General features: G+C 41.7%; 49 protein-coding genes, 1 tRNA gene and 2 pseudogenes (1 of these 52 running past the window's edge). 23 read left to right on the top strand and 29 right to left on the bottom strand.

All coding sequences use genetic code 11. The features are described from left to right. Positions 1 to 600: the 3' portion of a RuBisCO accumulation factor 1 gene (locus VB714_RS15800; RefSeq protein WP_323225603.1), read on the top strand. 504 nt of this gene lie to the left of the window's left edge; 600 of the gene's 1,104 nt are visible here — the last part of the coding sequence; the start codon falls outside the window, past its left edge; the stop codon is at positions 598 to 600. 96 nt (positions 601 to 696) lie between these two features. Here the strand turns inward: VB714_RS15800 and VB714_RS15795 are convergent, their stop codons facing one another. From VB714_RS15795 to VB714_RS27480, 3 genes and pseudogenes are all read right to left on the bottom strand, one after another. Continuing rightward, positions 697 to 1,755, bottom strand: a complete 1,059-nt coding sequence (locus VB714_RS15795; protein ID WP_323225602.1) for a DUF6745 domain-containing protein — start codon at positions 1,753 to 1,755, stop codon at positions 697 to 699. A gap of 16 nt (positions 1,756 to 1,771) precedes the next feature. After that, positions 1,772 to 2,785: a 2-hydroxyacid dehydrogenase gene (locus VB714_RS15790; protein ID WP_323225601.1), complete on the bottom strand. Its 1,014-nt coding sequence runs from the start codon at positions 2,783 to 2,785 to the stop codon at positions 1,772 to 1,774. A 187-nt stretch (positions 2,786 to 2,972) separates the two neighbouring features. Continuing rightward, positions 2,973 to 4,300 (bottom strand): annotated as a pseudogene (locus VB714_RS27480) (DNA cytosine methyltransferase). Positions 4,301 to 4,501: 201 nt separating this feature from the next. Here VB714_RS27480 and gshB point away from each other — a divergent pair. After that, entirely contained in the window at positions 4,502 to 5,467 is a 966-nt protein-coding gene (gene gshB / locus VB714_RS15775) for a glutathione synthase (protein WP_323225598.1), read from the top strand. Positions 5,468 to 5,491: 24 nt separating this feature from the next. On the opposite strand, the gene VB714_RS15770 is transcribed toward gshB, so the two are convergent. Continuing rightward, entirely contained in the window at positions 5,492 to 7,429 is a 1,938-nt protein-coding gene (locus tag VB714_RS15770; RefSeq protein ID WP_323225597.1) for a serine/threonine-protein kinase, read from the bottom strand. 436 nt (positions 7,430 to 7,865) lie between these two features. Between VB714_RS15770 and VB714_RS15765 the strand changes: the two genes are divergently transcribed. Next, positions 7,866 to 8,825, top strand: coding sequence for a ribose-phosphate pyrophosphokinase (locus VB714_RS15765; RefSeq protein WP_416309704.1), 960 nt, complete (start codon positions 7,866 to 7,868; stop codon positions 8,823 to 8,825). A 122-nt stretch (positions 8,826 to 8,947) separates the two neighbouring features. Here the strand turns inward: VB714_RS15765 and VB714_RS15760 are convergent, their stop codons facing one another. Together VB714_RS15760 and VB714_RS15755 are read right to left on the bottom strand one after the other, a co-directional pair. Next, entirely contained in the window at positions 8,948 to 9,940 is a 993-nt protein-coding gene (locus VB714_RS15760) for a hypothetical protein (RefSeq protein ID WP_323225595.1), read from the bottom strand. A gap of 470 nt (positions 9,941 to 10,410) precedes the next feature. Beyond that, a pseudogene (locus VB714_RS15755) lies at positions 10,411 to 11,509 on the bottom strand (IS1634 family transposase). Positions 11,510 to 11,782: 273 nt separating this feature from the next. Here VB714_RS15755 and VB714_RS15750 point away from each other — a divergent pair. Further along, positions 11,783 to 13,021 (top strand): response regulator, encoded by a 1,239-nt coding sequence (locus VB714_RS15750; RefSeq protein ID WP_323225594.1) that lies wholly within the window; start codon positions 11,783 to 11,785, stop codon positions 13,019 to 13,021. Positions 13,022 to 13,041: 20 nt separating this feature from the next. Here VB714_RS15750 and VB714_RS15745 read toward each other — a convergent pair whose 3' ends face one another. From VB714_RS15745 to VB714_RS15720, 6 genes are all read right to left on the bottom strand, one after another. Continuing rightward, entirely contained in the window at positions 13,042 to 14,154 is a 1,113-nt protein-coding gene (locus VB714_RS15745) for an ABC transporter permease (protein ID WP_323225593.1), read from the bottom strand. A 26-nt stretch (positions 14,155 to 14,180) separates the two neighbouring features. After that, positions 14,181 to 15,047 carry an Npun_R2479 family HD domain-containing metalloprotein gene (locus VB714_RS15740; protein ID WP_323225592.1) on the bottom strand — a complete coding sequence of 289 codons (867 nt, stop codon included), beginning with the start codon at positions 15,045 to 15,047 and terminating at the stop codon, positions 14,181 to 14,183. Positions 15,048 to 15,150: 103 nt separating this feature from the next. Beyond that, positions 15,151 to 15,669: a cell division topological specificity factor MinE gene (gene minE / locus VB714_RS15735; RefSeq protein ID WP_323225591.1), complete on the bottom strand. Its 519-nt coding sequence runs from the start codon at positions 15,667 to 15,669 to the stop codon at positions 15,151 to 15,153. 141 nt (positions 15,670 to 15,810) lie between these two features. Next, positions 15,811 to 16,608, bottom strand: a complete 798-nt coding sequence (minD, locus tag VB714_RS15730) for a septum site-determining protein MinD (protein WP_323225590.1) — start codon at positions 16,606 to 16,608, stop codon at positions 15,811 to 15,813. Between the two features lie 32 nt (positions 16,609 to 16,640). Beyond that, entirely contained in the window at positions 16,641 to 17,543 is a 903-nt protein-coding gene (minC, locus tag VB714_RS15725) for a septum site-determining protein MinC (protein ID WP_323225589.1), read from the bottom strand. 217 nt (positions 17,544 to 17,760) lie between these two features. After that, entirely contained in the window at positions 17,761 to 20,823 is a 3,063-nt protein-coding gene (locus VB714_RS15720; RefSeq protein ID WP_323225588.1) for a plasmid replication protein, CyRepA1 family, read from the bottom strand. Between the two features lie 269 nt (positions 20,824 to 21,092). Here VB714_RS15720 and VB714_RS15715 point away from each other — a divergent pair, with 269 nt between their 5' ends. The 3 genes from VB714_RS15715 to VB714_RS15705 all read left to right on the top strand — a co-directional run bounded on the left by VB714_RS15715 (position 21,093) and on the right by VB714_RS15705 (position 23,768). Further along, on the top strand, positions 21,093 to 22,190 hold the full coding sequence (locus VB714_RS15715; protein ID WP_323225587.1) for an AAA family ATPase: 1,098 nt from the start codon (positions 21,093 to 21,095) through the stop codon (positions 22,188 to 22,190). Positions 22,191 to 22,192: 2 nt separating this feature from the next. Continuing rightward, positions 22,193 to 22,837 (top strand): DUF3226 domain-containing protein, encoded by a 645-nt coding sequence (locus tag VB714_RS15710; protein ID WP_323225586.1) that lies wholly within the window; start codon positions 22,193 to 22,195, stop codon positions 22,835 to 22,837. Between the two features lie 136 nt (positions 22,838 to 22,973). Next, the gene (locus VB714_RS15705) at positions 22,974 to 23,768 is read left to right on the top strand and encodes a hypothetical protein (protein ID WP_323225585.1); all 795 of its coding nucleotides are present in this window, start codon (positions 22,974 to 22,976) and stop codon (positions 23,766 to 23,768) included. A 63-nt stretch (positions 23,769 to 23,831) separates the two neighbouring features. Here the strand turns inward: VB714_RS15705 and htpG are convergent, their stop codons facing one another. Together htpG and VB714_RS15695 are read right to left on the bottom strand one after the other, a co-directional pair. Further along, positions 23,832 to 25,799, bottom strand: a complete 1,968-nt coding sequence (htpG, locus tag VB714_RS15700; protein ID WP_323225584.1) for a molecular chaperone HtpG — start codon at positions 25,797 to 25,799, stop codon at positions 23,832 to 23,834. Positions 25,800 to 25,962: 163 nt separating this feature from the next. Continuing rightward, positions 25,963 to 27,090: a PIN/TRAM domain-containing protein gene (locus VB714_RS15695; protein ID WP_323225583.1), complete on the bottom strand. Its 1,128-nt coding sequence runs from the start codon at positions 27,088 to 27,090 to the stop codon at positions 25,963 to 25,965. A gap of 203 nt (positions 27,091 to 27,293) precedes the next feature. Between VB714_RS15695 and VB714_RS15690 the strand changes: the two genes are divergently transcribed. Further along, positions 27,294 to 28,064, top strand: a complete 771-nt coding sequence (locus VB714_RS15690; protein WP_323225582.1) for a methyltransferase domain-containing protein — start codon at positions 27,294 to 27,296, stop codon at positions 28,062 to 28,064. Between the two features lie 48 nt (positions 28,065 to 28,112). Here the strand turns inward: VB714_RS15690 and VB714_RS15685 are convergent, their stop codons facing one another. Next, the gene (locus VB714_RS15685) at positions 28,113 to 28,844 is read right to left on the bottom strand and encodes a Bax inhibitor-1 family protein (RefSeq protein WP_323225581.1); all 732 of its coding nucleotides are present in this window, start codon (positions 28,842 to 28,844) and stop codon (positions 28,113 to 28,115) included. A gap of 188 nt (positions 28,845 to 29,032) precedes the next feature. Between VB714_RS15685 and VB714_RS15680 the strand changes: the two genes are divergently transcribed. From VB714_RS15680 to VB714_RS15670, 3 genes are all read left to right on the top strand, one after another. After that, on the top strand, positions 29,033 to 29,794 hold the full coding sequence (locus VB714_RS15680; protein ID WP_323225580.1) for an HAD family hydrolase: 762 nt from the start codon (positions 29,033 to 29,035) through the stop codon (positions 29,792 to 29,794). A 19-nt stretch (positions 29,795 to 29,813) separates the two neighbouring features. Next, the gene (locus tag VB714_RS15675) at positions 29,814 to 30,623 is read left to right on the top strand and encodes a TlyA family RNA methyltransferase (protein ID WP_323225579.1); all 810 of its coding nucleotides are present in this window, start codon (positions 29,814 to 29,816) and stop codon (positions 30,621 to 30,623) included. A 136-nt stretch (positions 30,624 to 30,759) separates the two neighbouring features. Beyond that, positions 30,760 to 32,070 (top strand): transposase, encoded by a 1,311-nt coding sequence (locus tag VB714_RS15670; RefSeq protein ID WP_323225578.1) that lies wholly within the window; start codon positions 30,760 to 30,762, stop codon positions 32,068 to 32,070. 61 nt (positions 32,071 to 32,131) lie between these two features. On the opposite strand, the gene VB714_RS15665 is transcribed toward VB714_RS15670, so the two are convergent. Together VB714_RS15665 and psaK are read right to left on the bottom strand one after the other, a co-directional pair. Next, positions 32,132 to 32,593, bottom strand: a complete 462-nt coding sequence (locus VB714_RS15665) for an FHA domain-containing protein (protein WP_323225577.1) — start codon at positions 32,591 to 32,593, stop codon at positions 32,132 to 32,134. 322 nt (positions 32,594 to 32,915) lie between these two features. Further along, positions 32,916 to 33,179 carry a photosystem I reaction center subunit PsaK gene (gene psaK / locus VB714_RS15660; protein WP_323225576.1) on the bottom strand — a complete coding sequence of 88 codons (264 nt, stop codon included), beginning with the start codon at positions 33,177 to 33,179 and terminating at the stop codon, positions 32,916 to 32,918. Positions 33,180 to 33,361: 182 nt separating this feature from the next. On the opposite strand from psaK, the gene VB714_RS15655 reads away from it, so the two are divergent. Beyond that, a complete protein-coding gene (locus VB714_RS15655) occupies positions 33,362 to 34,600 on the top strand; it encodes a DNA cytosine methyltransferase (RefSeq protein WP_323225575.1) in 1,239 nt (412 codons plus the stop codon). Between the two features lies 1 nt (position 34,601). On the opposite strand, the gene VB714_RS15650 is transcribed toward VB714_RS15655, so the two are convergent. From VB714_RS15650 to VB714_RS15640, 3 genes are all read right to left on the bottom strand, one after another. Continuing rightward, positions 34,602 to 35,465, bottom strand: coding sequence for a Cfr10I/Bse634I family restriction endonuclease (locus VB714_RS15650; protein ID WP_323225573.1), 864 nt, complete (start codon positions 35,463 to 35,465; stop codon positions 34,602 to 34,604). Between the two features lie 83 nt (positions 35,466 to 35,548). After that, a complete protein-coding gene (locus VB714_RS15645; RefSeq protein ID WP_323225572.1) occupies positions 35,549 to 37,117 on the bottom strand; it encodes an NAD(P)H-quinone oxidoreductase subunit N in 1,569 nt (522 codons plus the stop codon). A 139-nt stretch (positions 37,118 to 37,256) separates the two neighbouring features. Then, complete coding sequence (locus tag VB714_RS15640) at positions 37,257 to 37,784, bottom strand: Spy/CpxP family protein refolding chaperone (RefSeq protein ID WP_323225571.1); 528 nt, start codon at positions 37,782 to 37,784, stop codon at positions 37,257 to 37,259. A gap of 93 nt (positions 37,785 to 37,877) precedes the next feature. On the opposite strand from VB714_RS15640, the gene VB714_RS15635 reads away from it, so the two are divergent. The 5 genes from VB714_RS15635 (at position 37,878) to VB714_RS15615 (ending at position 42,808) form a co-directional block, all read left to right on the top strand. Then, complete coding sequence (locus tag VB714_RS15635) at positions 37,878 to 38,255, top strand: DUF3134 domain-containing protein (RefSeq protein WP_323225570.1); 378 nt, start codon at positions 37,878 to 37,880, stop codon at positions 38,253 to 38,255. A 35-nt stretch (positions 38,256 to 38,290) separates the two neighbouring features. Further along, positions 38,291 to 39,388 (top strand): phospho-N-acetylmuramoyl-pentapeptide-transferase, encoded by a 1,098-nt coding sequence (gene mraY / locus VB714_RS15630; protein ID WP_323225568.1) that lies wholly within the window; start codon positions 38,291 to 38,293, stop codon positions 39,386 to 39,388. A 28-nt stretch (positions 39,389 to 39,416) separates the two neighbouring features. Next, on the top strand, positions 39,417 to 41,210 hold the full coding sequence (locus VB714_RS15625) for a cytochrome c biogenesis protein (RefSeq protein ID WP_323225566.1): 1,794 nt from the start codon (positions 39,417 to 39,419) through the stop codon (positions 41,208 to 41,210). A gap of 44 nt (positions 41,211 to 41,254) precedes the next feature. Continuing rightward, entirely contained in the window at positions 41,255 to 41,710 is a 456-nt protein-coding gene (locus VB714_RS15620) for a Rieske (2Fe-2S) protein (RefSeq protein WP_323225608.1), read from the top strand. Between the two features lie 171 nt (positions 41,711 to 41,881). Beyond that, a complete protein-coding gene (locus VB714_RS15615) occupies positions 41,882 to 42,808 on the top strand; it encodes a pentapeptide repeat-containing protein (protein WP_323225564.1) in 927 nt (308 codons plus the stop codon). Positions 42,809 to 42,812: 4 nt separating this feature from the next. On the opposite strand, the gene ftsY is transcribed toward VB714_RS15615, so the two are convergent. The 3 genes from ftsY to VB714_RS15600 form a co-directional block, all read right to left on the bottom strand. Beyond that, on the bottom strand, positions 42,813 to 44,681 hold the full coding sequence (gene ftsY, locus VB714_RS15610; protein ID WP_323225562.1) for a signal recognition particle-docking protein FtsY: 1,869 nt from the start codon (positions 44,679 to 44,681) through the stop codon (positions 42,813 to 42,815). Positions 44,682 to 44,783: 102 nt separating this feature from the next. After that, positions 44,784 to 45,446, bottom strand: coding sequence for a transcription antitermination factor NusB (gene nusB / locus VB714_RS15605; RefSeq protein ID WP_416309703.1), 663 nt, complete (start codon positions 45,444 to 45,446; stop codon positions 44,784 to 44,786). Between the two features lie 55 nt (positions 45,447 to 45,501). Beyond that, positions 45,502 to 46,281, bottom strand: coding sequence for a DUF502 domain-containing protein (locus tag VB714_RS15600; RefSeq protein ID WP_323225559.1), 780 nt, complete (start codon positions 46,279 to 46,281; stop codon positions 45,502 to 45,504). A gap of 371 nt (positions 46,282 to 46,652) precedes the next feature. On the opposite strand from VB714_RS15600, the gene VB714_RS15595 reads away from it, so the two are divergent. The 3 genes from VB714_RS15595 to mtnC are packed head-to-tail and all read left to right on the top strand — an operon-like array spanning position 46,653 to position 48,571. Further along, positions 46,653 to 47,189: a 1,2-dihydroxy-3-keto-5-methylthiopentene dioxygenase gene (locus VB714_RS15595; protein WP_323225558.1), complete on the top strand. Its 537-nt coding sequence runs from the start codon at positions 46,653 to 46,655 to the stop codon at positions 47,187 to 47,189. Beyond that, on the top strand, positions 47,190 to 47,864 hold the full coding sequence (mtnB, locus tag VB714_RS15590; RefSeq protein WP_323225557.1) for a methylthioribulose 1-phosphate dehydratase: 675 nt from the start codon (positions 47,190 to 47,192) through the stop codon (positions 47,862 to 47,864). Next, positions 47,861 to 48,571 (top strand): acireductone synthase, encoded by a 711-nt coding sequence (mtnC, locus tag VB714_RS15585; RefSeq protein WP_323225555.1) that lies wholly within the window; start codon positions 47,861 to 47,863, stop codon positions 48,569 to 48,571. Before mtnB ends, mtnC begins: the two co-directional genes overlap by 4 nt. A 26-nt stretch (positions 48,572 to 48,597) precedes the next feature. Here the strand turns inward: mtnC and VB714_RS15580 are convergent, their stop codons facing one another. Both VB714_RS15580 and VB714_RS15575 read right to left on the bottom strand, forming a co-directional pair. Then, positions 48,598 to 49,242 (bottom strand): hypothetical protein, encoded by a 645-nt coding sequence (locus VB714_RS15580; RefSeq protein WP_323225553.1) that lies wholly within the window; start codon positions 49,240 to 49,242, stop codon positions 48,598 to 48,600. Positions 49,243 to 49,311: 69 nt separating this feature from the next. After that, the gene (locus VB714_RS15575) at positions 49,312 to 49,848 is read right to left on the bottom strand and encodes a pentapeptide repeat-containing protein (protein ID WP_323225552.1); all 537 of its coding nucleotides are present in this window, start codon (positions 49,846 to 49,848) and stop codon (positions 49,312 to 49,314) included. Positions 49,849 to 49,866: 18 nt separating this feature from the next. Here VB714_RS15575 and VB714_RS15570 point away from each other — a divergent pair, with 18 nt between their 5' ends. Further along, on the top strand, positions 49,867 to 51,237 hold the full coding sequence (locus VB714_RS15570; protein ID WP_323225550.1) for an AAA-like domain-containing protein: 1,371 nt from the start codon (positions 49,867 to 49,869) through the stop codon (positions 51,235 to 51,237). A gap of 150 nt (positions 51,238 to 51,387) precedes the next feature. After that, a complete protein-coding gene (locus tag VB714_RS15565; protein ID WP_323225549.1) occupies positions 51,388 to 51,609 on the top strand; it encodes a hypothetical protein in 222 nt (73 codons plus the stop codon). A gap of 35 nt (positions 51,610 to 51,644) precedes the next feature. On the opposite strand, the gene VB714_RS15560 is transcribed toward VB714_RS15565, so the two are convergent. After that, complete coding sequence (locus VB714_RS15560; RefSeq protein ID WP_323225548.1) at positions 51,645 to 52,505, bottom strand: EamA family transporter; 861 nt, start codon at positions 52,503 to 52,505, stop codon at positions 51,645 to 51,647. A gap of 138 nt (positions 52,506 to 52,643) precedes the next feature. Here VB714_RS15560 and mtnA point away from each other — a divergent pair, with 138 nt between their 5' ends. Further along, positions 52,644 to 53,690, top strand: a complete 1,047-nt coding sequence (gene mtnA / locus VB714_RS15555; RefSeq protein ID WP_323225546.1) for an S-methyl-5-thioribose-1-phosphate isomerase — start codon at positions 52,644 to 52,646, stop codon at positions 53,688 to 53,690. An 82-nt stretch (positions 53,691 to 53,772) separates the two neighbouring features. Here mtnA and VB714_RS15550 read toward each other — a convergent pair. The 3 genes from VB714_RS15550 to VB714_RS15540 all read right to left on the bottom strand — a co-directional run bounded on the left by VB714_RS15550 (position 53,773) and on the right by VB714_RS15540 (position 57,355). Then, positions 53,773 to 53,853: transfer RNA gene (locus tag VB714_RS15550), tRNA-Leu, on the bottom strand. 51 nt (positions 53,854 to 53,904) lie between these two features. After that, positions 53,905 to 55,839, bottom strand: coding sequence for an ATP-dependent zinc metalloprotease FtsH (gene ftsH, locus VB714_RS15545; protein WP_323225545.1), 1,935 nt, complete (start codon positions 55,837 to 55,839; stop codon positions 53,905 to 53,907). 178 nt (positions 55,840 to 56,017) lie between these two features. Next, positions 56,018 to 57,355 carry a hypothetical protein gene (locus tag VB714_RS15540; protein ID WP_323225544.1) on the bottom strand — a complete coding sequence of 446 codons (1,338 nt, stop codon included), beginning with the start codon at positions 57,353 to 57,355 and terminating at the stop codon, positions 56,018 to 56,020. Positions 57,356 to 57,671: the final 316 nt, after the last annotated feature.

Raw genomic sequence — 57,671 nt, 5'->3', positions numbered from 1 at the left:
CGGGGCAAGAAGGATTTACAAGAGCGATCGCGTCTCATCGCCAGAGGCTTAAAGTTTGCCCATTCTGTCACGGCACGGCAACAAATTGAAGGACTCTTGAGCGATTTTACTGTTGTATCGGTAGAACGCGCTCCTTTGCTTCCGGTTTATCGATTGGAGGAGGAGGAACAGTTGGCTCGCATTATCCCTGTTGCTGGAACCTTACCGCTTAAATTAGCTGATTTACAAGCGGTTTCTCCTCTTGAAGAAGTGCAACCTTTTCGCCTCGTCCAATTTTCGGAAGAGGTCACTTGTATTCCTATACCGGGATGGCAGGCAGTTTTAAAGGCAAAAGATCCCGTGGCAATTTTTGGCAAAAGTGGGGAATTACCCAATTATTCCTTGAGTAAATCCGAAGATGTGGCGATCGTTGTCGATCGGCGATCGCGTCAATGGGATGCTAATACTTATTTTCTGGTTAATAATAATGGCGAGGTAGAAATTCAGTGGTTTCCCGAAGCGCCCGATCGCGAAATTTTAGGTCAGATTGTAGTTATTCTACGCCCAAAACGAATTTTAGATGAAAACAATATTATTGAACCTTGGCAAATGGACGATTGACGGTAGGGGTTTGGTCTCCAAACCCTTTTTTTGCGGTTCACCAAACCCTTTTCTTGCGGTTCACCAAACCCTTTTTTTGTGGCACTTATAAAAAAATCAACTTTGTACAGAAAACTCTTCAGGATCGATATCCCAATTAACCCAGGCGATCGCCTCTCTCGCAGAAGTCATACTCGGCGGAACCCGCAGCGCATGACAGTAATTCGTACTGGGACAAATCATTTTTAATAAATAAATTGGCTCAATGTCAATCTTTGAATTAATTCTTAACAAACTATATTCTCGCCACTCATCCATTTTTTCTGCGTTTAATTCAAGGCACAGTCTTTCGTAACCAATCCCTTGTAATAAAACGCGCCGTAGTTCTATATTGTCTTCTGATAATAACCAGTCAGCTTGCCATTGAGAGGGAAATAGTTTGCCATATTTTTCGGGCAACTTGACACCATGATAAGCATAAGTAGAAAACCCATCGCTAAACTGAACCGCAGGTTTTCCTTCTCCATGTAAGCGATACTCCTCATCAATAGAGAGAATGCGAGGGCGATCGAGAATTAATAGCATTTTGTCATAACAGCCAAACCAGATACATTCTTGAACTAAAGATTGAAACAATAACCATGTTTCCGGATTGTGACGACAATTTAATACTGAAATACAATAGTCATATAAACTGGCACGAGCAAAGGGACTACCTAAATCAATAAATCTGAGCTTAGGTGTTTTTTGTAGCGTTTCTGGTTCTGTTGTTACTAATTCCCAAAATCGAGCCGTTTCCTTAAAATGATGTAAAGAGAGTTTTAACCAAAGATGCTGGGCAATTTGACTCTGTAATTGCCGTTCCAGCCGATCCCATAACATAAGTAAACGAAAGCCCCAGGTTTTTTGAGTGGGTTGTAAATAATAGGAAAGACTAACAGGACTATCGCAAAAAATTAGATTAGGAAAAGGCTTTTTCAAGGCATCGCAGGTGGCTTGAATTGTATTTTTGATTTGGACGCGATCGCAGGGAGTGACAGAGAGGGCAATTTTACGCCATTTTTCTTGATAGGTGGTAATTTGCGCCGCTTGTTCGGGGGTCAGGTCATAGATCGGGTCAATGTCTCTAATTTGTACATTATCTTTCCATATTTCTATGATTTCGAGTAAATTCATGATCGAGTTTTTAATCCTAGGGAATTACTGCCAACTTTTCCAAATCAAGGTTATTAGCACAGGGTCGATTTGCTTCAAAGTCATTGAGGTTGATCAGGGTTGTGTGAGCAATTTCTGTCATCGCTTCCCGCGTGAAAAAGGCTTGATGTCCGGTAATTAAAACATTGGGAAATGTGAGTAAACGTCCGAAGTCGTCATCTTGCATCACTACATCAGACAAGTCCTCAAAAAACAGTTTTTGTTCCTTTTCGTAGACATCCATACCCAAATAGCCAACCTGTTCTGATTTTAAGCCACGAATTACCGCTTGGGTGTCGATTAAACCTCCTCGGCTGGTATTAATTAACATTACGCCTTTTTTCATGCAGGCGATCGCGCGATCGTCAATGATGTGATGAGTGGAGGGTAAAAGAGGACAGTGAAGCGTGATAATATCCGCTACGGAGAGGGCTTTTTCAAGCGAGAGATATTCCATGCCCAACGCGATACAATCGGGGTTTTCATAAACATCGTAACCCACTAAATGACAACCAAAAGCATTGAGCAAGTTGGCGGTTAAGGCACCTATTTTGCCCGTACCGATAACTGCGGCAGTGCGATCGCGCATATCAAATCCTAACATTCCTGACAAGGCAAAATTACCGTTTCTGACTCGGTTGTAAGCGCGGTGAATGCGACGATTTAAAGCTAACATTAAACCGATGGTATGTTCGGCAACAGCATAGGGAGAATAGGCAGGAACTCGCGTTATAGTGAAACCCAATTCTCTAGCAATAGTGAGGTCAATATTATTGTATCCCGCACAACGCAAGGCAATTAAGCGGGTATCTCCCTCGGAGAGAGTCAGCAGAGTTGCTGCGTTTAGATTATCGTTGACGAAAACACACACCGCCGGAAATTCTCGCGCGAGAGGGGCAGTTTCTCGGTTGAGAGGAGTCTCGAAAAAAACAAATTCGTGCTTTCCGTCGCAGTTAGCGGCTTCAAAAAACTGGCGATCGTAGGGTTTGGTACTGAAAATAGCAACGCGCATAGTTTTTACTGAATGGGGAACAAATAGCAATTCTATCGGGATATTGTACAAGGTTTAAGTTCTGCGCGGCGCTTCTTTTGAGAATTTTTCAATATTTCCCAAACTCACTACTATTGTGCCACAATCTTGTAAGTATTCAAATCCTGCTCTGAAATCTGTGAAGCTGCAACCAAAATGACTGCCACTTTTAATCAACTCCCAAAGTAGATTGCGACTTTCTAATTCTTGGCTCTATAACATGGGGATCGACACTATAGAATGCGGCAGCTTTTGACATATCAAACTGAATAAAGTGTTTTTCTCGAAAACTTATAAACTGTTTGGGTTGAAAGGGAGATATACCGAGAGCTTTAATAATTTGTGAAGCGACAGATTTAGCCAGTAAAGGAGGAACAGAATTGCCAATTTGCCTACATCCATGCCATTTTGTGACATGAAAACGATACCAATCTGGATAAGAATGCAAGCGAGCAGCTTCTCTTACTGTAATACATCGAGGTGTAAAAGGATGAATGGGTCGAGGAGATGTATGCGCCCCCCGACTGCTGGGAGTTCCTGCTCTAAGGGTATTACAAATTCCTTCGGGATCGAGTTTCAAAAACCTGCTAATTTTCTCGGTTTCGCCCTGTTTTGTTTTCTCAAATCTATCGATTGATTTTTGCGTATGTCTGGTTCTCAAACTTGATGTTAATATTCTTGCATCATATTTACGATTGTATGAATAATCATTATATCTTTATTATCTTTTTGCAATGCTCTGAGTTTTTCTGCATAGGGACTTGGTTTGCCAAATTTTCCTTTTACCCAATCTCTTTTATACAATTCGGGGTATCTTTCAACTTCTGGTAAATCTCCGATCGCATCCCAAACAGTGGGAGTATGAGGAAGATTGAGATCGGGGAATAATTTTGAGAGGGATTTCCCTTTACGGGGTTTGGTTATTGGCTGGGGATATTCGGGTAATTCTAAGCCTTTTCGACACCCAATTAAAAATAATCTCTCTCGGCTTTGAGGTACGCCAAAAAACGCAGCGTTAAGAACTTGATAATCTTCTTTAACATCATAATCACATTCTTTAAATGAGGCAATAATTTCTAAGAGAATTTGCTTAGATTGACCAACAGTTAGCCCCGCCACATTTTCCATCACAAAATATTTCGGTTTTAATTCATTAATAATCCGTAAAAAATGAAATACCAGTGAATTTCTAGGATCTTCAAGCACTCGCTTCCCCATTAATGAAAATCCCTGACAAGGAGGACCGCCAAAAATAACGTCTATATCTCGCTTTTTTATAAATGGATAGCTTCTAATTTCCTCTCCCGTTAATTCGACTACACTTTTACAAAGAACCTCCCAAAAGGGAAAATTAAATTGATGAATAGCACAGTGAATGGGATCGATTTCAACGGATAGCAGAACATCAAATCCAGCTTGTTCAAAACCGAGTGTCATTCCTCCCGCCCCTGCAAACAAATCGATCGCAATAGGACGTTCTGGTTCTTGAATAATCATTTTGTTTATCTCGCCTATATCTATCTCAGAAATCCCTAGAGAGCAAGCGTATCATTATTTTTAGCAATTGTCAATTTAGAGATTAATTAAAATTAATCTTGCCTTCTGTCATAGATAGGGCGTAAACTGAGGAGAGTTAATGCTGGCAATCTCAAACATTTACAGTTTGTAATTTTACAGTTTACAATAAGAGAAGAAAGCGTGAAATTCTTATTTATTATCGACCCCATTTCCCTCCTCATTCCCGGTCACGATAGCACCGTGGCGATGATGGAAAGCGCACAACAATTGGGACATGAGGTCTGGATAACAGAAGTCAATCGCCTTAGTATCATTGCTGGACAAGCCTGGGGCTTTCTACAATCTGTCAGCCTAACACCTGTTGAGCAGAAAGGCGATCGCTGGGTGGCAAAGGAACAATGGTATCACCTTGGAGAAGGGAGTTTGCAGCCCCTAGAAACAATGGATGCTGTCTTGATGCGGAAAGACCCTCCCGTGACAATTCCCTATCTTTATGTTACGCAAATTCTCGATCTTATCGATCCCGTAAAAACCTTGGTGGTTAATCGTCCCAGAGGATTACAGGCTGCTAATGAGAAATTATATACTCTAAATTTCCCTTCGGTAATGCCCGAAACTATTGTTTCTCAAGATAAACAAGTGATTTTAGAGGTTGTCGGTAAAAAAGGAGCCGGGGTTTTAAAGCCTTTAGATGGGAAAGGAGGAGAGGGGATTTTGTTTTTGCAAGAAGGCGATCGCAATCTTAATTCTCTGATTGAAATTAGCACGCATTGGGGACAAGAACCGGTGATGATTCAGGAATATTTACCCGCCGCTTCTGAGGGAGATAAGCGTATTATTGTCTTAGAGGGAGAACCCATTGGTGCAGTTAATCGCATTCCTGTGGGGAAAGAATTTCGGGGGAATATGGCGGTCGGAGGACGAGTCGCAAAAACAGAAATTACCGATCGCGATCGCCAGATTTGTCGTGTAGTTGCACCTAAATTAAAAGAAGATGGTTTATATTTTGTGGGTTTAGATATTATTGGTGGCTATTTAACAGAAGTCAATGTCACCAGTCCCACGGGAATCCGAGAAATCGATCTTCTCGATAATGTTTCTTTAGGAAAACAAGTAATTAAATGGATTGTTTCTGTTATAATCTGAAATATATATATTCTTGATAATTGTTCATTGTCCAACAGCTTTCACTCGGACATCTAGGGCAAAATCCGTAGATTCTGCCGCGATAATATCAATTTTATAATCCCCCGATCGCGGCGCTTCAATTTGCCATAAAACAACCTTTTCGGCCTCTTCCATCAATTGACCATTGGGATAGTAAATATTCATGGTGGCGCGACCAGACTGCATTTCGGCGGATAATGTTTGTCCCTTTTCCACAAACACCAAATAACGCTTGATGCGATCGGGAGAAGTTGTTCCAAATAGTTGCGTTTTAGACCCTTCAATATTGGGAGAAACTTCCACAGGTTCCACATCATAGCGGGGTTGTTGTGTTTGGGGAGTAGGAGATGGTTTAGGAGTTGGAGTTGGAGTAGGAGATGGTTTAGGAGTTGGAGTCGTTTCGGGTGTTGGAGTGGGGGATGGTTCAGGATCGGGGCGATCGGGGTTGTTAAGCAGCAAGGTTAGTCGATAGCGGTAATTATCTTGAGGGACATTGGGAATCGCTGCAAGTTCGATCGCGTACTTTCCTGTTTTCGGAAATGTTCCTTCCCAACTCTGCACATTAGTCGTTTCCTGACTTAAGTTCTCTCCTTGAGAGTCGAGTATAGTCATCCAAACGCCACCGCTTCTGGCGATCGCCTCCAAGGTTTGCCCTTCTTCCGCCGAAAAATTGTAGCGAATGCGGTCTTCTTTTTTCTCTAAAGCCGATCGGTCTGTAAAAGTTTTGCCCACAACGAGATCGATGTTTCGTTCGGAAATACTAGGAGGTGTAGGGGTGGGTGTGGGAGTAGGCGAGGGTGTAGGGGTGGGAGACGGGGAGGTTGTGGGCATGGGGGAAGAGGGAGTAGGAAAAGAGGTTTCCTCCTCCATTTGGGGCGATCGCGAGTCGATCCACCAATTCACCAAACTCCAAGACCCTAACCCCGCCACAAAACTAATAATCAGAGTCATCCCCAAAAATAACAGAGGATCGAAGCGACCTTTTTGCGCGGTGGGAACCGAAGGAACCTGGGTGGAAATATTAGTTCGAGGGGAAGTCGTCGGAGAAGTTCCTCCCACGGCGATAGTCGCCATTTGGGAAAGTTCTGCGGGAGGGGGCTGGGTGGGAACAAAATCGCCCTGTAATGCTTGTAGGACAGCTTGTGCCGAGGGATAGCGATCGCCAGGTCGCTGACTCAACATCTTTTCTAGAATCGTCCCCAAAGGGTCGCTAATTTGCAGCCAGGGTTGCCAATTCCAAGCTAATTTTTCTTGATCGAATAAATCCCTCGGTTCCCGCCCTGTCATTAACACCACGATTGTTGCGGCCAAACTATAGAGATCGCTACTGGGATAGGCTTCTCCCCGTTGAAATTGTTCGTTAGGGGAATAGCCGATTTTGCCCACCACCGTCGCCCCCTCGGGACGGTGGGGAGATTGAATCTGGGTGACTAATTCTTTCACCACGCCAAAATCGATCAACACGGGCAAATCATCACTTTCCCGCACAATAATATTTTCTGGGGAAATATCTCGATGAATAATACCCTCGCCGTGGAGATAGTCCAAAACTGGTAGAATTTGCTGCAATAATCGCCATCCCTCAGCTTCGGAAAAGAGTACCCCCTCCGCCAAACGCGATCGCAACGATTCCCGCAAAGTTTTCCCTTCAATGTAATCCTGCACCAAAAACCAACTACCCTCCTCCTCAAAAGTGGCGCGAAATTGAGGGATTTGGGGGTGTCGCAGTTTGTAAAGAGTCGCTGCTTCTCGTTGAAAGAGTTGTCGCGACTTGGCGAGGATTTCCGGAGAATTGCGATCGGGGATAATTTCTTTTAAAGCGCACAATTCATTAAAACGCCCCGTATCTTCAGCGAGATAGGTGCTGCCAAACCCCCCTCGACCCAAAATTTTGTTGAGGCGGTAACGTTGATTTAAGAGTTTATTTGGCGTGAATGACATGGGTATGCGATATGGGGAAGTTTTCTGGGGTGTATCTCAGTTTTGTAAAAACAGCGAGCAAGATGCCCGCACTACCTCCATTATCAGGTAGTGGGAGCGTCTCGCTCCCTAGCTGCGTAAGTCCTCCCTAGCTGCGTAAGTCCTAGGAATTTACGGACATTTCTCTTTCAATTTTGCATCCTTACGTCCAATTTAGGATGAAAATTAACACTAATTTCTGGGTGACACAATGGGAATTCTCGGTAATCTAGAGGTTTTTCCTTCAAATTCCCCAACACGATCTTCACTTTTTCATCTTTATCCTATCTTTAATAAACTTTCGTTTTTCTTCATCAAAATAAATTCTCTCATAGCATAATCTGGATGGTAAGATCGCGATGAAATGAGGTTCGAGAATTTGCCCGTGAGCCGTATTGCAACTGTTAATCTCCAGACAATGCTGACCCCCCTTTCCGATAATAATCGCCTTCGGCTATTTTCGGGTTCAGCAAACATTCCCCTCGCGCAAGAAATTGCTCGTTATTTGGGAATGGATTTAGGACCGATGATCCGCAAGCGCTTTGCTGATGGAGAACTCTACGTCCAAATTCAAGAATCGATTCGAGGGTGCGATGTCTACTTAATTCAACCCTGTAGTTATCCGGTTAACGATCATTTAATGGAATTATTGATCGTGATCGATGCCTGTCGTCGGGCTTCCGCCAGACAAATTACGGCGGTGATTCCCTATTATTCTTATGCTAGGGCCGATCGCAAAACCGCCGGACGAGAATCCATTGCTGCGAAACTGGTGGCGAATTTGGTGACGGAAGCCGGTGCCGATCGCGTTTTGGCGATGGACTTACATTCCGCTCAAATTCAAGGCTATTTTGATATTCCTTTCGATCATGTTTATGGTTCTCCGGTGCTATTAAAGTATCTGCGAAGTAAAAATTTACACGATTTAGTCGTTGTTTCTCCCGATGTTGGCGGAGTTGCTAGGGCGAGGGCATTTGCTAAGAAGTTAAATGATGCTCCTCTTGCCATTATTGACAAGCGCCGCCAAGCTCACAATGTTGCCGAGGTTATGAATGTGATCGGCGATGTGAGAGGAAAAACGGCGGTTTTGGTCGATGATATGATCGATACTGCGGGGACAATTACCGAAGGTGCGAAATTTTTACGGGAAGAAGGGGCGCGTCAGGTTTATGCTTGTGCAACTCATGCTGTCTTTTCTCCTCCGGCGATCGAGCGTCTTTCGAGTGGTGTATTAGAGGAGGTTATTGTCACTAACACCATTCCTGTTCCTGATTCTAAACAATTCAAACAGTTAACAGTCCTTTCCGTAGCGAATTTGATTGGCGAAACTATTTGGCGCATTCACGAAGATAGTTCCGTAAGTAGTATGTTTCGCTAGTTTAAATCTTCAGGAATATTTATCAATTAGAGTTAGTATGGAGGGTTCACATTACAGCCCTCTTTTTTCAATGTTATATTTCTCAAAAAAAAAGGGGAGATTGACACTTATCCTTTAAATATTTACATTTCCTCATAATACTTAGAATACCACAACCAATAATAATGAGAGATTATATCTTTATAATGCGCGATCGCTTCTTCTCCATACTCCAATTGCATCACTTTTAATAAAGCAGATAAAGAAGCATCTTCACCGCGATCGATTAATTTCCAAACTGAATGATAAACTGTAATCGGCAGAATTTTCACCCGTGCCAAACGATGATATTCTTCCATCGAAGGGGGTTTAAATTTCCATTGCCAGCCTTTAGATTGACTTTCAATGTTTAAAATGACCCCTTCTTGACGATATAAACCCAGATTGGGATCGTTTTCTTGTTCTTGTTTGTTGGTTAATTGTTGGGCAAGATATTGTAGTTCTTCTATCGTTAATTTTGAGGCTTTTACTCGCACTAATTCTTCAACAATGGGAAGATCGGCAGATTTTGCAATTTGTTTGACCAGTCGCCACGGTTGAATCCCATTTCGTCCTTTAATAACAGTATGTAAGGAAAAAGAAAGATCGCGATCGTACTGTACCGTATGCGGATTTTCTCTACCCCATAGTTCAAAAACTAAAGCTGCATTTTGCTGACAACAAACCGTAGAAATGCGTTCTTTTAAATCGGGAGTGACAACGCGATCGACTAAATCTTGTAGCGCCCTCCATTTGGTATTTCTAATAATAATCATGCCCCGAGTGCGCGGAAAAACAATAGTTTCACCATCCGGCAATTGCAAAGGTGAAAAAATAAGTGCAGTTCCATCTACTTTCTGAGTAAAAGAAGCCGCGATCGGTTTTCTCGGTAACACAAAAGAACGTCCCAGCGATCGAGAATAAGGAATTTCTGGCATTCCCGATAAAAATTGTTGCGTGGGAACATCGTTAATATTAGTAATTTCCACTTCTCCGGGATATGTTCCCCGTTTTAAGTGAATTCGACCTTTTAAAGTATAGGATTTTTCGTTATGTTTGAGGGAAGCCTTAAAGTCTCGCCATTGTATTTTTTTCATGCTTCTCCCTCCTCTATATTTTGTTAATAACTCTTAATTTAAAATACATTATACTACAAAATGTATTGTTTGTCCTCCAATACTTGCAGAAAGCGGATACAAACGCAATATGATGGATATATACTGCGCGATCGCATTATTGTATTCATACCAAATCCAGTTACCGCAGACCCTATTTACGGATATCCTTACGGATATCCTAAAACCCTGTAGCGACGTTGCATACAACGTCGCTACAGAAGAATTTTTACATCCCACATTCCGCACTTCATTCTGAAGTACGGAAAATTACATAAACAACAAAGAGAAAAACTGCTCCGAAACTAGTTGAAGAAAATAGAGAAAGCATCTTCAAGTCTTTACCTGACTGTGTGAGAGGATAAAGAAGAAAAATGAGCAGCACAAAGTAGAGAAGCAATAGCTCTCTAAAGTCAAGGAATAAGATTTTCTAATGTTTGCTTTTGTATTTATTAAGATGCAGAAGATAGATAATATCTGTAACAAGATGAAGGCAAAAATTCTAGAATAAACTTGCGTTCTTCTGTTAAATTGACAATTTTTTTGTCACCATTTAAAGTCAATAAATGAATTCCTTGAAAGCATTGAAATATCCATCTTAAGCTAGGAATATTGGTCAGTTTACCAACTTGATTTTTCAGTTTGTTGTCGGATTCTTTTAAGTTTTTTCTGAGTTGTCTTTGTCCCAAATTATAAACCAACAAACATAAAGACATTAAAAAGAGTGTTGTTTCAAGCCTTTCTGGTTTTTTAACAAATAAACTATCCGCAAAGAATAAAGGATCTTTAAGAAAGCCAAATCCTCTTTCGCAAGATTGTTGCTTTTTATATATTTTTAGAATTTCTACTGGGGTTTTCTGATTTTCAGATCCTACTAAATTCGTGGCTAAGATAAATCTTCCTGCTTGTTTTTGTCTTTTCTCTATTTCTTCAGTTTTGAGTTTTTCTCTCATCTCTAGTTTATAAATAGTCTTATCATCTTTTATTTTCTCCAAATTGAGTTGAATCTCTTCCTTGAGTTGTTATTAAATCTAATACACATTGTTTTAAATCTGGTCTGTGATCGCGGGAATATCCTTTACTTATATATATCGGTCTATCTTTTTTCATTTCTTCTTCTTGAGGTTTTTCACTTTCATATTCTCCATGTAAATGGAATGAAGTGGAATCTAAGTGTGAATATTGCGTTTCTATTTTAAACTTATTGACCGCTAATGAAGCAATTTCTAGAAATAGATTACTTAATCCATATTTATATAAACCATCCATTACTCTGCCTATTTTATCATCATTCAGATAACTACTTCTTACTCCTTTTCCTAACAATTTTTCTACTTCTTTATCTTGAAAAAATTGACTAAATAAATATAATGGTCGAGATATAAATCCCAATCCATTGAGAATTATTGCTTTTACCACCTGTCCAGATGTTATCTTTTCTCGGCAATCTATTTTGAGTTTTTCGTTGACTTTTCTGACGATTTCTAGTTCATCTACTATCCCTGCAATGATCCCTAAATGATCTATATTTTTGATTTCTATTTCTTCCATTTTTTATTTTTCCTTTTGATAAGTTTCTCTAATTATCCCATTTGGACTCAGTTTTTGAACTAAGTATTTTTACTTACTTTTGGTTTTTCAATTCTGTAGTCTCTTGTGCTACATTTTAAAGTGCGGAATGTGGGTTATACAATTTTCTTCCTAGCGCCCTTGCCCATTCTCCTAGGTATACTGATTTTTCCGGGTTTTTCTGGGTTTTCACAAGTTTTTCACATTTATTGGTTAGACTACTCTCAACAATGTTAAAAAAAGTAACGAAAAAATATGTCTACCACTACTGCAACCTTAGTCAAACTCTATAAAACTATTCTTAACCTCCATCAAAAGCAAGCCACTGGGATATTTACCCTCACCTCGGGCAAAAAACAATGGCAGTTCTTTTTTAATCAAGGTCAAATCGCCTACGTTGTCGATCGCCAATTCCGAGTCCGTCGCTGGAAACGCGCGGTTAGAGAGCAAAATGGTCTCATGGAAACGAACTTTCTCCCGACAGCCAACCGCGATCCCTGGGAATATTACTATCTCCTCCAAGAAGTCAGCCAGCAAAAACTAAGTCCCGCCAAAGTTAGAATTATTATTCAAACTGTTTTGCGAGAAAGTTTGTTTGCGATCGCCGCCGAGAGAGAAATTAAAGGACAATGGCAATCAGGTTGGAAACTGGCAAAAATAGCGAAACCCGAACTCTCCTTACCCGCAAATGTGCTTAAGCCTCTCTTCAGCGAAATTCAACAACTCAAAGCCGACTGGCAAACCTTGGGTTTAAATCCCCAGTATGCCGATCGCGCCCCCAATTTGCAACTTTCAGAAGACCTATTGCAATCGAGTAGTGCCAGCTTACTAAACTTGAAACCGCTACTTAACGGCAAGCGTAGCTTTTGGGATCTTGCCGCCACCATGAAACAATCCTTTACAGCAGTTATTCGGCTTTTGCGCTACTACATCCAACAAAAAGCGATCGCTTGGAGTGCGATCGCAGATTTACCCACCCCCTTCAAAACCGTAGCGACTCCCACCCCCAAAGACCTTTCCTCCTGTCCCCTCGTTGCTTGCGTTGATGATAGCCCCCACGTCTGCTTTCAGATGGAAGAATTGTTAGAACACCTCGGCTATCGCTGTCTTAGCATAAACGACCCCGTGCAAGCACTTCCCGAACTGATGCAGCACAAACCCGACTTTATTCTCATGGATTTAGTCATGCCCGTGATGAATGGCTACGAACTCTGTTCTCATTTGCGCCGCGTCCCTTCCCTGCAAGAGACACCAACCGTTTTAATGACCGGTAGTAATAATATCGTCGATCGCGTCCGAGGCAAAATGGTAGGTGCTAACGATCTCCTTCTCAAACCCATCGAAAGAGAACAACTCAAGGAACTGCTCAAAAAATATCTAAACCCCGCTAACCCTCAGTCTACCAAGAATCCCGTCGGTAATTCCCGAGAGCTTGCCACACCTACAATGAATTTAGGTCAGTATAATTACCAACCTGCAATGGCAATCACCTAATCTCCATTCATTCTCTCTACTCATTTCAAACTGCGCGGATCGAGAGCATCCCGTAAACCGTCCCCCAAAAGATTGAACGCCAATACTGTTAAAATAACCAACACGGACGGCGACCAAATCAACCAAGGTTGCAATACTAAAATTGAAGCATTCGTCGCAACCGAGAGTAAATTTCCCCAAGAAGGGTCCGGTTGTTGAATACCCAAACCAATCAGACTGAGAACAGATTCCGCAACAATAAAACTGGGAATTGATAATGTCGCAGAGATCGCAATATAAGTAGCAGTTTGGGGCAGAATATGACGGACAATAATATAGAAAGGACTCGCCCCGATCGCCCGCGCTGCATCGACAAACTCTCGTTCCTTGAGGGAAAGAACTTGACCGCGAATCACCCGCGCCAGTCCCGCCCAACTGACAAAAGAAGTAATTACAACAATCAAGAGAAAGCGTTGAGAACTTGTCAGTCCAGAAGGTAAAACCGCCGCCAGCGCCACTAATAAGTAAATCGTGGGAATGGTCATTAAAACTTCCACAAAACGCATTAAAACCGCATCCAACCAACCGCCAAAATAACCGGAAATTCCCCCGACCAACATTCCGAGGGGAAAAGAAATTGCAATTCCCACCAAACCAATGCTTAAACTAATTCTACCCCCAAATAAGAGGCGGCTAAATTGATCTCTGGCCTGTTCGTCAGTGCCTAAAATATTAATTTTACCTTCCCCCACTGCCCCAAATAGATGAATATCCATTGGAATACCAGGAAAAACAGTGGTTTCGGCAAACTTCGGCGGTAACGGTAACTTAATTTGGAAGAGATTGTAGGGAACTCCTCGAACAAAAAGACCCAGAGGAGAGGGCTGGGAAAAATCAACTAAAAGTTCGCGATCGCCAGTTTCAAGATCCGTCGGCCCCTGAGTTGTCGGGTAAACATGAGGACCGATAAATTCTCCCGCTTGATTTTGCCAGTAAATTTGTGTTGGCGGTAAAAGAGAGCCATCGAGTTGAGACTCATAAGGATTATAAGGGGCAATAAAATCAGCAAAAATTGCCGTAAGATAAAAAATAAGAAGCAAGATTGCTCCAAAACGAGCAAGGGGGTTTTTTCTAAGTTTGCGCCACCAATCCATATTTCACTCACTAATAAACAATTAATTTAAGAAGGGATTTGCGTTTGTGACTGTCCGATTCTATGTTCGTGTTCCACCACAAAAACATTAGAATAGAGATTAGCGAGAATTTGTTGACCCTTTTGGGTCAAAGAAAGATACTGGAGAGCATCTTGAATATAAGGATACACCGCATCCCAATAGAATTTAGCATAATTGCGCCGCAAGTCTCCAGGATTTTTGAATCCCATCATTTGATTGGCCCCAGTTTCTTCAAATTCATAAAATAGAGCGCTAATTTTCCTTAAGTAACGGGGATCGCTGAGTTGACCGATGAGATCGGAAGAGCGAATTAAACCAGGATAATTAACTGTATTTTTACCATCTTTTTGACTGGGGACAGGAAAGCGAGTTAATTCAATACTGCGTTTAATTAATTCTGCATCGATCAAGAGATGGCCGCCAAAGCGTTCGTCAATAAAGAGTTTACCTCGATCTACATGATAGGGGGTAAGGGAGGCATCAGAATAGGCGGAGGAAATATGAACCATTTCTCCATTTTTCCCAGTCGCGTAGAGTCGTTCTTTCTCATTATCCTGACGACAAACGCCCTTAACATAACCGATATCGTGGGAGACGAGAGCAATAATAACGTGCAGCCAATCTTCGCAGGAAACTCCCCCCTCGCGAATATGTTTTCCGCGCAGGACTTCTTGACCCACGAGAGTGACTAGAATCGAATGTTCGACATTGTGGTACAAGGCATCGCTATTGGCAATATTTTCCATTGCCATGCTACCCGCCCAAGCAATAATATCTGCGTAATCTGGCTTTAAACCACCATAAGTGCGGCGATAGCCTTCCCGCAATCTCCGAACAAATTCATCGACCAGAATTTCCGTAGCGTTAAACACGATCTATCCACCAAAAATCTATTTTTAAAAATAGTATAATCTTGAGTCTGATTCTTACTTTATCTTTTAACTCTAACAAAGAAAGTTCGAGAACAGGAGAAACCTAGATTTCTGCGGTTTTTTCCGTTTCTTCTTGTTTTTCGAGTTCTTCCTCTTCTGGACTGGGGGAACTTTGGGGAGGTTCTGCGATCGCCTCCTCTGTCTCTATTTCTGGATCGGGTTGCTGGGGCGATCGCGAACTTTCATCTAAAGAATTTTCGGGTTCGGGGCTGGACTCTACAATATTTTCAGGTTCGGGGATCGGTTTTGGAGTAATTTGTGCTGATTCTATAACAGGAACGATACGGCGAATGGGAAGATTAGCAATCAGAGCCGTCATGCCATCATCACTTTCTAAAGAAAATTCGGAAGAGTCTGTATCGATATCCACATAACGGGCGACAACCTGCAATATTTCTTGTCGCATGGCCTCGATCCGTTCTGCACTCAAACCCGAGCGATCGTGGGCGATAACTAGCTTTAAGCGTTGTTTGGCCGTGAAACTGGAACTCACGGTCTTACTACCGAAAAGTTTTCCGAGAAGTTCGCTTAACATAACCCAGAATTGTTTAAAAATCGACACGATCTGTTTGATAGTTGATAGTTGATAGTTGATAGTTGATAGGTAAGTAGTTGATAGTTGATAGTTGATAGTTGATAGCGGGGAGGAAATGGGTGAGGGGTGAATATTTTTTAGTTGATAGTTGATAGCGGGGAAAACTTTTTAATTGTGAAAAAAGCGGCGGATGCGATTGAAAAGGGTGTTATGGGCTGCCATGAGGTCGAGAAAGGGGACTTCTTCACCATCTAAACGCCTGGCAATATTTTGAAAGGCGATCGCCGGGAGAGTCATATTGGTGTCCATAACGACGGGTTCTCCTTTGTTACTGGCGATGATAATCCGTTCGTCATCGGGGATGATACCGATGGGGGGAATCGCTAAAATTTCGAGTACATCCTCGACGCTCATCATATCGTTCAATTGCACCATTTCCGGTCGGATGCGGTTGACAATTAACTTGATGTCTTTAATGTCATTGGCTTCGAGTAATCCGATCGCGCGATCGGCATCTCTAACGGCGGTGACTTCTGGGGTGGTGACGATAATGGCTTCATTGGCGGCGGCGATCGCATTACGAAAACCCAGTTCGATCCCGGCGGGACAGTCGATTAAAACATACTCAAAGGATTCGGCGATCGCGCCGATTAATTTTTCCATCTGTTCCGGGGTGACGGCTTCTTTATTGCGGCTTTGGGCGGCGGGAAGCAAGGCCAGTCCGGGTTGGCGCTTATCTTTGACGAGTGCCTGTTCTAAGCGACAATCACCGGCGATCGCATCAATGGCGGTATAAACGACGCGATTTTCTAAACCTAAGAGTAAATCTAAGTTTCTTAAGCCAAAGTCCGCATCGACTAAGGCAATTTTGCGACCTCGTTGGGCGATCGCGCTGCCAAGATTGGCGGTAATAGTGGTTTTGCCAACGCCTCCTTTACCGGAGGTAATAACAATAATACGACTCATATTCAGTTATTCGTTATTAAAGGTTTAGGGGTTTAGGAGAAAGAATCAACCCAGCTTTCGAGATTTATGACGAAAGAATGGGTCTTAAAGAAATTTACCGCCCGAGCGAGGCGAATACCAGAGGGGGTCATATAAGCAATTTCTGGATAATAGCCTTCGGGGGGACTTTCCGGGGGACGGGCGATCGCTTCACCAATTCGCAGTTGAGTGGCTTCCATTTGTAGGGCGAGAATTTGACAGGTATAGTTTCCTTGAGATCCGGCATGGGCAATGCCGCGCAAGCGACCCAAAATGAGAATATCTCCGGCGGCGATCAAGGTGCTACCTGGATTAGTATCCCCTAAAACGACAATGGTGCCGGGATGTTGCACTTCCGATCCCGATCGCACGGTGGATTTAATATACATGGGCGGGGACCAGTTTTCGGCGGAGGAGTCGGCGACTTGTTGCAGATCGACGGCCATGGCATGGGTCTGTTGGTCTACGGAATAACCCGCAGTGGCTGCTGCAACGGCAGTTTGACGGCGACTGGTTTTCACGCGCTGCAAGTCCAGATTGGCTTTAGCGAGGGCTTCGGCAATGGTTTGCAGTTGGCGGGTATCGAGGAGTTGATCGGCGGCGATGAGTTCGATGGGGGTGCCAGGTTGCCAAAACTGTTCTCCGGCGTTGAGGCGATGTTTGAGTTGTTCCCAAATCTCCGTCCAGTGTGCCTTAACGGGCAGTTTCTGGGTTGTCGGGAAAATGAGGTGGAGTTTGCCTTTATGTTTGACCAGACGAACTTGCGATCGCGGGTTAACCAGAGCAATATCGCCTTCTTTTTTGGTTGGGGAGGGGGATTTTTGGGGGTCTGGCGCTTTTTCGGCCTCGGTTTCCAGGGAAAGTTCGTCGAGGTCGGTATCTTTAGGGGAAATGGGGTTCTCGGAATCGTCACTCATAGGGGATCCATCGGCATCGCTCGATCGCCATCCTACCGCAAAGTAGGGGTTTGGTCACCAAACCCTCTTCTATTATTTTGCTCGTTTTCTAGCTGTTTCTCGAATCGTCACGCGATCGCTAGATTCTCCTCTAATATCCCATCAGGAATTAAAACAGAATTAAAATAGAATTAAAACAGAATTAAAACAGGGTTTGGAGACCAAACCCCTACGGGGTTTAAAATAAACTTAATTGAATGCTATTATTTTGCTCATTTTCTGGCTGTTTTTCTAATCGTCGCGCGATCGCAAGATTTTCCTCTATTCCATCAGGAATTAAAACAGGGTTTAACCATTGCGAGAATACAGCTAAACGGCCATCATCGGGAAGCACTACTTTATAAACGCGAGTGCGAGTTGTACGCTTAATTTTTTTATCTTGACTCCGTTTTCCTTCGCATTTAATACATTTTACCCCATAGCCAATCTGTTCGAGAAAGCGACGCATAATTAAAACTGGACTGGCATTTTTCGCAATACCAATACCCAGAACTGTTTTAATAAAGGCACGATTATCAATTGCAATTTTTTGCATTGCTTTGAGATCGGAATCGCTATTTCTTAATTCGCGATCGGGATCGTCTAAAAGTACGGAAAGTCCTAATACTTCCATTGTGCCAATTTTAGCGCCTAATTGAGAACGATTAAAGTCTGGAGCGAAAATTTTTCCTTCTCCTTGTGCGAGAAGTTGTTTCGCTTTGGCTGCATCGCGATCGGCTAAATATTGTCGTCCGACGGTGAGAAAATAATGCAAGCGCAATTGAGCATACCAGCCATTATCATCTTTGACCACTAAATCTGGCGTAATGTCAATACTATAACGCTGAAAAAGTTCATATTTCCGCAATTTTCGCCGTTGAGGATAGGTTTTCACCAATTGTTTTTTGAGGATTTGATATTCGCGATCGCTAATATCAGCAGCCAAAGCGATCGCCTCGCATTCTTCTTGATAATTGCGATCGCGCACTTCGGCGATCGCAGCTTTCAACCCATCAATTTCTTTTTTCTCTTGCTTTTTCTCTTTTTCTCCTCTTTTCTTTTTCTTCTCTTCTTCTTTCTCCTCAACAATATGTCCTTCTGCTAATAATGCGGTCAAAATTGTTTTACGATACTCCAGCATGGCAACATTAAAACGCACAGCAAACTTGGCCCAACAGAGCAAAGATTCTGCCTGAAATCCTGTTTCTAGGTCATCTAAGGCAGCAAAATCCGATTGCTGGAGTAATCTAACATTGAGTTGAGTTAAGCGCTGTCCAGAGCCTAATAGGGCAGGAATTGAAGTGGAACCATTGCCCACTTGATTGAAGCCAAAAGGGGCGATCCAGAGATAGCGGGGAACATTTTCGCGAATACGTCCGATCGCCTGACGAACGGAGTTTTCGGATTGAATTCCTTGGGCGATCGCCCATACGGAAGTAAAGTGACCTCTTAAATCAATGCTCACTCCAGTTTCAATGGAAGGACTCGCCAGAACAATATCGTATTCACTTAAAAAACCATCCAAGTCATTCATGCAGCCATAGGAGGCATGAGTGGGATCGACAAGGGATTCTGAATCAATCCGCAAAATTTTAGACTTCGGGAACTTCTCTTTTAAATATGCCTCTAAATTGCGAGTTCCCCATTGACTTTTCAATTTTTGAGCAGAGAGACAGACAAATGGTTTCCCCCCATCCGCAATATGTGCTTCTAAATCTCTCACAAGGCGATCGGGGGCTTCGTCAGGATAATGGTACACTTCCCAAGCATTATCGCGATCGGGTTGCCAATCATTTTGAATAATAAAAGGCTGTAAATTAACTCCAGCTAAAGAAATCAAATAATCTAAAGAAACATCAGTTAAATCCGCATCAGCAACATAAACTTGTCCCTCTCCACCTAAAACATTTTGCATTAATGTTTTTAAAGATTTGAGAATAGAAACGCGATTACCTTGACAAGTTTTTGAGTTGAGTCCATGCCAAAGAACTTGCTCTACTTCATCAATAATTACTATTCCATCTTGCCAGTTTGCCGCATTAAATTTTCCTTGAGAATTGGGATGTAGGGAATCTATACATAAACCATAACCCAAGATTCCTTTCGATTCATCGTCCCGAACTTCTGTAATATAATTTAAGCCAAAACGTTTACATAAAGATTCCACTAAACGCACGCGATGACCGATCGCTAATACCCATTTTTTTTCGGCGATCGCCTGTTTAACAATACTTTCCAAAAATTGTGTTTTCCCTGTCCCTTTAGGTGATTTAATACCAATTAAACGCGCTTGTTTAGGAATAGTTAATTCATCAAGATAACGGCAGTTAAATTGATAATGGGCAGGATAAGTAAGTTGATTAAAAGCAACTGCTTTCCATGTTTCCAAGGTTGGGGCAATTTCGTAAGCGCGATCGAAAGTTTCTAATCCTTTGTGAGAGATAAGATCGTCAACACCTTTACCCCAGTCTGGATGCCAAGTTATAACTTTTACTTCACACTTTTGTTGAGACAATAAGTATCCTGTTTGACGAATGGCTGCATTAACTGCTTTAACTGTGTTGGGTTTAGTGTCGCGATCGAAGACAATATAAATCGGGCGCTTATTTTGGGCTAGTTTTTGGAGTTGGGGAATAAGTCTTGCTTTGCCAATGCGTTGGCGTAGCCTCTCCGAAGGAGAATCGCCGAATTCGTTGCGGGGGACGCGATAACCCCCATTGACTCCAGGCAGCGCGATCGCGGCATAACCCGCAGTCAACAAGGCACCTGCTTTTTTTGCCCCCTCCGTAATACATAAAGGAATCTGAGGATATTTCATCAACCACTGCCAAAAACCAGCGTCGGGTTGTTCTGTGTCGATATCTTCCGATAAAATAGGCTGATTATAGCGTTCTGATATACTCTTCCAAAGGTGCTGAGGTACTTTAAGCGCAAAAACTCCTGTAGAAGTTTGCGGCGGATGTTCGTACTTAATCGGTTTGTGACGTTCTAAGCTCACTCTGGGAGAAATGGGTTTAAAGCACCCCCAGAGGTCATTATCTCCCGTCAAAATATCGATCCCCGAACACCACCAACCCCCATCTTCAAGGTGCTGATAGCGTTCGAGGAGGGAGTTGCGAATGCGTCCATCATTCCGTCGAGGAATACTATCGGCATAAAACAGATAGTCGTAGGGGCGATCGCCTTCTAAGGCTGTAACATTTAAGCGGGTGAGTTGTTCGTCCACGCAACTCTCTTGCCATTCTTGTAGATAATTCTGCACGACTTTCTAGTGTCTCCCTCTCGCTTGGTTTATCATCATACGCTATATCTAGTGTCATGGAGGAAGATATTTTAGAAAAAAACACTATTTAGCGCGATCGCACGATGCTAGGGAAGAATTTTTTTCTGGCGGTAAGACTTACCATGATATGTCAGAGAGGGTGTCTGGGATGGGAAATGATTAGAAAAAGATATTTGCTGCGATCGCGCTCATCACAAACAAGTTTTCTCGGTATAATAGAAAGTTAGAATTCTGGCTAATGTTGTCTTATGTTAAAAAGCCTAAAAATAGAAAATTTCCGTCGCTTCAAGTCCTTTGAACTGGAAGATTTAGGAAGAATTAATCTTCTGGTAGGAATGAATAATAGTGGCAAAACATCCATCCTCGAAGCAATTCAATTACTATGTTCGCGAACCTATATTGATATACTTCGTCAATCTACAATTGAGCGAGGAGAATTTAGTATAGTTGATAATTATGGCGGAAAAGTTGAGGATACATTACTTAATATTGCCGATCTTTTTTTCGGACATGAAATAGATTTAGATACTAAGTGTACGATCGCGGGCAATAATTCCAATCTAGATGAAGAACGAGTAATTTTATCAGTGTCCAAAAATGAGGCAATTGCAGAATATAAACTAATATTTAAAATTGAATGGGTCAGCCAAAAAGAAACAAAATCTTGGCACACTTCCTTGTTTCCGAGTGGAGAAATTTCAGATCGAGAGATAGCGATAAATTCTTCCGAACACGATATTATTAGAAAATGGGAAACTCGTAAAGATGAAACGCTTAAAGCTCAACTTGTTTCTTTATCCTCTTTAACAGGTGAAGAGATGAAAAATTTGTTTGATAGTATTTCTTTAATGCCGGAAGAATCTTTGATTTACGATTCGCTGCAAAAAATTGAACCAAAACTTAAAAGAATTGCAACTGTTAGCAAAACATCAAAAAAATTGAGCGATCGTGAAGGATTTTTTGTTCGACTTTCAGATAGCGATCGCCGCATTCCTCTCGGCAGTTTAGGAGATGGGATATGGAGAATGTTAGGATTGACATTGGCGTTACTTAATGCAAAAGGGGGTATTTTGCTAGTTGATGAAATTGATACGGGTTTACATTTTACAGCTTTATCTGATATGTGGAAATTTATTTGGAAAGTAGCCAAAGAATTAGATGTACAAGTTTTTGCAACAACTCATAATAGCGACTGCTGGCAAAGTTTAGCCAGTATTGCCAGTTTAGAAGAAACAGAACAAGATGGTATTACAATTCAACGTATTGAAAAAGACAAACAAAAAGCAGTTGTATTTCCTCGAGAAGGAATTGTTATTGCTGCTGAAGACGACATTGAGGTACGTTAAATATGGTCAGTGAGAATCATCCCAAAATCTTAATTGTTGAAGGGAATACAGATAAACGAGTGATTCCCGAATTAATGGAAAAAAATGGTATAGTTTGGCCAGATAAGAAACACCCCGTTCAGATCAAAGTCTATGGTGGAGATCGCCAAATTAATCGCGATCGCATTCGCTTTGCCTTACAACAATCTGGATTAAAAGTATTGGGAATAATGCTGGATGCTGATAATAATTTTTCAGGAAGATGGGAATCAATTAGAAATATTTGTACTCCATTAATGTCAGATTTTCCAGAAGAACTACCAGAGACAGGATTAATTCATACTGCCCCAAATGGTGTAAAATTCGGTGTTTGGATTATGCCCGATAATCAAAACAGAGGAATGTTAGAAACTTTTCTTGCTTATCTCATTCCCGATCGCAGCGAACCGATTTGGGATTATGCTAAAGAAGCAACCCAAGAGGCTAAAAAGCGAGGTGCGCCATTTATTGAACCACATACAGACAAAGCAAATATTCATACATGGTTAGCTTGGCAAAATGAGCCAGGAAACCAATTGCATACAGCAATTATGGCAAAAATATTTGAGCCAACGCACCCGAAAGCACAGATTTTTGTAAATTGGTTTAAAACTTTATATGATTTATGAAATAAAAGCGATCGCATCTCCTCCCTATTCTACATCGTAGGATTAGCGCGACGATCGCAGAAAATCGCATTTCTCTAATCTTGTAGTTTTTTATCGATACAGATATAATTGCGCTGTCCTACAACAAACAGAATTTATGAAACGAGTTATCTCTTTGGTTATTTATGGGATTGTCTGTGGCATCGTCTTTAGTTTAACTTTTTCCCTAATTGCACCATCGCTTGTTGGAATGCTGAGTAATGTAACTGCACTTCCTTCATCTCTAATCGAACCGCTTTTATTTATCATCTTGTTGTTTGAAATTCTTTTTAGATTTTTAGATTTTCTTGCCTTCCCTTCTCTCAAGTTTATTCCCACTAATCCCGAATCTTGCAATTTCTTAGATCGAGAGCAAATGGATAGCTATACAATCGATTTAGAAAGATTGGGGTTTATGCAACTGATGGATTATTCTTGGTCGTCCAATCAAGCATTTTCAAGATTTCTCGTTCATCCGCAACAATACTGTTTTGCTGAAATTGTTCAATTAAAAAATAAGCCTATATTTTACACTATTGATAGTCATTTAACACAAAATTGGTTATTAAGCATCATGACACATAAACCCAGTTCTGCTAGTTATGTATTAGCCCTTACACCGAGACATTTAATTAAATATGTTATTAGTATTGAAAATTATTCCCCTTCCTTTATTTTCCAATCTCTATTACAATGGAGAGAGCAAGTTATGTCAGATTTAAAAATCGATCTGGTAGAAAATTTAACAATTGAATATCACTTGGAAGGACAGCATCAGATAAGAAAAGAACAAAAAAGAGCATTGTTAAAAAGAAGCGTAATAGTTGCTCGTATAAAAATGTTAATATTTTCCTTGAATCCAAAAACAGAATGGTTGGGAGATTATGAAAAATCGCGAAAAAAGTTGCAATGATTGTAAAAAAGGGTGCAATAACTGCACCCTCATTCGTTTACAAAACTTAAACTTTACACAACTTTACAATCGCTCTGTAACTTGCGTTAACAGTGTATTCGATCGCTCAATAAATGCCTTCATATTATCCGCATCAAAAGGCTTTTGAGAAATCAAAGCCAGATCGTAAATATGTTGACACATTTGCTTGACCAATTCTCCCGTTTTCGAGGTACCTTCACCCTCGACGATCGCACCTTGAGAAAGATTCACCAAATTTTGTACCATTGGGTGAGCAACATTCACCAATAAAGTGTGCATATCGGGAAAATCAACCGATTTTTGTTGCAATAATGCCGTCATTTCTTGAATGCGTCGCATCTCTTCCGGTACAATCACCATTGCGGGAGGAGTACCTTGGAGATCGTCAGATTTAAGGGATTTCGTCTGAATAGTAATGCTTTTGTTATTAAGCGCTTTTTCAAACAGTTCTTTCACCAACTCACTGCGAGTTTTATTGGTCTTCGGATCGACAATTTCCGATTTTTCCTCCTCAATTAAAGTTTGATCCAAATCTGAATCAACCCGCAAGAACTTCACATCAGTGTATTCTCGTTCGAGGAAAGGAATAAAATAATTAGTATCAATGAAAGAGTCCATAAACAGGACTTCTAAACCTTGATTTTTGTACAGTTCTACATAAGTCGCTTGGGAACCCGTATCGGTGCAGTAAAACACGCGATTTTCGTTTTTTTCCTTGTTCCTTTCCAAGTAATCCTTTAATGTGGTATAACCATCATTGCTCGAGCCTGGATCTGCATCTTGCCAAGCATCTCCCTCTTCTGTTTGTACCTCTACTTTAGGGGTTTCTTCGCTTTTCTTGTCTTCTAAGGTACTTTTGAAGATAATAATATCCTCAACTTGTTTCTTGAACTTTTCATCCTTGAGAGAACCAAACTTGACAAATGTTCCCACATCTTCCCAACAACGCACATATTCACTGCGGTTTTCGCTGTACATCGCTTTGAGGCGATCGCCAATTTTCTTAGAGATAAAATCGGTAATGCGACGCACTGTGCGATTATTCGTTAAAGCACTCCGAGAAACATTGAGAGGAATATCTGTACTATCAATTACCCCGCGTAAAGGTCGCAAGAATTCGGGGATAATTTCATCGCAGCGATCGCTAACAAAAACCTGATTGCAGTAGAGTTTAATTTGTCCTTTGTTAACATCTACATCGGGTTTAATGGGAGGGAAATAGAGAATACCATTGAGAACAAAAGGATAGTCGGTATTGAGATGAACCCAGAGTAAAGGATCTTCTTGGAAAGGATAGAGATAGCGATAGAATTCCAAATAATCCTCATCATTAAGATTTTGTGCGGATTCTTTCCAAGGTGCCTTTTGTTGATTAACCTGTTCTTCACCTAACTTAATCGTAACGGGCATAAAGTCGCAGTAAGTTTTAACTAACTGCTTGATCCGTTCTTCTTCGAGATACTCGGTTTCCTCTTCCATCATGGTTAGAGTAATCGTTGTTCCCGGTTCTGTACGAGAGGAATCTGTTAACTCAAACGCAGGAGAACCATCACAAGACCAATGTACTGCTTGAGAACCGGAACGATGAGAGAGAGTATCAATTTCTACCTGTTTGGCCACCATAAAAGTGGAGTAAAAACCTAAGCCAAAATGACCGATAATTTGTTGGTTGGGGTCTTTTTGATATTTCTCAACAAACTCTTCAGCGCTTGAGAAAGCAACTTGATTAATATATTTCTTGACTTCCTCTGCGGTCAAACCGATGCCATTATCAGAAACAGAGAGAGTTTGCTTATCTTTGTCAATTTTAATCTCGATTTGCGGTTCCGGTAATTCTCCATCAATTTCTCCTGCGTAGGATACCATCTTTAGTTTCGAGATCGCGTCCACGCTATTTGAGATTAATTCCCGCAAGAAAATCTCGTGATCGGTGTAGAGAGATTTCTTGATAATGGGAAAAATATTCTCTGTATGGATTGTAATATTGCCTTGTTCGAGTACAGTTGTCATAATTGTCTCTAATCGTAAATGTGGGATTACTTGTAACTTATTGTGGATGATTTTTGTCTATTATGGCGTAGCAATTTCCCCCATTAGGAATGCGGATATCCGATATCTCAATGCCAGCGATCGCCAATTCATGTTGATTATTTATGCAAATTAGGAATTTAAACTAAGAATTGGTTGTTAAATTTTTCTTGCTGCTGACTTTCTTTTCTCCGTTTCCTTTTTCCCAGTCTTCCAGTTTGGCAAAAATCATGCGACCTGCGGAAGTTTGCAATGCAGAGGTGACTACCGCACGAATTTCACTCCCAATGTGTTTGTAGCTCTCTTCTACGACAACCATGGTACCATCTTCGAGATAGCCGACTCCTTGATCGGGTTCTTTTCCTGGTCTAATGACTTTAATTTCTAAAGTATCCCCAGGTAAATAAATGGGACGCAGCGATCGCGCCAGATCGTTAACGTTTAAAACCGGAACTTTTTGTAGATTGGCAACTTTGCTCAGGTTATAATCATTGGTTAACAGAATGCCATTCAACTCTAGGGCAAAACGCACCAATTTTGCATCTACCGTATTGATATCTTCGTAATCTTCCGAATTGACAACAATGCGATCGGGATATCTTCCTTGCATTTGGTTCAAAATATCTAATCCCCTTCGTCCTCGAGTTCTCTTGCGATCGTTGGAAGAATCTGCTAGAAGTTGTAATTCTTGTAAAACAAATTGAGGAATAATAATCTGTCCTTCAATAAATCCAGTTTTTAATAGTTCTTCAATACGTCCGTCAATAATACAACTGGTATCTAAAACTTTACTAGAAGCAGGTTTGAGAGTACCTTCTGCAACCAATAGACTCTCAATACTATCGGGATTAATTAATCTTAAAAATGTGCGTCCGTGAGTATCAGCTAAACTTACTCCCAAGAAAGAAAACATAACACTTGCTAATATTGCGAAAGTTGGCTTGATAAAACTAAATCCTTGTGGTATAGGGAATAAGAAAATAGGAGCAAGGATGAGATTTGCCAACAATAAACCCAAGACTAAACCGACGGCTCGGGTTAGAATAACCTCTACGGGTTGACGACGCACTCGAGTCTCTACTCGGTGATAGGTGGTTTGAGCCGTTAAACCCAGAGCTAAACCTACGATCGCGCCAAAACCAGCAATAATAAAGCGAACAGCTTCGATATTGGTGACTTGTACGAGGACTTCGGGAGGGAGTAGATCGATCGCTTCGTAACCGACTCCAGCGACAGCAATGACGAAGATCCCGATAATGATGGCATCAAACATGATTCCCAGAAAATTAAGATAAGGTATGAAAGAGATAAGATGAATTTTTGTTGGAATTGCGCGAACTCAGAACAAAAACAGAGATAATCTTATTTACTTTAACTTACTTTCTGACATTTTGTAATGCTTTTAGATTTGCAATTATGGCAAAAGCACTATTTCGATCGCATTAACTCTCACTCTTGCACTCAATTATTAAAACCATGAAGAAACAAAGAAAGAATGCTTGGGACGCAAATTTATATGATAAAGAACATGATTTTGTGGCTCAATATGGCACGGATGTTGTGGAGTTATTAGCGCCAAAAAGAGGGGAAATTATTCTCGATCTCGGTTGTGGAACGGGATATTTAACTGAGGCGATCGCGGAAACAGGAGCGGAAGTTTTAGGGATTGACAGCGCGCAAAGCATGATTACAGAAGCAGAGAAAAACTATCCGAAACTTAATTTTAAAGTCATAGATGGGGAAAAATTGCCCTTTAACGAGCAATTTGATGCGGTTTTTTCTAATGCGGCTTTACACTGGATGAAAAATGCAGAAGCAGTCGTTACAGGAATTTGGCGATCGCTGAAACCGCAAGGGCGATTTGTGGCAGAATTTGGCGGAAAAGGGAATGTAGAAACCATTGTGAAGGCGATCGATCTCGCTTTAGAAAAGACAGAGTATGCTGATAATATTACTCTCAATCCTTGGTATTTTCCCAGTATTGGCGAATATGCTGGATTGCTAGAAAAACAAGGATTTGAAGTTCATTTGGCTAGGCTATTCGATCGCCCTACTCCTTTAAAAAATACGGAAACAGGTTTGCAAAATTGGCTAAGAATGTTTGCCAATCCTTTTTTTAAAGATATTCCAGAAGAGAAAATTTTAGATATTTTGAGCGCGATCGAGCAAGAAACTCGCCCGCAATTATATCGAGATAATACCTGGCTTGCTGATTATCGTCGTCTGCGTATTATTGCCATTAAGTAGGGGTTTGGTCACCAAACCCCTACTTATCGCCTATCTGCTAGACTAAATCTAGTCGCGACTGCCACCACTTAAAATGATGATGAGACGTAACAGAAAAATAAACAAATTGATGTAGGTTAAATACATCGACAAAGCTGCCGAGAGATACTGTTCATCCCGATAAGCGCGAGGAAGAACGTAGAAATCAACAACCGCAGCACCAGCAAAAATAAACACCCCTGCGGCCGAAATTGCGACTTCCAAAAAGGTTGGTGTACCGAATCCAAATAAAGAGAGGCCGAGTTGTGCCACTAAGACAACAATGAGGGCAATCATACCAATCCGCACGGTTCTCATGAGTGCCATGCCGTCGGTGTCGGAAAGATTAGACCCAATACTTCGCGCTGCAATAAAAGTGACACCGCACCCCAAAGCAGCCATAAATATCCCGTTTAATCCTGCTGCTGAGTGCAGAGCCAGAAAAATCAGACCAGTCAGGGTATAACCTGATAGTAAACTGTAGACAGTCAGTAGCGGCAGAGCAATAGCATTATTAGCTTTTTCAGCAACACCGCGCACGACAAAGAATAAAGCTATCTCAGCAACCAGGGCTACCCAAAAGGTGGGCATAAATAAGCCAGGATTGGAGCTAATGACCCCTAAACCGCCATAAGTACCGATCGCCGTGAGAATTAGACCACCACCAACATAGGGTAGGGCATTAGCAACAACGTTAGGGCCAACAAGGTCTTGCTTGCCAGCTTTCCGCATTGCATCAACGAAATTGCTTGAGTTTGCCATAACCAGTTCTAAAAAATAATGTTTGATAACCAATACGTTTATTGTATCGCGGCTTCTTAAAGGGGGAAGATAGGGAATACCGAAATCTATCTCGCGGTTTTCTGGTTTACCAAAGTAAAAGCTAACTGGGTTGTCAGGGAGGAGAGAGATGAGAGGATGGGTAATTGTTGTACTTTCGATCGCAACTCATGTTGATTCCTTTGGTTGATGCTCAATTTTTTCGCGAGATTCGCTTCATTGCGACGGATATGGATGGAACTTTGACTCAGGGGGAAAAGTTCACTCCGGCTTTATTTCAGGCTTTAGAGAGCCTTGCAGAGGCTAAGATAGAAGTTCTGGTGACGACGGGGCGATCGGCGGGATGGGTGCATGGGGTGAAACATTATTTTCCTGTAGCGGGGGCGATCGCGGAAAATGGAGGGGTTTTCTATGCCCATGATTCTGATATCCCCCAAATGTTGACTCCAATTACAGATATCTCTCAACATCGTCAGAAACTGGCGGCCATGTTTGATCAACTTAGAGAACAATTTCCTCAACTTCAAGAAGCGGAAGATAATCGCTTTCGTCTGACTGACTGGACTTTTAGCGTCGCAGGATTAGGCGATCGCGATCTGCAAACCCTGGCCAAGATTTGCCAGCAAGAAGGCTGGGGTTTTACTTACAGTACGGTGCAATGTCACATCAAACCCCTCGCTCAAGATAAAGCAACTGGGTTACAGGTTGTTCTCGATCGCCATTTCCCTCAAATAACCCCACAACAACTCGTAACTATTGGCGATAGTCCTAATGATGAATCTCTTTTCGATCGCGATCGCTTTCCCCATTCCGTCGGTGTCGCCAATGTTCTCCCATACCGAGATATCCTAACTCATTGCCCCACCTACATCACAACGCTGCCAGAATGTGCAGGATTTTGCGAATTAGTCTCTTTGTTGGTTAAAAAATAACAAGAAGGAAATTAAAATTTTGGCCAAGCAAAGATTAGATGTATTACTGGTAGAACGCCATCTCTGCGAGTCGAGACAGCTTGCCCAGCGACTGATTCGGGCAGGGGAAGTGAAGGTGAACGATCGCCTCGTTGACAAACCTGGCACGGAAGTGAATATAGAAGCGGAAATTCAAGTTAAGGAAAAACCCCGCTACGTCTCCCGAGGGGGTGAAAAGCTCGAAAAAGCCCTGAAGGAGTTCAAAATCCCAGTAGAGGGGCGTTTATGCCTCGATGGGGGCATTTCTACTGGGGGGTTCACCGATTGTTTATTGCAAGCAGGGGCAAAATTAGTTTACGGCGTGGATGTGGGTTACGGCCAAGCAGCGTGGAAATTGCGCCAGTGCGATCGCGTCCTTCTCAAAGAAAGAACGAATATCCGCTATCTCCAACCGGAAGCGTTATATGGCGAAAATCAGAGCGCCAATTTAGGGGTTGTGGATGTTTCCTTTATTTCCTTAACCAAAATTCTCGCCTCTTTCTGGAATTTACTCGCTGCGCCGAAAGAAGCGATCCTACTGGTCAAACCGCAATTTGAGGTGGGGAAAGATCGAGTTGGCAAAAAAGGAGTTGTCCGTAACCCTCAAGACCAAGCTGAAGCGATTTTTCGAGTCTTGCAAACCGCCCAAAAATTAGGCTGGCGCGATCGCGGTTTAACGCGATCGCCGATTACTGGACCTGCTGGAAACATTGAATATCTTCTCTGGTTAAGCAGCGAAGGGGACTCTCTCAACCTCGATCTAAAGACAATTCAACAAGAAACCGAAACCGCGATCGACCACTTCATCTAAAAGTCGCAAGGATTCGCCACTCCTCTACAGGATGGGGAGGAATTGCGACCCCAAAATATTTGAGCGGTAGCGAATCCGCACTTGACAAATTCGCCAATACTTCCTAGACTAGGAATGTCATCTTTTGAATATCCTGATGAGTGAAACCCAAACCATAACAGTTGCCTGTAAACTTAAAGCCAGCAAGGAAGTTGTCCAAGAGATGGACGAAACCTTGTTGGTGTTTGCATCAGCTTGTGATTGGATTAACCAAAATACTCCCCCGAAGATGACCAATAAAACAGCAATGCAGGCGTTAGCTTATCAGGATGTTCGCACTCAATTTGGCTTATCGGCTAATTTAGCGATCCAAGCTATTCGTCGAGTTTGTGCTAATCGCAAAACAGCATTTCAGAAGAAAAGAAAAGTAGGGACGTTCCATGGAACGTCCCTACATAAGTTTAATCCCACCTCGGCCAGCTATGATGCTCGAATTTTCAGTTTTCGAGAAAAAGACTGGACAGTGAGTTTAAAGCTGTTGAATAGCCGACAAAGACTAACTCTTCTAATTGGTAACTACCAAAAACATTTATTGTCTGGACAAAAACCGAGTTCGGCAATATTGGTAAAACGGCAAGATGGAAGTTACTACATCCATATCCAAGTCGAAAAACCCGCACCGCCTATTGCAGAAACCGAAAAAGTTTTGGGAGTCGATTTGGGAAGAACCGATATTGCGAGTACCAGCAAAGGAGAATCATGGAGTGGAAAACAAATAACTGAAAAACGGAATCATTACGCGAAAATGAGAGCAACACTCCAAAAAAAAGCCACGAAAGGCACAAGAACAACAAGGCGTAGATGCCGTCAGTTGTTGAAACGGTTGTCGGGCAAGGAGAAACGCTTTCAACAGGTCGATTGGATATGGCGAACTAAATTCGCCATCCCTCGACCTCAGAAACACATTAATCACGAAATCTCCCGGAACTTGGTGCAGAATGCCGCCATCAAGGGACAGTCGATCGCCATTGAAGATTTAACCGGAATTCGAGAGCGAGTGAATGAGAAGCCCAGAAGCAAAAAAGATAAGCGTCTGAGCAACAATTGGGCATTTTACCAGTTAAGAAGTTTCTTGACTTATAAATGCGTTTTAGCGGGAGTCAAACTCATTCTCGTCAATCCGGCTTATACGTCCCAAACCTGTCATAAATGTTTGCACATTCATCCGGTAAAAGGCAAATCCTATCGAAGTGGGAAAACCTACAAGTGCAAGCATTGCGGTTGGAAAGGCGATGCAGACTACAACGGAGCAAAAATAATAGAGGCACTGGGGCGGTCTATAAACCCGCCTAGAGGCACAGGGCTGTGCTGCAAGTTGGAGGAACGTTCTACAAAAGAGTACGTTCAGCTTACCTTGTGGGACGCTCTAGGGCTACCCAAAACCCCACCCGCCTATGCGGTGGGGTAGTTTATCACTATCCGATAATCAACAGATAACTATTGCCTGTTGCCTGTTCCCTGTTGCCTTTTTAAGTAATCAGCGTATCCTTAGACTTATCTTCCCCTTCCAATGGGGGTAAACGGCGCTTAGAACCGCGTTTGAGTTTCTCATCCATGTCCGCATCTTCAATGCGAATTTGGATTTGTGGCCCGGAACTGGCTAAACGAACAATCATACCATCACTGACAGCAATTTTCGTAATCCGCTTACCATCAATATAGGTTCTATTTGCCCCCAAATTGACCACTTCCCAACTTGACGAACTACTGGGTCGAACTTCAACATGATGGCGGGAGACTACAGCACTGTAGAGAATAACTTCATTATCTGTAGATCGCCCGATCCGAATCACCAAATTTGGTTCAAAAGTCCAGCTTTGAACCGGTACAGCTTGCAAGGGATGCAGCAGAGTGAGGACGATGGCCGAAGTTGAATGATTCGAGTCCAGATTTGGATTAACTTGTAACTCGTCAGATGTTCCGGAGTTCATAGAAGTGGGTTAGGTAGCAAAACTTAACTTTACACTCAAAGTATACTCTGCCTCTTGTTTGGCGTAGAATTACTATTTATTTTACAGGTTAGGGATGAGGATGACCAGATAGCGGTGTTCAAATTTTGCGACTCAATCCCACCAAAGCCAGTATTTTTCAGATTAGCATTCGTTAGAACGGTTAAGGAGTGCAAAGTTTAGCCTGATTATCCAACACTTCAGCAAATTTCTACTGAATGTCCATTCCCCTCACCCCTGAAATAGAGGGAGGGGATGGAGAAATCAGGAGAGAAGATATTCATCTCCTCATCTTTTTTAATTTTTACAGTACCCCTGCATTGCTTAATCCCAAGATCATGCCAGCACCGAGAATATGACCGAAACTCATAGTGGCAAGGAGTTCGGGAAGCCCAAAACCTTTCCATAGTGCAGGTTTTGCGATGGGAAGATCGGGACCCCGCCCCGAATTTTGAATCGCAAAACGACCGATCGCGATCGCGAAAAGGTTACAGAAGATCATAACGATAGCGACGCTAAAATTCCATTCGATGGTTATGGGAACGGCGGCCAATAGAGTGAAATTCATGGTTTCTCAAGTCCTTGTTCGTAACAAGAAGTATTAACAAAAATCTTCAGAATTATAAAGATTTCTTAGTGGGAAAGGGGATTTTGTTGCAATAGTTAATATTTACTTAAATTTTCTTATAGATTGAGGGGAAATCTCAAGAGCAATCAGATTAGCGATCGCATTGAAGGAGATAAGGAGGAATGTTCAATGTTATACTGACACCAAGTAACATCAAGAAGATAGCAAATGGAGTCGAGCGGGTGAAAGTATTCTCTTTTTTTGCGGGTTCTGGATTTTTAGATCTAGGATTTGAATCTAGTGGAATTCCAATTTCATATGTTAATGAAATTTATACGCCTTTTCTAGAAGCATATAAGTATTCCAGAAAATATTTAAAATTACCGCTACCGGAATATGGTTACTATGAAGGAAATATTATCGATCTTTTAGAAGGAGAGGCAGCTTTAAAACTTGGTAGTTTAGTACAAGATGCTCGGCACAATAGCAATATAGTGGGTTTCATTGGCGGTCCTCCTTGCCCCGATTTTTCTGTAGGAGGAAAAAATCGCGGTTCTGAAGGCGATCGCGGCCATTTATCAGCTTCCTATATTGAATTAATTTGTCAGCAAAAACCTGATTTTTTCTTATTTGAAAATGTCAAGGGACTATATAGAACTAAAAAGCATCGTAGTTTCTTTGAGAAAATCAAAAATACAGTAAATCAAGCTGGCTATATTCTGGTCGAACGCATTATAAATTCTATTGAATACGGTGTTCCTCAAGATCGAGATAGGATTATTTTAATTGGTTTTAGTAAAAAATTATTAGAACAGTTAGGAATGAGAGTTAATAATATAGATAAATATATTCCAGATGGTGTTTTTCCTTGGAAAAAAAAGGTTTTATATTCTCAAAAAGATGCTTTTTTTCGTCCTTGGCCTCATATAAACGCATTTCAGCCCGATTCTAGTTTATCTTGTCCCAATAATATTCTACGAGAATTAACTGTTGAATATTGGTTTAGAAAAAATGATGTTTTTAATCATGCTAATGCTAAACATTATTTTACTCCCAGAGCAGGAATTAATAAATTTCGCTCGATTGACGAGGGAGATGATTCCAGAAAATCCTCTAAAAGACTACATCGTTGGCGTTATTCTCCTACTGCTTGTTATGGCAATAATGAAGTTCATTTACATCCCTATAAAGTGCGTCGTATTTCCGCAGCAGAAGCATTATCAATACAATCAATGCCTAAAGATTTTTGTCTTCCAGAATCGATGTCTCTAACCGCAATGTTTAAAACAATTGGTAATGGAGTTCCTTATTTAGCATCTAAGGCGATCGCACAAACAATTCTCGAATTTTTGAACACAAAAGAATTTCCAGATTGTATATCAGAAACCCGTCAGTTAGAATTACCTTTAAATTTTCTGTGATTTAAAGAGCATTAATAATTAAATTTTGTAAATCATTTTTACGATTATACAAATATGCCCCATCTACTAATTTTATATTTTTTTGCATTGCTATTCCATGCGGGGAAATGGCGCGATCGAATACAATACGATCTCCTTCCGGTAAATTGCTAACGATCATATAATATTTCCAATCTTGTTTTAAAAGATATGCTATTGCTTTAATTGTCGCTGCTTCAAATAAGGGTTGATATCTGCGATCTGGACGATTTGAAGTTTTTAGAGAAAATATAGCTTTAATTTCACTAGGATTTAAGTTACTTTCTAAAAGAGAATAAAAATCTAAACAGTTTGGCTCTTTAGCTTGTTTCTCTAGAAGAGTTTGAATATTTTTTAACAGATTTTTATTCTTAATCTGAACTAAAATATAATCTGGACTGGGAAAAAATATTTTATCTTGCAATGATTTCAGAACTTTAAAAGAAGAACTATTTGATTCTTCTTTTAAAAGAGAAATAAATCTTGAATAAGGTTGTTGTTCTCGAATTGCTTGGATACGCGAATTTGGTAAACTGAAAATTACAATAGGGAATAAACGATTCTGATTGATTTCAAGAGCAATTTCTGAAAATAGTGTTGTGACGATAAACTCATTCCAACGTCCTAAAGCATTATTCAATGCACCTTTTGTTGGATTTTTGTTATATTCTTTTTGAAATGCTGAAATTGTTTGAGATTCAATCCAACTTACAATTTCAGGTGCTGACTCTCGATTATGGTTTAACTTTTGACGAATTTCTGGATATAAATCTTTATAAATTACTATACTATTTATTTGAATCTTTCCTTTTTTTCCATCACCAAACCACAAATCTTTATTAACCATATTTTTAATCTTTCTTATTAGTTAAAGGAACTAGGAAATTAATTTCCTAGTTCCACAAAATTTAAAAACCAATTCGGATTACCTTAGTTCAGAAAAACCGTATCTTCAACAGGTAATTCCGTCACTTCTTCAACGACAGGCAACATTGAAGCCTGTAACATTGGCGTTGTTACGATCGCCTCATTGGCCAAATTAAACAAAGGATTCGATAAAATTCCTCCCAAACAAGTTGCAATCAGAGAAAAGATAATTCCCACTTGTAGAGGACGCATTCCCGACACATTCCAGCGAATAGCAGGATAACTTTTCACGGCTTCCGACATCTCGTGAGGTTCTTTGACCACCATCATTTTTACAACACGAATGTAGTAGTAAATGGAAACAACACTGGTCACTAAACCCAACAAAACTAAACCATATAATCCCGCCTGCCAACCTGCCCAGAAGAGGTAAATCTTACCGAAGAAACCCACTAAAGGTGGAATTCCTCCCAAGGAGAGAAGACAAATACTTAATACCAGCGTAATTAAAGGATCTTTTTGATATAACCCTGCATAATCGCTGATTTGATCCGAACCGGTTCGCAATGTAAACAGAATAACGCAAGCAAATGCGCCTAAGTTCATAAAGAGGTAAACAAACAGATAGAAAATCATGCTGGAATACCCCGCATCCGTCCCCGCGATCGCGCCGATAATCACAAATCCGGCTTGAGCAATGGAAGAATAAGCTAACATCCGTTTCATGCTGGTTTGCGCTAAAGCGACAACATTTCCCAGGATCATGCTGAGGATAGCAAGAGCAGCAAAAATGAAATGCCATTCCGAAGAAACCGAATCAAATACCGTCACTAATAAACGCAGTGCAAGGGCAAATCCTGCCGCTTTTGAACCCACAGAAAGAAAAGCAACAACGGGAGTCGGAGAGCCTTCATAAACATCGGGAGTCCATTGGTGAAACGGAACCGCCGAAATTTTAAAAGCAATCCCCGCGATCGCGAATACTAAAGCGATCGCCAAAGCTAAAGAGCCTTCGCTATTCGTTGCTAAAGCCGCCGCGATCGCATCTAAATGATTTTCTCCTCCCGATAATCCGTAGAGTAAAGAAATCCCATAGAGGAAAATAGCAGAACTAGCCGCCCCGATCAGCAAATACTTTAACGCCGCTTCATTAGAACGGGGATCTTGTTTGGTGTAACCCGTCATTAAATAAGACGAGATACTCAACATCTCGAGGGAGATAAAAATCATTGCTAGTTCATTTGCCCCCGAGAGGAACATTCCCCCCAAAGTCGCCGTGAGGAGAATCGCTATAAACTCCGCCAGAGAAGTCCCCGACTGTTCCACGTAGGAGATAGACATGGAAATTGTCACCGCCGCCGAAAGGGCAATAATTCCGCGAAAAACAATGCTTAAATTATCGCCATTAAAACTATCTAAAAAGGCAAAAGGGGTAGCAGAGTCCCAGAGGAAAGCGAGGGAGACGATCGCCGCCAAAAGTCCCGCGATCGCCGCATAAGGCAGCCAACGAGAGGCATTGCGTCCGAGAATGAGGTCCCCCACCAAAACCACCATTAGGGTTATCAGTACCAGTCCTTCGGGCAAAATCGCCCCAGCATGAAGCTGAGAGGCGACAGTACTAGAAAAGTCCATAAAATTCAATATTGGCTCGACACAAACAGCAACTTATTACCAGTCACCTGTTAGATTCTACCCCGTCTCTCGTCCCAAACAGCGAGGGAGCCATCAAGCTCCCTCCATAACTATTCACACAACCCTGATTTCTGCCAATTTAGGAGCGATCGCCACCCCCATGACGACCTCCGCGATCGGGTTTCAGTTCGGCTAATTGGGCGCGTTGTTCTGGGGTAAGCACTTGGCGAATTTGCAACATGGTCTCAAACCGGCGATCGCCCATTTGTTGGTGTAAATTCTGTAACCGTTGATGTTGTTGGCGTAATTCACCCTCTGAGGCATTACTGGCCATTAAAGACTGCATTTGTTCCCGCGCATTTTCCATTTGTTCGTGAAGTTGTTCGGAATTAGCTTTTGCTTGTTCGCGAATACCTTGAATTTGCTGTTTTTGATCGGCGCTGAGGTTGAGTTGTTCAAACATTCGCATTCCGCGTTCGCCTCGTTCCCCTGGTTCGCCTCGTTCTGGGCGATTACCGCGTTCTGGGCGACCATTAGGGGCTTCTTGGGCGATCGCCGGAGATTCAAATTGAGCGTGAAGTGCATCTGCACACATTAGGGTAGCAGCACCGCCAAGGGTGAAAACTAAAGGAGAAGCAGCTAGAAGAACAAATTTTTGGAGTTTCATAATCTTGAATTACCTCGAACGTAACTTTGTTGATGCTTCTATCTTAAAAAATATCCTTGTCTTTCACCTCGATCTAGAGGACTCGAGTTAACTATGACTCAAGGGCGAAATTGCTCCGTGACTTTTGACCCGAGGGGAAAGCGCGATCGTCAAGGCGTTGAATTAAGCATTTTGTTAACGCTCCAGTGTACACTCGATATGTTCGTTATTAACGTTTTTTCGAGTATTACGATGAAAAATCCCGCTCTGCGTCAAGAACCTCGCTTTGAACCGGCGGCAGTTATCCCCCTCAAACAAGAGGATTCCATGTTGACTTGGTTAGAGTCAGAAGGTCGTCTCATTCCGAGAGAAACGAAAAACACAGCTTTAACAGAAGAGGAAGATCCAGAAATGGACACCCTCATGTCCATTGACGATCGCGATGACGATGACGACTTCAGTAAAGATGAACCGGATAATCTCGACGATTAACAAGTAAACAAAACTTTTAAAGTGGGTGAGGAATTGTGGAAGCAAAATTATTTTTACCAACAGCCTTAAGAAAACCATCAGGAACGAATTTGTTGATTTTATTGGCTTGTTTGTTGATGGGATTAGCGTTGATGTTCGATCGCAATTTACAGCAGCTTGGGGAATTCTCTTCATTTCTCCTTCCTTTGCTTATATCGGCGGTTATTAGTGCAGGAATGGGTTTTTGGGTCATCCCAATATTGCGACGGTTAAAGGCGGGACAAGTCATCCAAGAAGACGGACCCCAAAGCCATTTAAAAAAAGCAGGAACTCCGACAATGGGAGGCATCTTTTTTGTACCGATCGCCGTGCTTTTGGGTGTTATTTGGTCGGGTTTTTCTGCTAGTGCGATCGCGGTGGGTGCAATTACTTTATTTTATGGGTTTGTCGGTTGGATCGATGATTGGCAAATTTTACGGCGCAAGTCGAATAAAGGCATTACACCGCGTCAAAAGTTAATTTTGCAATTTATTGGCGCGATCGTATTTTGTGCTTGGGTGTCTCTCACTCAACCCGCCAATTTAACGAATATCGCCTTACCTTTTGGCATTATTTTACCCTTGGGTATTTTCTTTTGGTTTTTAGCTGTTTTTGTGTTTGCAGCAGAAAGTAATGCCACAAATATTACCGATGGAGTGGATGGATTAGCAGGAGGAACCTGCGCGATCGCTTTACTTGGTTTAGCTGCATTAATTGCAGCCAATACGCCAGAATTAGCCATATTTTGCATCTGTTTAAGTGGAGGCTGTTTAGGCTTTGTTTTCCACAATCGCAACCCCGCAAAAGTATTTATGGGGGATACGGGGTCTTTGGCATTAGGGGGCGCACTCGCTGGAGTTGGCATCCTTTCTGGCAATCTTTGGGGCTTATTTATCGTTAGTGGTTTATTTTTTGTTGAGTCTCTTTCTGTATTAGCGCAAGTTAGTTATTACAAAGCCACCAAAAATGCAGAAGGAGTTGGCAAGCGCTTGTTTAAAATGGCTCCCTTTCACCATCATCTAGAGTTGAGTGGTTGGTCGGAAACGCAAATTGTAGGTGCTTTTTACTTGTTTAATTTTGGTCTGGTTGTGTTAGCTTTGATTCTTTCTGTCTGACAAATTTTCTTATTAAGGAGTTCACCCAATGATAAAAATCGCCAAATTTCTCATCGGATTGTGTTTGGGATTTCTCATCTTGGCAATCCCTTTTAGCCAATTCCAAAGCGATCCTCTCGATCCTTTAGAAAATATTGCGATACAACTGGATGGACGCAAAAAGCCCCTCGATACTGTTGCTAGAGAGACTGTTGCCCAAATCCACGGACGCACCAATTATACCCCTATAGATGGGCAAAAATTAGACTATTTACAAACTTATCTTTCTCTTTGGTTTAACGATCGCGACTGGAACAAGGAGCCTTTCATTCTTTTCAGCTATCGTCCCTTAAAAGAACAAGTCGGACTCGATCCAGAGCAAAAATATTTCTCTTTTCAAGAACTTTTGAGTTCAACTATTGGTAATCTTATCCTCGCAGCGCACCAAAAAGAAGCAGATAATATTGAACTCACCCGAGGCGATCGCGAAGCCTTCACCCTAGAAAATCGCCTTGCTCTCATGTATAACACGGTATCGAACCAAGCTCTTCCTCTCATCCCTCATCCTAATGATTCTCAAGGCACTTGGGAGGGGATTAATACAGCCGAAACTTATTATACTTCCGAACAACTTCAACCCGTTCTCAGGGACTACGACACCCTCAAACAAACCTATCGCGATCGCCCTAATAATTTTACCGCTCTTGGTAATGCGGCTCAAACTTTACGCGATGATTTAACCCAACTTAGTCCTACGGTTTATCCGGCTGCGAACACCCTAAAACGAGAAACCAGTTTTTATCACTTACATCCTTTTGGTAAAGCGTGGAAACTCTACAGCCTTGCTTTTGTTCTAATGTTGCTTGTCACTCTCTTCCCCGTATTTGAGTTCTATTGGGGTGCAATGGGTGTATTTGCAAGCGGTTTGGGGATTCACGCTTACGGTTTTCTCGATCGCATGGCGATCGCCGGACGACCTCCCGTGACAAATATGTACGAGTCGGTGATCTGGGTGGGTTTTGGCGTAGCTGCGATCGCCTTTCTCTTTGAACTCTTTACCCTAACCCGTCCGGAAAAAACTCCCGATAGTCTCAAACCCTCTGCTTTTGTTCCTCACATCCCTACTCGCACTATTCGCGCCAAATATTATCTCCTCGCAGCAGCCCCTCTCTCTGTCGTCTGTTTGCTTTTGGCAGATAGTCTTCCCGCCATCCTCGATCCCAGTATTACACCCCTCGTCCCCGTTCTGCGAGATAACTTTTGGTTGAGCATTCACGTTCCTACCATTACCCTCAGTTATGCGAGTTTTGCCCTCGCTTTAGGGTTGGGTCATATTCTCCTCGGTCACTATTTCTTTGCCCCTGAAGCGAGTGAACGCATTCGTAGCCTTGCAAAATGGAATTATGGTGTCTTACAGGTGGGGGTATTATTGTTGACTGCTGGCGTTATTTTAGGAGGCATTTGGGCGCACTTTTCTTGGGGTCGCTTCTGGGGTTGGGATCCTAAAGAAACATGGGCATTAATTGCTCTGATGTGTTACATTATCCCCCTACATGGTCGTCTTGTGGGATGGTTAGGAGATTTTGGCATGGCGGTAACAAGTGTTGTCTCGTTTAATGCGGTTTTGATGGCATGGTATGGGGTTAATTTTGTCTTAGGTCAAGGGTTGCACAGTTACGGTTTCAGTACGGGAGGATCGGAGTTAATTGTAGGTTCTATTGTTGGCGTAGATTTATTGTTTGTTTTAGCAACAGCAATTAAATATAAAGGTTGGTTTAGTAAATCAGTCACCAGCAATAAATCGCCCGTCACCCATAAAGAAACGGAATCAGTGATTAGTTAAGATAAAATGCAAACAAACAACAACAAATAATCAGCAAAAAAGTGATGAATCGTCGGGAATTTATGAGTTGGGTTGGCGTAGGAATGTTCGCAAGTTCTTTACCTGTTGTTCTTGCTGCTTGCAATTCTAGCAATGAATCTTCCTCAATTCAAAAAACAGAAACAAAAATTGATACATCGATTCGAGAAGATGGTTTTCAAGCCCTTGGAACTATTGAAGATTTAGCAGAAAAGGGTGTAATAACTGATAAAAAAAATGCGGCTAAATCTGTCTTAATTTTCCGACATCCAGACACGGAAGAAATTGTTGCTTTTGACTCCATGTGTACCCATCAAGGTTGTTCTGTGGAGTTTAAGGCAGAAGAAAAGCTCTTAGTTTGTCCCTGTCATAGTTCAAAATACGATCTTAATGGCCGGGTTGTGGCTAAACCTGCCCCAAAACCCTTAACACCTTTTGAAATAAAACAAGAGGATAATTTAATTCTTGTCAAGGTCATTTAAGAACTATTTGCATCACATCGATTCAATATTTGCAATTAGGTGAGGATATTAGCGCATCCTTAATTTTTGTCAAAATTACTTGCTATTTTTTTGTAGCAAATATTACTATAAGAATAGAAACGGTAAATTCTGATACAAAACTTTAATTCGCGTTCACCCCCCAAAACTGAGATGGCAATATTCAACAGCAATGAAGTTCTTTCCAAGCTACAAGACGGACAATCTTTGGCTCAAGCGGAGTTAAGCAATATCAACTTACAAAATTTGCACCTCGATCGCGCTTCTTTTGTCCGTGCTTATCTGCGATCGGCGAACCTCTCCCATGCTTCTTGTCAAGAGGCCGATTTTACGAATGCTGCGTTGATGTGGTCAAATCTATCTTACGCCAATTTAGGACGCGCCCGCTTGTATAAAACCAGACTCAATCAAAGCAATTTGAATCATGCAAACTTGAGAGAAGTGGTCGCGATCGCCGCCAGTTTTTATGGAGTAAGTTTAAACAATAGCGAACTTTCTGCGGGACGATTTGAAAGAGCAGATTTTCGGGAAGCAACGGGAGAAGGAACAAATTTTAGCAGTGCTAATTTAACGCGGGCAAATTTGGGTGCAGTTAGCTTTGTTGACGCTAATTTTAGCCATTCTCGCATGACTCGCAGCAGTTTGGAAGGTGCAGCTTTAACTCGCGTGGCGATCGCGGGTGGAAATTTAGAAAAAGCCAATTTTACTCGCAGTGTTTTGCAACAGGTTAACTTAATGGGAGTTTATGCGATCGCAACTAATTTCCGTGCTTCTGAATGGTATGAAGTCAATGCACAAGAAGCAGAATTTGTCAATGCAAGTTTAGAAAATGTTGTTTTAAAAGATGTTAATTTAACCCGCGCTTCTCTCTTTTCTGCTTGTTTGGAAGGTGCGCGTTTTACGCGAGTCAATCTAACTAATGCGAATTTACAGTATACCAACCTAGAAAATACTCTTTGGGAAGATGTGAATTTTGCTAACTGTAATGTTTCTGGTGCAGTCTTTACTGATGCGAAAGGGTTAAGTCAAGAACAAAAAAACTGGCTGAAAAAACAGGGTGCATTGAATGTTCCTCAATAATAAATTAATCGCTTAAAAGAGCCTCGACAAACTCATAACTGGAAAAAGGGCGCAAATCTTCGATTCCTTCTCCCGCACCAACAAAGCAAATGGGTAAATTTAACTGTTTAGCAACGGCTAAAGCGACACCTCCCTTAGCACTACCATCAAGTTTAGTCAAGACAACACCGCTTAACTTAGCAGATTCCGAAAAAACTTGTGCTTGACGCAAGCCATTCTGTCCTAATGTTGCATCTAAAACTAATAGGGATTCCACTGTTGCATTGGGCGCTTTTTTATCAATAATACGGCGAATCTTTGCCAATTCTGCCATTAAATTCTTTTTGTTTTGCAAGCGTCCAGCAGTGTCTACTAATAAGAGGCGAATATCTCGAGAGATGGCTGCATTAATTGCATCATAAACTACTGCAGCCGGGTCGGTATTTTTGCCTGGATTAGCAATAACTTGGGTTTGCGATCGCGCTCCCCAAATGGTCACTTGTTCTACTGCTGCGGCTCGAAATGTATCTGCTGCGGCAATAATACAGCTATAGCCGGACTGTTTGGCCATGTGTGCTAATTTGCCAATTGTAGTGGTTTTTCCTGCGCCATTAACCCCAGTCATCAACCAAATATTTAAAACATCATCTTGAGGAGTCAATGCTGCATTTTGCGGATCTTTTAGAGGTTTGTCGAGAAGGTCGCAAAGAATTGTTTTTAAATAGGCGATCGCCTCTTCCGGTGGGAGAGCTTCTTCTCGCAATTTCTCTTGTAGCGTTTCAATAATATATTCTGTGGCCTCGACTCCCACATCAGCTTGTAGAAGTAAAGCCTCAATTTCCATTACAGCGTCTTCGTTAAGAGGACCTTGGCCGACGACAGCTTTAAGTTGATTAATTAAACTTCGGCGCGTTTTACCGAGTCCTTCTCGCAAACGTTTGAGCCAGCTAATTTCATCAAGAGAAACCTCTTCAGGTCGCCTTCCTTGTTCGGCCAAAACTTTAGCTGACCAGACAAAATCTTCATCAAAATCAAGGGAAGATTCGCTTTCAATTTCTGATTCAGGAGTTTCGATCGCCGTTTCTTTCAATCGTTCCAACGCATCAGATTTCTGCATCCACGCAGGAGTAGAGATAGGTTCTGATGGCGTTTCTTGAATGGTTTCGGGAGTCTCGATCGCGGTTTCATCGGTTGCAGATAATTCGCCTATTTCTGTATCAGTATCGGCAATTTTTTCAAGTTCTACAGATGTATTGTTTTCTTTCTCAACAATTGTTTCTCCGATATCTTCTCGGTTATCAGTTCCTACAGGTATACTGATTTCTTCCTCAACTGTTTCTGTAATATCTTCAACAATAACTTCTTCGCGATCGGTTTCTATCGGTGTACTTGTTTCTTCCTCAGCAATTGTTTCTGTAATATCTTCAACAATTACTTCTTCGCGATCGGTTTCTATCGGTGTACTTGTTTCTTCCTCAGCAATTGTTTCTGTAATATCTTCAACAATTACTTCTTCGCGATCGGTTTCTACGGGTGTACTTGTTTCTTTTTCAGCAACTGTTTCTGTAATATCTTCAACTATAGTTTCCTCGCGATCGGTTTCTACGGGTGTACTTGTTTGCTGACTCTTAGTTTCCTCAGAAAATTCCGAAGATTTTTCTTCTGCTTTTATTTTTTCTTGACGCTGTTGAATATTTTGATAAGCAGCTTTTGCCCATTTCAAGTAATCTTCTTGAGTGGTTTGCTTAGAAGATTGATCTGTTTCTACTTCCGACGATTTTGCTTGAGTTTGAGGTGATTCCGACTCTAGAGACTGAGATTGCTTTTTCTCATTCTCCTTTTTTTCTTTGTCTTCACCTTTTCCTGATTTTCGATTAAACCAATTAAATACCATTTTTTTAATTAATGAACAGTTTCAATTATCTATATTTTTCATCCTTTAATCAAGATTATAGGATTGCAGGATTAGTAGCGTTTTTAAGAATAAATCCATCTTTTAGGTTTCTACAATAGTCTCCTCTTGGGGAAATTCCTTAATTTTTTCTCCTTCTACCACTTTGCGTAAAACACCATTAATAAAACGAGAGCCTTCTTCATCAGAATAGCGTTTTGCTAATTCTACAGCCTCATTAATGGCAACGCGAGTGGGAATGTTTAAAAAGACAATTTCGGCAACTGCAAGAGAGAGAATATCGCGATCGACTTGAGGAATGCGATGGAATTGCCAATCTACCAAAGACGATTCGATCGCCTCGGTAATTTCTGAACGACGACGCTTGACTGTCCCAATTAATTCTAAGGCATATTCCTGCACATCTTGGCGATCGGCTAAATAAATGAATTCGGGTAAGTCTGCGGCATAACCAACCCGGTTGAGGGCTTTTTCGGTTAATTCAATGGCTTCTTTAACCATTGTTTTACTACTTTGTATGTCTGTCGCTCGAGTGTCGCTACTTGCTAGGCGATCGGCTCCTCGTTGGATTTCCTCGCTTGCAGTGGAGAGGGTATCTCTTGCTTCTGCGACTAGGGTGCGAATAGCTGCTAAAACCAAATCATTGAGGGTTTGTTGTTGGATTTTTTCCGAATTGCCTCGAACTTGACTTAGGCTTAAAAGAGCTAATTCTCGTGAAGTTTGACGGGGTTGTTGACGAGGCATAATGGTATGGAGAAAAAGAAAAAATTAACAAGAAACAATCAAACCAGAAATTATAATCTTATACTTTTTCTTCTTCAATTGGTAAAGCCTGTTGTTTTTCTTCCGATCGCTCTAAGGAATCATGATTGCGAGGAATGGTTTCGTAGGACTTGGGAGATTTTGAGGAAGATTTAGAAAGGGCGATCGCCGCAGGTGGAGAAGCAGTTGGGAATGTTTTGGGGCTGACAATTCCTCCAGAAATCAGGACTTTAAAGGCATCTTCAATAGAAATGGATAAATCGATCGCCTCAGATTCTGGAATTATGGCATACCATCCCGAAGTCGGGTTGGGAGTTGTGGGAATAAATACACTCAACATAGGCTGAGAAAGGTGAGCCTGAAGAAGTGGGCTTAATTGTCCTGTCACAAAACCGAGACTCCATACTCCTTGCCGGGGATATTCCACAATAACCACCCGTCGAAACTTACTTTTGGAATCTTGGAGTAAAGTTTCCAAAATTTGCTTGAGGGTTTTATAAACAGATCCTGCGAGGGGAATAGCTTGCAAAATTCGCTCTCCCAAATTGAGCAGCCATTGTCCTGCAATGTTTCTGGCCATTAAGCCAATGAGCAGAATAAAGACTAAAGGGACAGCAAACCCAACAGATAGATTGATGAGATTCGTTAAAACTGGATGTAATCCTTGGAAAGGGTTAAGCTGTTTGGGAATTTCGGTTAAAAACCCTATCACCCATCTGGCAATGGTAAAACTCAGCCAAATTGTAGTTGCTAGGGGGATGACAACTAAAAGACCTGCAATTAAGTCGTTTTTTAAATCCTGCTTTAGGTGTTGGAACACCGATCGCTGATTCTCCATGATAACTGGTGCGGGTTTGGGTATTGATTGCCATTCAACTGCGATCGCGTTTCAGAAATCGCGTCTCAAAAGCAGTGAATATGCGTTTTCTTCTGTCTCTAGTTTTAATCCTTGTAAAGAAATGTTGCAAGTTTTTCATTTCTTCCCTTGGAAAAAAGGCGCTTCTATGTTAAAAAGCAAGCCTTCGATAGATGTATAGTCCACTACATTTTACCATCTTATGGGTTGTTATGGGGAGATTGTCTTATTTTCAAATTAAGCCAATTTTGCGATTGAATGATGACAGATAGTTTTCTCATCGTAGTATGCTAGGGGTTAGAATTCGCGCCCTTAACGACAAAGGAAAATCAGGTATGGCTGAACTAAAATTTGAAAACCAACAAATCATTACAGATTTAAACAAAATTCAGACTGAACTTGCACCTTTATCAATTAAACTCGATCGCTGGCCGATGGGAGATAATCCGCAAACCAGGGACTTGCTTGCAAAAGAGTCTTTAGACGAACCAGAAAAAGAGTCAGTATTGCAGCAATTAGACCATTATTTCCATCAATTACAAGCAGAAGGTGGATATCAAAGTCGAGATATTATTGTTCTGCACCCTAATATTCCTCAACTGGACGAACTATTATCAAAATTCGCTAAATGTCATACTCACGATGATGATGAAGTGCGTTACATTGTGGATGGAGAAGGCATATTTGGCTTTGTGCGATCGGATGCTTCTCAAATTGCCTTAAAAGTGGAAGCAGGGGAATATATCAATGTACCGAAAAATACGGAACATTGGTTTTATTTAACATCGTCACGACGCATTAAGGCTGTACGGTATTTTACTGGCACAGAAGGATGGGTGCCTCGCTATACTAATACGGAGGTTCGAGTCTAAATGAAGGCACAATGGTTGCAAGAGGAAGAGACACAATTGAAGGCGATCGAGCTTTCAAATGCAGTTCGTTTTTTTGGAAGTCGCGGTTGGACTCCTGCGACCAGTTCTAATTTTTCATTCATTGCAGATCGACAACGAAATGTATTTGCAATTTCTCAATCAGGACGAGATAAAACCCAATTTAAACCAGAAGATTTAATGCTGGTTGATGAAACTGGAAAAACCATAGAACCAGAAGGTGCAAAACCTTCAGCAGAAACCTTAATTCATCTCAGCATTTATAATTGGAAATCCGTTGACTGCGTTTTTCATACCCATTCTCCTGCGTCTACAGTCCTATCAAAAAGATATCTCAAATCGGGGGAGAGTTTTGCTAAGTTTCGAGAAATTTCCTTTGAAGGTTACGAAATTCAAAAAGCCTTTGCAGGAATTAATACTCATGAAACAACAGTAACGCTTCCTGTGTTTTCCAATTCTCAAAATATGGTTGAATTTTCAGAAAATTTAACTCAATATTTAACTCAACATTTAACCGATCGTGATGAGTTATTTGGATTTGCGATCGCGGGTCATGGTTTATATACTTGGGTAAACACAATTCAAATGGCAAAACGCAATGTTGAAGCCTGGGAATTTCTCTTCGAGTGTCGTTTATTGGAGTTAAGATTGGGATGACAATAACACTGACAGGAGTAAGCTATATTTTGTTGGATATTGAGGGGACGACTTCCGATATTCAATTTGTCCATAAGGTCATGTTTCCTTACTCGAGAGAAAGGCTGAAACAGTTTGTTTTAGAAGCCCAAAATTTAGAGGTGGTGACGACGGCGATCGCATTAACAAAGCAAACGGTTAAAGCAGAAAAAGATCGAGATATTGAGTTAAATGAAGCGATCGAGATATTAATCGAATGGATCGACAGCGATCGTAAACATCCTGCATTAAAATCAATTCAAGGACTGATTTGGCAAGAAGGCTTTGAAAGCGGTGCATTTCACTCACATCTTTACCCAGATGTCAAGCCTCGACTCGAAGAATGGCAACGATCTGGTCTACGGTTAGGGATTTATTCTTCTGGGTCGATCGGAACACAAAAAATGTTTTTCAGTCACACTTTAGACGGAGATTTGACCCCATTATTTTCTCATTATTTCGATTTGACAACTGGGAATAAAAAAGAAGCACTTAGTTACCAAAAAATTGTTAAGATTTTAGGCTTTTCTGCTGCTGAAATCGTATTTTTTTCAGATGTTCCAGCAGAATTAGAGGCTGCAAGAGAGATAGGTTTACAAGTTATTCATGTGAAGCGATCGGGAACCGAATCTTGGTGTGAAGTGCCGGAAGTGGAGTCTTTTCAAGAGGTATTTATTCACAAGGGATAAGTTTCTAAAACTTTGCTGAGATCGCGCTAGTATGATGTAGGAGATGAGATTGAAAAGCAGAAATCGAATTTAGAAACTAACTGTTTAGATGCTGGAAATCCTAATTGATTTGCCCATGATTCTAAGCGCAATAAAAATGCTTTTAAATCTTGAGATACTTGTTCCAATGCTAACTCAAATTCTTGCAATTCAAAATCAATATAGAACGCATCTTTAATCGAAGTCATACCACCATCAGACCAAACCCTCACGATATTGCCGATTTTTTCAACCCAAGGACTCGGATCGTGACCAGTCCAAAAAGATCGCTTTGTTTGCAAAAAATCCAGCCATCCTCGCCATTTTTCTAATCCAGAGCAACATCCATAACGGATAACTTTACCATCTATTGAGCAAACTTGCAATCCTCCAGCGATCATCAACTTATCTTTCCCTCTAAAATTTTTGTGGATAATTATTTCCTGCAAACAATCATTAATATTGTCTTTAACATCTATTTCATTGTAATCAATTAATTGAGTAATAATTAAACCAATTTCGCGATCGCTAGTCTTTTCAGATAATCGAATAAACGTAAAATTCTCAACTTCCGCTATCGGCCATAACAATATGGGTATGTCGGGATAATATTCAACTTGAATTGTAGCTTGAAGCCAAGGATGAGAATTCATTGTTTTAAATCTCTACTCGCAATTTCTTTAAAATTCAGATACAGCGATCGCAACCTGAAAATTCCTGATTCAATCACAGAATAAACTCTCTCGGGTTGAAACTCCCGTCACCGGATTGACTCCTTTAGCGCGATCGCACATCAAACTAACTTGATAACGATCTAAAATAGCCTCAGAAAAATCTGCTCCGGTAATATCAGTATCAACAAAGTGCGTACTGGTTGCAATAACATTAGTTACAATAGCATTGCTTAAATTAGAAGACTCAAAATTGACCCGATCCATTAATGCACCGCTCAAATTTGCACCGGATAAATCTGCCTTGAAAAAAGTAGCTTTTGTCAAAATTGTTCCTTGTAGATTAGCATGATTAAAATTACATCTTCGTAAATCTGCCCCTGCAAAACTTGCACCCGACAAATTTTGTCCAGAAAAATCGCGATCGCGCAATTGCGTGAGTGTATAGTTAACAGTATTCTCTTGTGCTAAAGCCGGACGTGCGCCGATAATTAACCAAAATACCGCCATTATTAAAATAGCTAACAATCCGAATAAACGCTGCAGCAAAATTTTAAAATTATTTTGAACTTGATGCTGTTGTCTCATGGCAAAACTTTAAAAATCATGAAAAATATTGAAGAAGTTTTAAAATTTGTTGAATCATCAGTTTATTCTCAGACAGAAGAACATCTAAACGATCTTCAACGAATTATCCTGCGCGAATCATGGCAAAGAACAAAAAAAACCTACGATAGTATTGCCGAAGAATACGGCTATTCTGCCAATTATATCAAACAAGGGGTCGCCCCCAAATTATGGCGATTGCTGTCTCACGCTCTGGGAGAAAAAGTCACTAAAACCAACCTACACTCGGTTTTAGAGCGCAATATGACAGCAGATAAACAGACATTAGCAACAATTAACGCTCCATCTACGACTTCTGCGATCGCGCAACTCATAGATTCCGATCTACACTTTGATTTAGAACTCCCTCTAGAAAGTGTTCCTCTTGACTCTCCTTTTTATATCGAGCGAGTTCCTGACGAACAAAGATGCTATCAAGAAATTACTCGAGATGGTGCATTTATTCGCATCAAAGCCCCTAGACAAATGGGCAAAACCTCGTTAATGATGAGAATTCTTGCTCAGGCTAACCAAAAAGGCTATAAAACGGGACTGCTCCATTTTCAACAAGCAGAAGCCTCGGTTTTAAACGATATCAATCGCCTGTTACGTTGGTTATGTGCTAATCTCAGCTTACAATTAGGATTGAAACCAAATTTAGATGAATTTTGGGATGAAGATATTGGCAGCAAAATGAGTTGTACTCTCTACTTACAATATATTTTCTCTCAAGTTGATAGTCCGATTGTTGTTGCTTTTGACGAGGTTAACGAGATTATTGAAAATCTCGAAATTGCTCGAGAATTTCTCAGTCTTTTGCGGTTTTGGCATGAAAAAACAAAAGCCGACTCACTCTGGCGAAAACTGCGATTAGTAATGGTACATTCCACAGAAATTTATATTCCTTTAGATATTAATCAATCTCCCCTTAATGTTGGCGTGAGAGTAGAATTACAACCTTTTACAATAGAACAAATCCTAGAACTTGTTAAGCGTTATGGATTAGCATTAGATACAAAGCAAATCGAACAATTAATGCGTTTATTAGCAGGACATCCTTATTTGAGTCGCTTGTCTTTATATCACTTGGCGCGAGGCGAAGTGACCTTCCAAGAGTTACTAGAAACCGCTTCTACAGATACAGGAATTTACAGCGATCGCCTCCATCGATGTCTTTGGTATTTCCAGCAAAATCCTGCCTTATTAGCAGCCTTCAAACAAGTTGTTAAATCTCATCTCCCGATCGCCTTAGAACAAGTAGATGCTTTTAAGTTACACAGCATGGGCTTAGTTCATTTAGATGGCAATCAAGTTACGGTGAGCTGTGATTTATATCGAGATTATTTTCGAGAGAGAATAGGTGATAAATGAACAATAATCGCTTGTCTTTTTGCTGCTGACTGATGATTACATAAAACTTATCAATTTTTATCAGTTTTTCTCTATTTACACTCGCGAGAGAATAAGGCATAGTAGAAAGCATAGACTCTGATGGGTCTTACCCCCTACCTGCTAAGATCCATGTTCAAGCCTTCAGAATTACCGGATTCTCAAACCATGATTCCTATGAACCTGCAAAGCAGCATTGAAAAAATTTTCGCGACGGGAAAAATTACCCTCCGCGATCGCCAGGTCTTACAAAATGCCCTTTTGAATGATTCTGCCCTAACCCACGAACAAAGCGATCGCGTGCGTGCCATTTACGACCGTGTTAGAATGGGGTTTATTCGCGTGGTAGATTAATTTTTTGCCCCTTCAAGATAGCCTAGGGTTGATATTCACGCTGACGTGCGATCGCGAAACCGAGAAACTCCCGCAGCAGCAAGGGAAATCAAAAGAATTGCCAGTGTTGCTCTTAAGGTTAACATTTCTCCCAGTACCAACAAACCAGCAAGGGCAGCCGCGACGGGTTCCAAACTTTTTAAGATACCAAAAACATTGAGAGGAAGCGATCGCAATGCGACCATTTCTAAAGAATAGGGTAATGCAGACGATAAAATTGCTACCCCTAAACCCAAAAGTAACACCCGAGGTTGCAAAAGCGTACTGCCTGCTGATAATATGCCGATGGGCATTAAGATTAGTCCACCAATTGCCATTGCCCAAGCTAATCCTGCAACTCCCGGTATGACCTTTCCGACTCGAGCGGATAAAACAATATAAGCGGCTAAACAAAAGGCAGCAATGAGGGCTAACATCACTCCCCAAATATCCAAGACAAATCCTCCGATCGGTGCGAGAAGTAATAACCCGATCGCCGCCAATATCACCCAAATTAAATCTAGTTTTCTCTTCGATTTGAATGCAGCTAACCCTAAAGGTCCCGTAAATTCTAATGCGGAAGCAATACCCAAAGGAATGCGATCGAGTGCCTGATAAAAGGAAAGACTCATTACCGCCATAACAATACCAAAAAGACACAATAATTTAAAATTCTCGCGGATCTGAAGTGTTAATTTGGGTCGCCAAAGAACAAAAAGGAGAATTGCAGCAAAACCCACTCGCATAAATAATACTCCTCCAGCTCCAACCTCTGGAAAGAGAGATTTTGCGAATGCGGCTCCTCCTTGCATTGAAGCGATCGCCAGCAATGCTAATGCGATCGGAGGCACAGAAATACTGGCAGCAATTCGACTCATCACCATAGCTATAAAGTTGAAAAATGGGAGTAGATTATTAAGATTGCAACAGAAGCACTATCGATCGCGAAGATTTCCCCTCTTGCCTGCGATCGCCCCTTCACCTTACCCTAGAAGTAAGTCCATCCCTTTATTGCCATGAGTCCTGCTGGAGAAATATATCCCGTTATTTGGGAAAGCGATCGCGCCATTCTCATCGACCAAACGCGCCTTCCCGCCGAATATACCACTGTGGCCATCGCCGACAGCGATACCATGGCCAAAGCCATTAAAACCATGATCGTGCGTGGTGCCCCGGCGATCGGGGTTGCTGCGGCCTATGGGATGTATTTGGGGGCGAGGGAAATTCAAAGCGGCGATCGCGCAACTTTCCTCGTAGAATTGGAAGAAGTCGCCCAAAAATTGCGCCAAACCCGTCCCACCGCCGTTAATTTATTTTGGGCGATCGCCCGTCAACTGCAAACCGCCCAAGCAACATCCGGTAGTGTAGAAGAGATTAAAACCGCATTGTTAGAAACCGCCCAAGCCATTCAAACAGAAGACCTACAAACCTGTAAAGATATTGGCGATAATGGCTTAAAAGTGCTGCCAAAAACGCCACAAAAGCTCACTCTTTTAACCCACTGTAATGCTGGAGCATTAGCAACAGCAGGTTATGGAACTGCTTTAGGTGTGGTGCGATCGGCATGGCGAGACGATCGCCTCACTCGAGTCTATGCTGACGAAACTCGCCCTCGTCTTCAAGGAGGAAAACTGACCTCTTGGGAATGCGTACAAGAAGGCATTCCCGTAACAGTGATTACTGATAATATGGCGGCGCATTGCATGAAACAAGGCTTAATTCATGCGGTTGTTGTGGGAGCCGATCGCATTGCTGCCAATGGTGATGCTGCCAATAAAATAGGAACTTATGGACTCGCAGTTATCGCCAAAGCACATAATGTACCCTTTTTTGTTGCTGCACCCCTTTCAACTGTTGATTTTAAGTTAGAAACCGGAACAGAAATTCCCATTGAAGAAAGAGATGCAAAAGAGATTTATCAAGTAGGAGAAACTCGGCTTTGTCCCGATGGCGTTGATTTTTATAATCCTGCTTTTGATGTCACTCCTGCAACTTTAATTGAGGCAATTATTACCGAAAAAGGAGCAGTAAAACCAGAAGAATTAAAGAAGTTTCAGGCATAAAAATAATATAAAATAAGTTAATCATTCTGATTGAGGGAATGTTTCAGAACGATTAACTTATGATTAACTTACTCAAGAATCATGCGGATGGCGAGACTCGAACTCGCACGGGCTAGCCACACGCCCCTCAAGCGTGCGTGTCTACCAATTCCACCACATCCGCGCTTTTGTTTGACAGTTAATGAGTATAACAGATTTTAGGGACAAATTGCAATCATTTTGCTAAAGAAAGTTCCCGTTGTTTTTTGGGCAACTTAACATAACTCGCCACAATTTTACGGAACTCATCCCCCTCAATAGTTTCTTGGTCAATTAAGAGATCGACCAGGCGATCCATCACTGGACGATGGACGCGGATAATCTCCCGTGCCTTTTCGTAACCCTCAAACGCCAGAGATCGCACAGCGCGATCGATTTTCGCGGAGACTTCCTCGGAATACTCCGATCGCGGTTGCCAACCTCCCCCCAAGAAAACCTCATTATCCGGGGGTTCTAAAGCCATTGGTCCCAGAGCCGACATCCCGTAGCGCGTGACCATCTCTCGGGCGATATTGGCAACAGCGCGAACATCACCCATTGCACCAATGGTTACTTCTGCATCCCCAAAAACCTCTTGTTCTGCTGCCCTCCCCCCTAGGGAAACCGTAATGCGATCGAGCAATACCGCACGGCTGAAGTTACCGCTATCCAGGGAATCCTCATCTAATAAAGGTTGGGCAAAACCGCCAATGCCCCCCGATCGCGGAATAATTGTCACTTTACTCAAAGGAAAAGTATTTTCTAGCAGAGTCATTAAGAGGGCGTGACCGACTTCGTGATAGGCAATGAGACGCTTTTTCTTGCCATCAAGTAAAGGATTTAAGGTCATACCAATGGTGACGCGATCGATCGCATCGTCCACTTCCAGAGGAGTAATTTCCTCCTTACGACGGCGGGCAGTTAGAATAGCAGCTTCGTTGAGCAAGTTCGCCAAATCTGCCCCAGATAAACCCGGTGTTTTACGGGCAATACAGTCTAAAGAAACTTCGGAAGAGACTTTTTTGTTTTGGGCGTGAACTTCTAAAATGCCCAAACGTCCTTTGTAGCCTGGTAAATCTACCATTACTTGGCGATCGAAACGCCCCGGACGTAATAAGGCAGAATCTAAGACATCAGGACGATTGGTTGCCGCAATAATAATAATCCCCGTATTGCCTTCAAAGCCATCCATTTCCGTCAGGAGTTGGTTAAGGGTTTGTTCTCGTTCGTCATTGCCTCCCCCGATCCCGGCACCGCGTTGGCGACCCACTGCATCAATTTCATCGATAAAAATCAAACAAGGGGCATTTTCTTTGGCTTTGCGGAATAAATCCCGCACCCGCGAAGCTCCAACTCCCACAAACATCTCCACAAACTCCGATCCCGAGATGCTAAAAAAGGGAACCCCTGCTTCTCCTGCAACGGCTTTCGCCAAGAGAGTTTTTCCCGTACCAGGAGGACCAATGAGCAAAACTCCTTTGGGAATTCTCGCACCAATAGAGGTAAAGCGTTCGGTTTCTTTCAGAAAACTAACGACTTCTTGCAATTCTTCTTTGGCTTCATCAATACCAGCAACATCATTAAAGGTAATCCCGGTTTTGGCTTCCATTTGAAACCGCGCCCGAGACTTGCCAAAATTGAGGGCTTGTCCCGAGGAGGCTGCCGATCGCCTTAAAATCATAATGACGATGAAAAAGAGAATAAATAAAAGCGCAAGATTAGCAATGAGTCCCAGGGTTGCGGAGGGGTCTCCAGAGGGCTGTACGTCAATCTCTATGCCTTGTTTGCGTAGTTTTTCGACCAATGTGGGGTCTTCATCGAACAATTTAATTTTTGTCGGTTCCTCTTCCCCGCGAATCTCAACTTTAGCGACTCCTGTGGAGGGATCGAGTTCAATATTCAGAACATCCCCTTTTTCCACTTTTTCGAGGAGTTGAGTGTAGGAGAGAGGTTCTTTTTTTTCTTGGGCGATCGCGGGAATTCCCGTCAGGCAACTCTGAAGAAGAACCCATGTAGCGGCAATGCTGAGTAGAGGACGAAGGGAGGGCTTTCTACGAGAATTTACCGAGGGGTGCTTGGGATTATGGTCTGTATTAATGAAGTGGTGTTTTTTCAAAGTAGGCGCTTTCATGGAGAAACTCATACTGGAGAAATTTATACTGGAGAAATTCATCAAAGAAGTTCATCAAAGTTGCTTGTCGATCGCATAGCGATGCTAAAGCGCGATCGCATGACTAATTAGTATTTTAGCTGAAAATCGAGGTTTCGCAGAGTTTCCAGTTTTCATTCAGAAAATAACAATTTTAGATCTAAGATTCTAAACGTTTTTGCCATTCGCGATCGCCTTTTTCAATATTCTCTAATTCTTGGTCGATTAGATCGGTTTCTGTGGAATAGCTTAACTCTTCCGTGCCGATAATTTGCTCCCGAGCGAATTGGCGCGTATAATCGAGTTTTTGTTGGATAAGTGTATCGGGATTTTCTAATTTTTCTGCTCGTTGAATGCGCTGATTATTGCGTTGTTGAATTTTTGCATTTTTCTGTTGAATCCAAAAATAGCGGATTAAAGGAATCGCGAAAAAGGCAATACCGTATCCTAATAACAACCAATAAATAGAGGCAACAAAAGCGACCAAACCGCCAATTTGAGCCGCAATATCTCCCCGCATTAACGACCATAATGTTAATGCCCCAATTATATTCACACTTCCTAGGGCGATCGCCCCCATAATTTGGCCGCTTCCTGCCGCACTGAAACGATAGGGATGTTCGGGTAAAATCTTAGTTAATTCTGAAGTGGCTTCTTGTTTTCCTGCTGTTACTTGTAATTCGGGAAAATAGTAAACAATTTCCCCTTGAGGAGAGACTTCAGGATAACCGTTAAATCGCGATAGGATAGGCAACATATAACTTTCTTCTTCCAGGGCGATCGCGTCTATTTCATCAAGATAAGGGGTGATTTGCTGGGCAATTACTGCCCCACGGTTGTTGCGAATGAGGCGACCGATCGCTTGCCACCGTCGCTCTTCTAAGTCAATATTGGGATTGCCATCTCCAAATAAGAAGGAAAAAATAGCTTCTAAAAAGTTGAGTTCGCTTTTTTCCGAGGAGGATGAGGGCGATCGCTTCTGTCGCCGAGAATAGTCTGAATAGCCGTAACTGGGGTTAAAAATCCAAAAGAGATCCGACCCAAACCAAAGACGGGGAAAAAATGCAAATCCACCGCGTCCCCCAGAATGACGGGAACCTCCACCTCCTCCCCCACCGGAGTCATTATCATTAGAAGAATTCAGAGCAATAATAATAATGAAGATCGCGAGAAAAATTAAAACAATAGAAAGAAGTAAAAGAATGCCAAAGGAAATCCGAATTAAGTAGAAAAGGACATTCCAAATTTTGTCCCACCATTCTTGCAGTCGCAAGCGTAAATATTTATTGCGGAGAATGGCTTGGAAATTTTTCGGGAAAACGTAGGCAATATCGCCAGATTCAGCAACTTGCAAATTAGCGCCAGAATCTGAGGCTAAAACCAATAATCCCTGCTGTGCTAAGTTAACATCTAATCCAGCTTTTGCCGCGACATCGCCCACGGTAACGCGATATCCGAGTTGTTCGACAGATTCAATAATGGCGGGGTTTGGAGTCATTGCCCGTTCTCAATTGTTTGAAGTTCCATCTTCCAGTATAGAATTGAGAACTTACTCTTGGTTGGATTTGTTCAAATCCTTGAGGAGCAATCGACTCCAACAAGTTTACTCTAATGATTGCTATGAATGGGATTCAAGCGATCGCAAAGTTTAATAAGCTAAAGTTTCTAAGGTTTCCCGCAAATAAGTACGTACTAGGAGATCGATTTGCTCGATTTCATTAATATTTTTGGCACCATTTTCGACACTAGAGGCATTTTTGAGTTGCCGTTCTAGCATCCAACGCTGAAATCCAGAACTATTGGCGATCGCCTCT

Source organism: Spirulina sp. 06S082 (genome assembly GCF_034932145.1).
In the GTDB taxonomy this organism is placed as follows: Bacteria; Cyanobacteriota; Cyanobacteriia; order Cyanobacteriales; family Spirulinaceae; genus CCY15215.
Note: the sequence above shows the minus strand (reverse complement) of the source record. Positions and strands in the feature narration are given on the sequence as shown.

Coding starts and splice junctions, on each gene's coding strand:
- VB714_RS15795 (WP_323225602.1), bottom strand. CDS start 1,755: ATGAATTTACTCGAAATCATAGAAATATGGAAAGATAATGTACAAATT.
- VB714_RS15790 (WP_323225601.1), bottom strand. CDS start 2,785: ATGCGCGTTGCTATTTTCAGTACCAAACCCTACGATCGCCAGTTTTTT.
- VB714_RS15770 (WP_323225597.1), bottom strand. CDS start 7,429: ATGTCATTCACGCCAAATAAACTCTTAAATCAACGTTACCGCCTCAAC.
- VB714_RS15765 (WP_416309704.1), top strand. CDS start 7,866: ATGCTGACCCCCCTTTCCGATAATAATCGCCTTCGGCTATTTTCGGGT.
- VB714_RS15760 (WP_323225595.1), bottom strand. CDS start 9,940: ATGAAAAAAATACAATGGCGAGACTTTAAGGCTTCCCTCAAACATAAC.
- VB714_RS15750 (WP_323225594.1), top strand. CDS start 11,783: ATGTCTACCACTACTGCAACCTTAGTCAAACTCTATAAAACTATTCTT.
- VB714_RS15745 (WP_323225593.1), bottom strand. CDS start 14,154: ATGGATTGGTGGCGCAAACTTAGAAAAAACCCCCTTGCTCGTTTTGGA.
- minD (WP_323225590.1), bottom strand. CDS start 16,608: ATGAGTCGTATTATTGTTATTACCTCCGGTAAAGGAGGCGTTGGCAAA.
- minC (WP_323225589.1), bottom strand. CDS start 17,543: ATGAGTGACGATTCCGAGAACCCCATTTCCCCTAAAGATACCGACCTC.
- VB714_RS15715 (WP_323225587.1), top strand. CDS start 21,093: ATGTTAAAAAGCCTAAAAATAGAAAATTTCCGTCGCTTCAAGTCCTTT.
- VB714_RS15710 (WP_323225586.1), top strand. CDS start 22,193: ATGGTCAGTGAGAATCATCCCAAAATCTTAATTGTTGAAGGGAATACA.
- VB714_RS15705 (WP_323225585.1), top strand. CDS start 22,974: ATGAAACGAGTTATCTCTTTGGTTATTTATGGGATTGTCTGTGGCATC.
- htpG (WP_323225584.1), bottom strand. CDS start 25,799: ATGACAACTGTACTCGAACAAGGCAATATTACAATCCATACAGAGAAT.
- VB714_RS15695 (WP_323225583.1), bottom strand. CDS start 27,090: ATGTTTGATGCCATCATTATCGGGATCTTCGTCATTGCTGTCGCTGGA.
- VB714_RS15690 (WP_323225582.1), top strand. CDS start 27,294: ATGAAGAAACAAAGAAAGAATGCTTGGGACGCAAATTTATATGATAAA.
- VB714_RS15685 (WP_323225581.1), bottom strand. CDS start 28,844: ATGGCAAACTCAAGCAATTTCGTTGATGCAATGCGGAAAGCTGGCAAG.
- VB714_RS15680 (WP_323225580.1), top strand. CDS start 29,033: ATGTTGATTCCTTTGGTTGATGCTCAATTTTTTCGCGAGATTCGCTTC.
- VB714_RS15670 (WP_323225578.1), top strand. CDS start 30,760: ATGAGTGAAACCCAAACCATAACAGTTGCCTGTAAACTTAAAGCCAGC.
- VB714_RS15665 (WP_323225577.1), bottom strand. CDS start 32,593: ATGAACTCCGGAACATCTGACGAGTTACAAGTTAATCCAAATCTGGAC.
- psaK (WP_323225576.1), bottom strand. CDS start 33,179: ATGAATTTCACTCTATTGGCCGCCGTTCCCATAACCATCGAATGGAAT.
- VB714_RS15655 (WP_323225575.1), top strand. CDS start 33,362: ATGTTCAATGTTATACTGACACCAAGTAACATCAAGAAGATAGCAAAT.
- VB714_RS15650 (WP_323225573.1), bottom strand. CDS start 35,465: ATGGTTAATAAAGATTTGTGGTTTGGTGATGGAAAAAAAGGAAAGATT.
- VB714_RS15645 (WP_323225572.1), bottom strand. CDS start 37,117: ATGGACTTTTCTAGTACTGTCGCCTCTCAGCTTCATGCTGGGGCGATT.
- VB714_RS15640 (WP_323225571.1), bottom strand. CDS start 37,784: ATGAAACTCCAAAAATTTGTTCTTCTAGCTGCTTCTCCTTTAGTTTTC.
- VB714_RS15635 (WP_323225570.1), top strand. CDS start 37,878: ATGACTCAAGGGCGAAATTGCTCCGTGACTTTTGACCCGAGGGGAAAG.
- VB714_RS15625 (WP_323225566.1), top strand. CDS start 39,417: ATGATAAAAATCGCCAAATTTCTCATCGGATTGTGTTTGGGATTTCTC.
- VB714_RS15620 (WP_323225608.1), top strand. CDS start 41,255: ATGAATCGTCGGGAATTTATGAGTTGGGTTGGCGTAGGAATGTTCGCA.
- VB714_RS15615 (WP_323225564.1), top strand. CDS start 41,882: ATGGCAATATTCAACAGCAATGAAGTTCTTTCCAAGCTACAAGACGGA.
- ftsY (WP_323225562.1), bottom strand. CDS start 44,681: ATGGTATTTAATTGGTTTAATCGAAAATCAGGAAAAGGTGAAGACAAA.
- VB714_RS15595 (WP_323225558.1), top strand. CDS start 46,653: ATGGCTGAACTAAAATTTGAAAACCAACAAATCATTACAGATTTAAAC.
- mtnB (WP_323225557.1), top strand. CDS start 47,190: ATGAAGGCACAATGGTTGCAAGAGGAAGAGACACAATTGAAGGCGATC.
- mtnC (WP_323225555.1), top strand. CDS start 47,861: ATGACAATAACACTGACAGGAGTAAGCTATATTTTGTTGGATATTGAG.
- VB714_RS15580 (WP_323225553.1), bottom strand. CDS start 49,242: ATGAATTCTCATCCTTGGCTTCAAGCTACAATTCAAGTTGAATATTAT.
- VB714_RS15575 (WP_323225552.1), bottom strand. CDS start 49,848: ATGAGACAACAGCATCAAGTTCAAAATAATTTTAAAATTTTGCTGCAG.
- VB714_RS15570 (WP_323225550.1), top strand. CDS start 49,867: ATGAAAAATATTGAAGAAGTTTTAAAATTTGTTGAATCATCAGTTTAT.
- VB714_RS15565 (WP_323225549.1), top strand. CDS start 51,388: ATGTTCAAGCCTTCAGAATTACCGGATTCTCAAACCATGATTCCTATG.
- VB714_RS15560 (WP_323225548.1), bottom strand. CDS start 52,505: ATGAGTCGAATTGCTGCCAGTATTTCTGTGCCTCCGATCGCATTAGCA.
- mtnA (WP_323225546.1), top strand. CDS start 52,644: ATGAGTCCTGCTGGAGAAATATATCCCGTTATTTGGGAAAGCGATCGC.
- ftsH (WP_323225545.1), bottom strand. CDS start 55,839: ATGAAAGCGCCTACTTTGAAAAAACACCACTTCATTAATACAGACCAT.
- VB714_RS15540 (WP_323225544.1), bottom strand. CDS start 57,355: ATGACTCCAAACCCCGCCATTATTGAATCTGTCGAACAACTCGGATAT.